The sequence below is a fragment of the Streptomyces sp. NPDC059989 genome (assembly GCF_042736975.1).
Lineage (GTDB): Bacteria > Actinomycetota > Actinomycetes > Streptomycetales > Streptomycetaceae > Streptomyces.
In genome coordinates, this window is the sequence record NZ_JBHWUO010000022.1 from 58540 (window position 1) to 114505 (window position 55966).

The following is a 55966-nucleotide window of genomic DNA, read 5'->3' on the forward strand; positions in this document are numbered from 1 at the left end:
GCACCCCCCCCCCCCGCCCCCCCCCGCGGCCGGGGGCTCTCACCGGGGGGGGCCCCCCCGCGGTCCGCCGTCCGGGCGCGCCCCCCCGCCGGGCGTTGTGCTCGCTCAGCCCTCGGAGACGCCCAGGCGCTCCAGGATGAGCTCCTTGACGCGGGCCGCGTCGGCCTGGCCGCGGGTGGTCTTCATGACCGCGCCGACCAGGGCGCCGACGGCGGCGATCTTGCCGCCGCGGATCTTGTCGGCGATGGCCGCGTTGCCCGCGATGGCCTCGTCCACGGCCGCGCCGAGCGCGCCCTCGTCCGAGACGACCTTCAGGCCCCGCTTCTCGACGACCTCGTCCGGGGTGCCCTCGCCGGCGAGGACGCCTTCGAGGACCTTGCGGGCCAGCTTGTCGTTGAGCGAGCCGTCGGCGACCAGGGCCGCCACCCGGGCCACCTGGGCCGGGGTGATCGGCAGCTCGTCGACGACGACGCCCTGCTCGTTGGCGTTGCGGGCCAGCTCGCCCATCCACCACTTGCGCGCGGCGGTCGAGTCGGCACCGGCCTCGATCGTGGCGACGATGGAGTCCACCGCGCCCGCGTTGAGGATCGACTGCATGTCGTGCTCGGTGACGCCCCACTCCTCGCGGAGCCGGTTGCGGCGCACGCGCGGCATCTCGGGCAGGCCGCCGCGCAGCTCCTCGACCCAGTCGCGGGCCGGGGCGACGGGGACCAGGTCGGGCTCCGGGAAGTACCGGTAGTCCTCGGCGTTGTCCTTGATGCGGCCGGCCGTGGTGGAGCCGTCCTCCTCGTGGAAGTGCCGGGTCTCCTGCACGATCGTCCCGCCCGACGAGAGCACCGCCGCGTGGCGCTGGATCTCGAATCGGGCCGCGCGCTCGACGGAGCGCAGCGAGTTGACGTTCTTCGTCTCGCTGCGGGTGCCGAACTCGGACTCCGGGGTCGGGCGCAGCGACAGGTTCACGTCGCAGCGCATCTGGCCCTTGTCCATGCGGGCCTCGGAGACGCCGAGCGCCTTGATGACCTCGCGCAGCTCGGCGACGTACGCCTTGGCGACCTCGGGGGCCCGCTCGCCCGCGCCCTCGATCGGCTTGGTGACGATCTCGATGAGCGGGATGCCGGCGCGGTTGTAGTCCAGCAGGGAGTGGGACGCGCCGTGGATGCGGCCGGTGGCGCCGCCGACGTGCAGCGACTTGCCGGTGTCCTCCTCCATGTGGGCGCGCTCGATCTCCACGCGGAAGATCTCGCCGTCCTCCAGCTGCACGTCGAGGAAGCCGTTGAAGGCGATGGGCTCGTCGTACTGGGAGGTCTGGAAGTTCTTCGGCATGTCCGGATAGAAGTAGTTCTTCCGGGCGAAGCGGCACCACTCGGCGATCTCGCAGTTCAGCGCGAGGCCGATCTTGATGGCGGACTCGACGCCGATCGCGTTGACGACCGGCAGGGAGCCGGGCAGACCGAGGCAGGTCGGGCAGGTCTGCGAGTTGGGCTCGGCGCCCAGCTCGGTGGAACAGCCGCAGAACATCTTGGTCTTGGTGCCGAGCTCGACATGGACCTCAAGGCCCATGACGGGGTCGTACGAGGCGAGAGCGTCCTCGTACGACATCAGTTCGGTGTAGGTGCTCACGGTGAAACTTTTCCCTCTCAGCCCAGCAGGACGTCGTCGTCGCCCAGGCGCTTCAGCTCGCGGTACAGGATCGCGAGGCCGGTGACGATGGCGGCGGCGGACACGACGGCGTCGACCAGCTTCAGCGTGTCGTGCTCGACGCGGGCCTTCTTGACCTGCTTGATCACGCTGATCGCGCCGAAGGCGGTGGTGCCGATCGACAGGTAGGTGCCGGACTTGGACTTCTTGAAGCCCTTGGCCTTGGACAGTGCGGTGCTCACAGCGACGGTGCCTCCTCAAGCAGCGGGTGACCCCAGCGCGCGACGAAGGCGGCCTCGACGGCCGCGCCGACCTTGTACAGCCGGTCGTCCTTCATCGCCGGGGCGATGATCTGCAGCCCGACCGGGAGCCCGTCCTCGGGTGCCAGGCCGCAGGGCAGCGACATGGCGGAGTTGCCGGCCAGGTTGGTCGGGATGGTGCACAGGTCCGCGAGGTACATCGCCAGCGGGTCGTCGGTGCGCTCACCGATCGGGAAGGCGGTGGTCGGGGTCGTCGGGGAGACGATCACGTCGACCTGCTCGAAGGACTTCTCGAAGTCCTGCGAGATGAGCGTGCGGACCTTCTGGGCGGAGCCGTAGTACGCGTCGTAGTAGCCGGAGCTGAGCGCGTACGTACCGAGGATGACGCGGCGCTTGACCTCGTCGCCGAAGCCGGCTTCGCGGGTCAGGGCGGTGACGTCCTCGGCGGACTTGGTGCCGTCGTCGCCGACGCGCAGGCCGTAGCGCATGGCGTCGAAGCGGGCCAGGTTCGAGGAGCACTCGGACGGCGCGATCAGGTAGTACGCGGCCATCGCGAGGTCGAAGGACGGGCAGTCCAGCTCGACGATCTCGGCGCCCAGCTCCTTGAGGAGCTCGACGGACTCGTTGAAGCGCTGGACGACGCCGGCCTGGTAGCCCTCGCCGGCGAACTGCTTGACCACGCCGACGCGCATGCCGGCGACGGAGCCGTTGCGGGCGGCCTCGACGACCGGCGGGACCGGGGCGTCGATGGAGGTGGAGTCCATCGGGTCGTGGCCGGCGATGACCTCGTGCAGGAGCGCGGCGTCCAGGACCGTACGGGCGCAGGGGCCGCCCTGGTCGAGGGAGGACGAGAACGCGACCATGCCGTAGCGGGAGACGCCGCCGTAGGTGGGCTTGACGCCGACCGTGCCGGTGACGGCGGCGGGCTGGCGGATGGAGCCGCCGGTGTCCGTGCCGATGGCGAGCGGGGCCTGGAAGGCGGCCAGCGCGGCCGCGGAGCCGCCGCCGGAGCCGCCGGGGATCCGGGTGAGGTCCCAGGGGTTGCCGGTGGGGCCGTAGGCGCTGTTCTCGGTGGAGGACCCCATGGCGAACTCGTCCATGTTGGTCTTGCCGAGGATGACGACGTCGGCTTCCTTGAGCTTGCGCGTCAGGGTGGCGTCGTAGGGCGGGATCCAGCCTTCGAGGATCTTCGAGCCGACGGTGGTCGGGACCCCGATGGTGGTGAAGATGTCCTTGAGGGCGAGCGGGACGCCGGCCAGCGGGCCGAGCTTCTCGCCGCGCTCGCGCTTGGCGTCGACGGCTGCCGCCTGGGCGAGCGCGCCTTCGCGGTCGACGTGCAGGAAGGCGTGGACCTTCTCGTCGGTCGCGTCGATGCGGGCCAGGTGGGCCTCGGTGACCTCGACGGCCGTGAGCTCGCCGGAGGCGATCTTCTCGGCGGTCTGGGCGGCCGTGAGGCGGATGATGCTGTGCGTGTCGGTCATGTTGTTAGTCCTCCCCCAGGATCTGCGGCACCTTGAAACGCTGCTGCTCCTGGGCGGGAGCGCCGGAGAGCGCCTGCTCGGGGGTGAGCGAAGGACGGACCTCGTCCGCGCGCATGACGTTCGTCAGGGGCAGCGGGTGGGAGGTCGGCGGTACGTCTTGGTCGGCGACCTCGGATACGCGGGCGACCGCGCCGATGATGTCGTCGAGCTGTCCGGCGAAGTGGTCCAGCTCTTCGGCCTTGAGTTCCAGACGTGCCAGCCGAGCGAGGTGGGCGACCTCCTCGCGCGTGATGCCAGGCATGCAGCGATCCTCTGGGGTGGGTGTACGGGTATCGGCCCCAATCCTATGGGGCCGGGCCCGCTCACCACGCATCGGTTTGCCGCCGCCCTGCCGGGAGCCGCTGTACGGGCCCCGCTCGAGCCCGCTGCGCGGCGCCTCCCGGGCTCCGCCCGACCCCGCGCCTCAAACGCCGGCGGGGCTTGATCGCGGTGCGGCCGGGTGGGCCCGCGCCCCTCAAAGATCCGGGGCTCCGCCCCGCACCCCGCGCCTCAAACGCCGGCGGGGCTGGATTTTGGCTGAGCTGCGCTCACAGATGCCGCCCGGCGGGGGCTGGAATTGCGCTGCGCGCAATCCGCCGCACGGGCTGGCCGTGCAGCGGCCAAATCCAGCCCCGCCGGCGTTTGAGGCGCGGGGTCTGGGGCGGAGCCCCAGCAGCGCCGCCGCACCCGCGGGACCGGGCAGCGCCCCCGGGGCCTGTCAGACGGCGTCGGCCTCGGCTGCGGCCAGCTCCGCCGAGATGTCCGCCGGGCGGCGCCAACCCCGCTCGCCGCGGGCCAGCAGCCAGGCCGTGGCCTCCTGCGGCGGCATCGCGGCCGCCACCAGCCAGCCCTGGACCGCATCGCAGCCCAGGTCCCGCAGGCGCTCCCACGTCTCGTCGTCCTCGACGCCCTCGGCGACCACCAGCAGGCCCAGCGAGTGCGCGAGGTCCACCGTGCAGCGCACGATCTCCGCGTCCTGCGCGTCCACCGCCAGCCGGCCCACGAACGACCGGTCGATCTTCAGCTCGCTGACCGGCAGCCGCCGCAGGTGGACCAGGGAGGAGTAGCCCGTGCCGAAGTCGTCCAGCGACATCTTCACTCCGTGGCCCGTCAGGCCCGCCATGGTGTCGGCGGCCCGCTGGGGGTCCTCCAGCAGCACGTGTTCCGTTATCTCCAGCTGGAGCCCGCTCGCCGGGACCCCGTGCCGGGCCAGCCGGGCGGCCACCGCTCCCGCGAAGCCGGGGGTGTGGACGTCGCGCGGTGAGACGTTCACGGCGACCGGCACCTTCAGGCCCTGCGCCCGCCACCGCGCCACCTGGGCGAGGGCGGTCTCCAGCACGTACTCCGTCAGGTGCGGCATCAGCCCGGAGGTCTCGGCGATCGCGATGAACTCGTCGGGAGAGACCCGGCCGCGCTCCGGATGGACCCAGCGGACCAGGGCTTCGAGCCCCGCCACCTGCCCGTCGAAGCGGACCTTCGGCTGGTAGTGCAGTTCCACCTCGCCCGCGTCGAGGGCCCGGCGGAGGTCGCCGAGGAGGCCGAGCCGGTCGGGGGTGTTGCTGTCCCGCTTGGACTCGTAGACCTCGACCCCGGTGCGGTCGCGCTTGGCCTGGTACATCGCGACGTCGGCCCGCCGCAGCAGCCCCTCCGCGTCCAGCGCGTGGTCGGGGAAGACGGCGAGCCCGGCGCTGGCCTCCAGGACGAGCGTGAGGCCGTCCAGGTCGAGCGGGGAGCTGAGCTCCGCGACCAGGTGGCGGGCGATCCGCTGGGCGCTGGTGGTGGAGTCGGCGACGGGCAGCAGGACGGCGAACTCGTCGCCGCCGAGCCGGGCCGCCTCGGCGTCCGGAGGCAGGGCCTGGCGCAGCCGCTCGGCGATCTGCAGGAGGAGGCGGTCGCCCGCCAGGTGGCCCAGGGTGTCGTTGACGGCGCGGAAGCGGTCCAGGTCGATCAACACAAGAGCTGCCCGGGTGCCCAAACGTTCAGCCTCGTCCAGGGCGGACCAGGCCCGCTCCAGCAGCCACTGGCGGTTCGGCAGTCCGGTCAGGGGGTCGCGCAGCTGTTCCTCGGCGCGCGCCCGGGCGATCCACAGCGTGGAGTCCAGGGCGATCAGCGGCACGGCGAACAGCGGCAGCAGCACCGGCTGCGTGACGGCGACGGCGCAGATCAGCGGGGCGATGCCGAGCAGCGCGACGGCCACCAGGGCCTGGCGGAGCAGGGCCGTACGGGCGACGGTGGGCAGCCCGCCGCCGCGCGGGGCCAGTGCGACCCACAGCAGGACGCGGGTGACGAGCAGGTAGGCGACGGCGACGAGGATGACCTCGGGGACCGCGTCCAGGCCCCAGGTGGTGGGCTTCCAGGGGGTCTCGACGGACGGCGCCTCGCCGAAGGCGGCCAGTACCAGGGCTCCCGCGCCGATGCCGAGGACGTCCACGGAGCCGTGCAGGAGCCCCTGCCGCCAGCGGTGCCGGCGCGCGGCCCCGACGAGGGAGACCACCGCCAGGGAGACGAGTCCCGCGGGCACCCACCCGTAGAGGATGAGCACGCCGAGGGTGAGGGCGGCGCCCGATCCGGTGCCGCCCCACCAGCGGTCGCGGCCCAGCGCGACGAGGTGGCCGACGATGATGCCGGTGAGCAGGGCCAGTGCCCAGCCCACCGAGCCGCCGGGGAACAGCGCATGACGGCCGGTCAGTGCGGACACCACGCCGGCCGCGAGCACCACGACGGAGAGGCCCACGATGACGAGCGCCAGCACGTTGCGCAGCCCGGGTCCGCCCGTACCGACGTCGAGCGGTCGGGTCTCCGGCGTCCTGGACCCCAGGACACCGAGCCGGCCCGCCCGCATGGACGGGAGTTCCCCGCCGAATTCAGGTGACGGGTCGGCGCTTTCGGTGGGTTTCATGCCCGTCCCTCTCACAGCCGGCGATGCCGATGTCACGCAATGGCCCTGACGTCATGCCATCACGGCTGGAATCGCGTCCGGCAGCCGTGCACGACAGGCGCACCCCTCAACAGTAGGACGCGGGAGGCTCCCAGGGGCAGCGGTCGGCGGTGGTTGCCCGAATGCGACCCAGCCATCCTCATCAGTACGGTATCCGCCGAACGGGTGAGTTTGGACCAGGACCCCCCGGTCACCCATCCGATGATCCGACAGGTCACCGCCCTGCGACCAGGCTTGTACCGGCCGTTTACCACCGGTCGACGCGCCTGGCGTGCGCCCGCCCGTACGGCCGCACGCCACGCATCCGTTCGCCTTCGCTACTCCCCCGAGGCGATTGCCTTCCGGTGTCCTACTGCGCTTCGCCGTCGCCGTCCACCGGGAGCGCGACTTCCCGCGCCGCGTCCGGGCCCTGCTCCAGCAGGACGTCGAATCCGGCGTCGTCGAGGATGGAGAGCTTCAGCTGCACGGCCTTGTCGTACTTCGAGCCCGGGTTGTCGCCGACCACGACGAAGGAGGTCTTCTTCGACACGGAGCCGGTGACCTTGGCCCCGCGGCTCTGCAGTGCCTCCTTCGCCCCGTCCCGGGTGTGGCTCTGCAAAGTGCCGGTGACGACGACGGTCAGCCCCTCCAGCGGGCGCGGCCCCTCCTCCGCGGCGGAACCTTCCTCCTCCATCCGGACCCCGGCCTCCCGCCACTTGCGCAGGATCTCCTGGTGCCAGTCGACGGCGAACCACTCCTTGAGGGAGGCCGCGATGATGGCGCCCACGCCGTCGGTGGCGGTCAGCTCCTCCTCCGTGGCCTGCTCGATGCGCTCGATCGATCGGAACTCGCGGGCGAGCGCCTCCGCGGCGACCGGGCCGACATGACGGATCGACAGGCCGTTGATGATGCGGGCGAGCGGGCGGTCCTTGGCGGCGGCGATGTTCTCCAGCATGGCCAGGGCGTTCTTCTTCGGCTCGCCCTTCTGGTTGGCGAAGACCGTGACGATCTTCGCCTCGCCCGTCTTCGGATCCCGCTTGGGCAGGCCGCTGTCCTGGTCCAGGACGTACGCCTTGATGGGCAGCAGCTGCTCGATGGTGAGGCCGAAGAGGTCGCCCTCGTCGAGCAGCGGCGGCTGCGCCGGCTCCAGCGGGGCGGTGAGCGCGGCCGCCGCGACCATGCCGAAGTTCTCGATGTCCAGGCTCTGGCGGCCGCCGAGGTAGAAGAGCCGCTCGCGCAGCTGGGCCGGACAGGTCTGCCCGTTGGGGCACCGGACGTCGATGTCCCCCTCCTTCATCGGGCGCAGCTCCGTCCCGCACTCGGGGCAGACGGCCGGCATGACGAACTCCCGCTCGCTGCCGTCCCGCAGGTCCACCACCGGGCCGAGGATCTCGGGGATGACGTCGCCCGCCTTGCGCAGCACGACGGTGTCCCCGATGAGCACGCCCTTGGCCTTGACGACCTCCTGGTTGTGCAGGGTCGCGAACTCGACCTCGGAGCCCGCCACCGTCACCGGCTCGACCTGCGCGTACGGGGTCACGCGCCCGGTGCGGCCGACGCCGACCTTGATGTCGATCAGCTTGGTGTTGACCTCTTCGGGGGCGTACTTCCAGGCGATGGCCCAGCGCGGGGCGCGGGCGGTGGAGCCGAGGCGGCCCTGAAGGGCGATCTCGTCGAGCTTGACGACCACGCCGTCGATCTCGTGCTCCACGGAGTGCCGGTTCTCGCCGAAGTAGGAGATGAACTCCCGCACCTCGGCGAGCGAGGAGACCACCTTGTTGTGCTGGGCCGTGGGCAGGCCCCACTCGCGCAGGAGTTCGTACGCCTGCGACTGGTGCTCGATCTCGAAGCCCTCGCGGGCGCCGATGCCGTGCACCACCATGTGCAGCGGCCGGGTGGCGGTGACCTTCGGGTCCTTCTGGCGCAGCGAACCGGCGGCGGCGTTGCGCGGGTTGGCGAAGGGCTTGCCCTCGGCCTCGACGAGCCGGGCGTTGAGCTCCTCGAACTTCTCCATCGGGAAGTAGACCTCGCCGCGGATCTCGACGACGGCCGGGACCCGGTCGCCCTTGAGCCGGTCCGGGATCTCGGCGATGGTGCGGACATTGGGCGTGATGTCCTCGCCGGTGCGGCCGTCGCCGCGGGTGGCGGCGCGGGTGAGGCGGCCGTTCTCGTAGGTGAGGTTGACGGCGAGGCCGTCCACCTTCAGCTCGCACAGGTAGTGGTAGTCGGAGGTGCCGGTGTCCCGGGCCACCCGCTCGGCCCAGGCGGCCAGTTCCTCGTCGTCGAAGGCGTTGTCGAGGGAGAGCATCCGCTCGCGGTGCTCGACGGAGGCGAAGTCCGTCTCGTACGCCCCGGCGACCTTCTGGGTGGGCGAGTCGGGCGTGCGCAGCTCCGGGTACTGCTCCTCCAGCGCCTCCAGCGAGCGCAGCAGCTTGTCGAACTCGGCGTCGCTGACGACCGGCTGGTCGTTCACGTAGTACCGGAAGCGGTGCTCCTCGACCTGCTCGGCCAGCAGCGCGTGCTGCTCACGCACCGCCGTCGGTACTGCCGTGTCCTGCTGTTCGGCTGCCATGCCGTGTCCTCCCGTGCCCCGTCTCGACCGTCACTCAGGGTTGTCGGCGAGCGACCTCGCCGCCCTGACGCAATGCGCCTGCACCGCGCGGGCGTAGGCGGGTGAAGCGCCCGCCAGACCGCACGTCGGGGTGACCACGACGGACTCCGCCAGAGTCCCCGGGGCCAGCCCCAGCCTGCGCCAAAGCTTCCTGACACCCATGACGCTACCGGCAGGGTCTGACAACGGGCCGTCGGTGCCCGGCACCACTCCGGCGAAGAGTTTCGTCCCGCCTTCGACGGCCTCCCCGATGGCGTCATCCTCGCGCTCGGTGAGCAGGGAGAAATCGAACGACACGCCCGTGGCGCCGGCCCGGCGCAGCAGGCCGAAGGGAACCTCGGGCGCGCAGGAGTGCACGATCACGTCGCCGTCGTGGACGGCGAACAGCTCGCGCAGGGTCCCCTCGACGACCTGCCGGTCCACGGCCCGGTACGTCCGGTAGCCGCTGGCGGACCGCACCCGCCCGAGCAGCACGGCGGTGAGCGAGGGCTCGTCGAACTGGAGCACGATCTCGGCGCCGGGGATCCGCTTGCGTACGTCGGCCAGGTGCTCGCGCAGCCCCTCGGCGAGCGATCCGGCCAGGTCGCGGCAGGCACCCGCGTCCTGGAGCATGGCCTCGCCGCCGTGCAGTTCGAGGGCGGCGGCCAGGGTCCACGGCCCGACGGCCTGGACCTTGAGCTTGCCGGCGTACCCCTGGGTGAACTCCTCCAGGGCGTCGAGGTCCTCGCCGAGCCAGGACCGGGCGCGCTTGCTGTCCCGCCCCGGGCGGTCGCTCACCCGCCATCCGCTGGGCTCGACGTGCGCGTACATGTCGACGAGCAGCCCGAGGGAGCGGCCGATCATGTCCGCGCCGGGGCCGCGGGCGGGCAGCTCGGCGAGGTAGGGGAACTCCTCGAAGGAACCGGTGACGGTCTTGGCGGCCTCGCGGGCGTCGCCGCCGGGCAGCGAGCCGATGCCGGTGGCGCTCGCGGTCATCGGCCGGGCCTGACGCTCAGGTCGTTGACCTCGGCGTCGCGGGGCAGGTCGACGGCCATGACGATCGTCGTCGCGACGGACTCGGGGTCGATCCAGGCGGCGGGGTCGTACTCCTTGCCCTCCTGCGAGTGCACCTTGGCCTGCATGGGGCTGGCGGTGCGCCCGGGGTACACGGAGGTGACCCTGATCCCGTTGCCCTTCTCCTCCTCCCGCAGGGAGTCGGCGAGGGCCTTGAGCCCGTGCTTGGAGGCGGCGTAGGCGCTCCAGTCGGCGTGGGCGTGGAGTCCGGCGCCGGAGTTCACGAAGACGACGGTCGCGTGCGAGGCCCGCAGGGTGGGCAGCAGCAGCCGGGTGACCTCGGCGGGGGCGATCAGGTTCACGTTGAGCTGCTGGTGCCAGGTCTTGGGCCGCAGCTCCCCGACGGGTCCGAGGTCCACGATGCCGGCGATGTGCAGCAGGGAGTCGATGCGCTCGGGGACGGCCTGCTTGGAGAAGGCCCACGACAGCCGGTCGGGATCGGCGAGGTCGCCCACGAGCGCCCGCGCGCCGGGGTAACGGTCGACGAGCTGCTTGGCGCGGCCGGCGTCACGGGCGAGAAGGACGAGGTCGTCGCCGCGGGCGTGCAGCCGGCCGGCAACGGCGGCGCCGATGCCGGACCCGGCACCGGTGATCAGGTGAGTAGCCATACCGCCCATGCTCGCACCCCTGCGGGCGCCGTCGCCCCAGAGGTCAAAGACCGGCGGCTTCGCGCAGCCGGCCGGCCCTCTTCGCGGCGTCGTAGTCGGCGGGAACGCCCTCGACCAGGACGGCCTCGCCCGCTATGTGGTCGGTGCGCAGCGGGAGGATGGCCTGGTAGGCGGGCGAGGCGTACCAGGCGCGGGCGCGCTCGATGTCCGGGAAGCCGATCACGACGACGGTGCCGGGGAAGGGGCCCTCCAGGACCTCGACCTCCTTGCCGTGCACGAGGAAGCGGCCTTCGAAGGGGTCCATGGTCGACTGGATCCGCTCGATGTACTCGAAGATCTCCTCGTTCATGGTCTCGGGGCGTAGGTGGGCGATGGCATAGGCGGTCATGGTCTGCTCCCCTGTCGGCCGGCCCGTCGGTCCGGGCCGTTGATCCGATCCTGTCAGCGGGCGGCCACGGCGGCGATTACCCGAGAGGTCATGCCGACGCGGGCTGGAAGGTGCGCCGGTAGGCGATCGGAGAGATGCCGAGGGCGGAACGCATGTGCTGGCGCAGGGAGTTGGCCGAGCCGAAGCCGGCCCGGTGGGCGACCAGGTCGACCGGCAGGTCGCTGGACTCCAGCAAGTGGCGGGCCACTTCGAGGCGTTGGACGGTGAGCCACTGCACCGGCGTCATGCCGACCTCGTCGCGGAAGCGGCGGGTGAAGGTGCGCAGGCTCATCCGGGCGTGGGCGGCGAGCTCGGCGAGGGTGACCGGTTCGGCGAGGCGTTCCAGGGCCCACGCGCGGGTGGCGGTGGTCGTGGCCACGGTGGGCTCGGGGACCGGGCGGTCGATGTACTGGGCCTGGCCGCCGTCGCGCCACGGCGGGACCACGCACAGCCGGGCGGCGCGGTTGGCCACGGCCGTGCCGTGGTCCTGGCGGATCATGTAGAGGCAGAGGTCGACGCCGGCGGCCACGCCCGCGGAGGTGAGGATGTCGCCGTCGTCGACGAAGAGCACCTCCTCGTCGAGCCGCACGCGCGGGAAGCCGCGCTGGAACTCGGGCGCGTGCAGCCAGTGCGTGGTGGCGACCCGGCCGTCGAGCAGCCCGGCGGCGGCGAGGACGTACGAGCCGGTGCACAGGGAGACCAGGCGGGTGCCGGGCCGGATCGCCGCCAGGGCGTCCACCAGCGCCTGCGGCAGGGACGCGCCCTGCGCGAGCTCGTCCATGGAGTGCGTGGGCGTGATGATCACGGTGTCGGCCGCGGCGAGGGCTTCGGGGCCTGCCGCGACACCGACCGTGAAGCCCGCGTCGCTGGTCACGGGCTGTCCGTCGGCGGTGCAGACGGTCAGCTCGTAGAGCGGCTTCCCGGCCTCGTCGAGGGCGTTGCCGAAGACCCGGGAGGGGATTCCGAGCTCGAACGGGGGGACGCCTTCGAGAGCGAGTACGGCGATCCTGTGCATGGCCAGATCCTGTCACATGGTGGCCGTACGGCCAATACCATGGCCTCCCCCAGGCGCCGAAGCTGGTTTCCGGAACAGCAGCACCGATCTGAGGAGAAACACCATGCGCGCCATCGTCGTCAGCCAGTGGGGCGGGCCCGAGGTACTGACCGAGACCGAGCTGGACCGTCCGGAGCCCGGCATGGGCGAGATCCTGGTACGGGTCCACGCGGCCGGGGTGAACCCGGTGGACTGGAAGACCCGCGAGAGCGGCGCCCTGATCCCCTGGGGGCCGGTCCCGATGGTCGGCTGGGACGTGTCGGGCACCGTGGAGGCCGTCGGACCGGGCGTGACGCTGTACCGGGCGGGCGACGAGGTCTACGGGATGCCCCGCTTCCCCGAGCAGGCCGGTGCGTACGCGGAGTACGTGACGGCCCCCGCGCGGCACTTCGCCCCCAAGCCCGCCTCGCTCGACCACGTACAGGCGGCGGCGCTGCCGCTGGCGGCCCTCACCGCCTGGCAGGCCTTGGTGGACACCGCCGGGGTGTCGGCCGGGCAGCGGGTGCTGGTGCACGCGGCGGCCGGCGGGGTCGGCCACCTGGCCGTGCAGATCGCCAAGGCCCGCGGCGCGTACGTGATCGGCACCGCGAGCGCGGGCAAGCACGCCCTGCTGCGCGACCTCGGCGCGGACGAGGTGATCGACTACCGCACCACGGACTTCGAGGAGGCGGTCGCCGACGTGGATGTCGTGATCGACGCGATCGGCGGGGACTACACGCGGCGCTCGCTGAAGGTGCTGGGGCCCGGCGGACACCTGGTGACCCTGCCGGGCCCGGACGGCATCCCGGCCGACACGGCGGGCGTGCACGCCGCCTGGGTCCTCGTGGAACCGGACCTCGGCGGCCTGCGGGAGATCGCGGCCCTGGCCGACCAGGGCCTGCTGAAGCCGCTGATCGACACGGTGCTGCCGCTGGCGCAGGCCGCGAAGGCCCACGAGATCGGCGAGCGGGGCCGCACCACCGGCAAGATCGTCCTGACGGTGGCCTGACCCTTGCTACACGGCGGCGGCCGCGGCCCGGGTGGTCGTCGCGATGGTGGCGGAGCCGACCACGCGGGTGCCGTCGTAGAGCACGATCGCCTGGCCGGGGGCCACGCCGCGCACCGGCTCGGTGAAGGAGACGCGCAGCTCGCCGTCGACCAGCTCGGCGAAGACCTCGGTCTCGCCGCCGTGGGCGCGCAGCTGGGCGGTGTAGGTGCCCGGGGCGGCCGCGGTGGAGCCGCACCAGCGGGGGCGGATCGCGGTGAGGGCGGTCACGTCGAGGGCCTCGACGGGGCCGACGGTGACGGTGTTGTTCACCGGGGAGATGTCGAGGACGTAGCGCGGCTTGCCGTCGGCGGCGGGGTGGCCGATGCGCAGGCCCTTGCGCTGGCCGATGGTAAAGCCGAAGGCGCCCTCGTGGGTGCCGACCTTCTCGCCGGTCGCCTCGTCGACGATGTCGCCCTCGGCCTTGCCCAGGCGGTTCGCGAGGAAGCCCTGGGTGTCGCCGTCGGCGATGAAGCAGATGTCGTGGCTGTCGGGCTTCTTCGCCACGGCCAGGCCGCGCTCCTCGGCCTCGGCGCGGATCTCGTCCTTGGTGGTGAGGGTGTCGCCCAGCGGGAAGAGGGCGTGGGCGAGCTGCTTCTCGTCGAGGACGCCGAGGACGTACGACTGGTCCTTGGCCATGTCCGAGGCGCGGTGCAGCTCGCGGGTGCCGTCCTCGTTCAGGACGACGGTGGCGTAGTGGCCGGTGCAGACGGCGTCGAAGCCGAGGGCGAGGGCCTTGTCGAGCAGCGCCGCGAACTTGATCTTCTCGTTGCAGCGCAGGCAGGGGTTCGGGGTGCGCCCGGCCTCGTACTCGGAGATGAAGTCCTCGACCACGTCCTCGCGGAAGCGCTCGGCGAGGTCCCAGACGTAGAAGGGGATGCCGATGACGTCGGCGGCGCGGCGGGCGTCGCGGGAGTCCTCGATGGTGCAGCAGCCGCGGGCGCCGGTCCGGAAGGACTGCGGGTTCGCGGAGAGCGCGAGGTGGACGCCGGTCACGTCGTGCCCGGCTTCGACCGCGCGGGCGGCGGCGACGGCGGAGTCCACGCCGCCGGACATGGCGGCCAGGACGCGGAGGGGGCGGGCGGTGCGCGGCAGGTTCTCAGTCATAGCACCGTCCAGAGTACGGGGAACCGCGCGGGGTCACAGCGCGTTATCGGCTGTGGGGGGTGGATCACATGGTGACCAAGGGGAACAAGGCGAAGAAGCCGGCGGGAGGGAAACCGGCGGGCAGGCCGGGGAAGACCCGCAGGGCCGTGCTCTTCGGCGGGCTCGGGATCTTCACGGTGGCGGCGATCGCCGGCCGGGACGAGATCCGCCGGGCCTGGTGGCTGGTGCCGGGGGTGGCCAAGCCTCGTAAGGAGGGCGACCTCGACCACGCGGGCGCGAGCTGGACGGCGGCCTCGCCGGCGAACTGGCGGCTGGCGGACCGGCCGGACGACTACCGGGTGGACCGGATCGTGATCCATGTGACGCAGGGCGGCTTCGAGTCCTCGGTGGACGCCTTCAGGAACCCCTGGCACAAGGCGTCGGCGCACTACATAGTCCGCCAGGACGGCCACATAGAGCAGATGGTGCGCGAGCTGGATGTGGCCTTCCACTCGGGCAACCGCTCGATGAACGAGCGCAGCGTCGGCATCGAGCACGTGGGCTTCGTGGACCGGCCGCGGGACTTCACGGACGCGATGTACGAGGCGTCGGCCCGGTTGGCCGCGGACGTCTGCCGGAGGTACGGCATACCCGTGGACCGCAAGCACATCCTCGGGCATTCGGAGGTGCCGGGCGCCGACCACACGGATCCCGGCCGCCACTGGGACTGGGACCGGTACATCCGCCTGGTCGGCGAGGCTCGGGCCGCCGCTAGCTGAGGCCTGCCGTGCGGGCCCGTTCCACCGCGGGGCCGATGGCCGCGGCCAGGGCCGCGACGTCCTCCTTGGTGGAGGTGTGGCCGAGGGAGAAGCGGAGTGTGCCGCGGGCCAGCTTCGGGTCGGTGCCGACGGCCAGCAGGACGTGGCTCGGCTGGGCCACGCCGGCCGTGCAGGCGGAGCCGGTGGAGCACTCGATGCCCTGGGCGTCGAGCAGGAGGAGCAGGGAGTCGCCCTCGCAGCCGGGGAAGCTGAAGTGGGCGTTGGCCGGGAGCCGGTCGACGGGGTCTCCCCCGAGGACGGCGTCGGGCACGACCGCGCGGACGGCCGCGACCAGCTCGTCGCGCAGCGCGCCGATCTCGGTGGCGAACCGCTCGCGCCGCTCGGCGGCGAGGGTGGCGGCCACGGCGAAGGCGGCGATGGCCGGGACGTCGAGGGTTCCGGAGCGGACGTGCCGCTCCTGGCCGCCGCCGTGCAGGACGGGTACGGGGCTCTGGTCGCGGCCCAGCAGCAGGGCGCCGATGCCGTACGGGCCGCCGACCTTGTGGCCGCTGACCGTCATGGCGGCGAGGCCGCTGTCGGCGAAGCCGACGTCGAGCTGGCCGAAGGCCTGGACGGCGTCGGAGTGCAGCGGGATCCCGTGCTCGGCGGCGATGGCGGCCAGCTCGCGGACCGGCATGACGGTGCCGATCTCGTTGTTGGCCCACATGACGGTGGCGAGCGCGATGTCGTCGGGGTTGCGCTCGACGGCCTCGCGGAAGGCTTCGGGGTGCACGCGGCCGTACCGGTCCACGGGCAGGTACTCGACCTGGGCACCCTCGTGCTCGGCGAGCCAGTGGACCGCGTCGAGGACGGCGTGGTGCTCGACGGGGCTGGCGAGGACGCGGGTGCGGGTGCCGGTGCGGGTGCCGGCGGGGTCGGCGTCGCGGCGGGCCCAGTAGAGGCCCTTCACGGCGAGGTTGTCGGCCTCCGTGCCGCCGGCGGTGAAGACCACCTCGCTCGGGCGGGCCCCGATCGCCTCGGCGAAGGCCTCTCGGGCCTCCTCGACGGTACGGCGGGCGCGGCGGCCGGCGGCGTGGAGGGAGGATGCGTTTCCCGTGGCGGCGAACTGCGCGGTCATCGCCGCGGCGGCCTCCGGGAGCATCGGGGTGGTGGCGGCGTGGTCGAGGTAGGCCATGATCCCCCGATTCTACGAGGCCCCGCGGGGGCCGTCCGACGCCCTTCCGTTCCTCGGGGGTGCGGAGGCCGGGCGGCGGGCTGGGGCGGGCCCTGCGGGGCTGGTCCCCTACCCGCCCTTCCGCCTCCCCCAGACTTCGTCCGGGGGGACCCCCACCCGGGCTGCGCCCGGACCCGGACCCGGGCTCCGCCCGGGCCCCTGGGGCTCCACCCCAGACCCCGCGCCTCAAACGCCGGCGAGGCTGGAAATGCCTGGCGCGTCAGGAAGCCGCACGCGGAGCCCGCGCCAGTTGGCGGGACTGGGCTACCAGGTGGTTGGCCGCGTCCCAGACTTCGGCGTCCTCCTCCAGGAAGCCGCCGGCCAGGTTGCGGGTGGTGATCGAGATGCGGAGGGGGCCCGGGGCGGGGCGGCGGCGGATGTGGGTGGTGAGTTCCACCGTCGGGGTCCAGCCCAGCAGGCCGAGGTCGAAAGAGGTCGGCGGGAGGGCGTCCACCGCGAGGAGCATGGAGAGCGGGTCGGCATCGCGGCCGTCCGCCAGCTCGAACCAGGCCCGCATCTCGCCCTTGCCCGAGGGTGCGCCGACGGCCCAGCCCGCGGTCGCGGGGTCCAGTCGCAGCCGGAGCCGGTCGACGATCGCGGAGCTGCCGGGGATCGGCGCCGGGCCGGCCTCGGGGCCGAGACAGTCCTCGTAGGCGGGCATGACGGGCGGCAGGGCCGTGGTGCGGACGTCGTCCGGGAGCGAGGAGAGGTCGCCGAACGAGGCGAGGACGCGGATGCGCTCGACCTCGGCGCCGCTCTCGTCGTACTGGAACAGCGAGGCCTGGCCGGTGGAGAGGGTGCGGCCGACGCGGGCGACCTGCGTGCGGATCACGGCGGGGCCGGGCACCGAGGAGGTCAGGTAGTGGGCCGACACCGAGAAGGGATCCGGGTGCGGCAGGGCCGCCGACAGGGCCCTGCCGACCAGGGCCAGCAGGTAGCCGCCGTTGACGGCGGTGATGATCGTCCACCCTGCGGAGAGTTCCGCGTCGTACACCCCGGGCTCGCCCGCGCGCGCGGTGATGGTGGTGTCGCGGTCGAACTCGCTGTCGCCGATGGATGCCTGGGCAGCTGCGTGTGACATGTAAACGACGGTACACCCGCTTGCTACTAAGCGGTAGCTTTTTTTACGGCTCTTCGGCCACCGATGAGCGTCGGTTCCAGGCCAGCGGAGCCCGCCAGTGGTAGCGCATGGCGAGCAGGCGCAGCACGAAGGTGGTGACGATCGCGAGGCCGGTGGTGATGGCGTTGAGGGCGTCGAGGCTGATGAACACGGCGACCATCGACGCGCCGACGGCGGCGGGGACGGCGTACATCTCGCGGTCGCGGAGGAGGGACGGCACCTCGTTGACCAGCACGTCGCGCAGGACGCCGCCGCCGACGGCGGTGGCCAGGCCGAGCGCGGCGGAGGCGGTGAGGCCGAGGCCGTACTCGTACGCCTTGGTCGTGCCCGTCACGCAGAACAGGCCGAGGCCGGCCGCGTCGAAGACGTTGATCGCGCGGTTGATGCGCTGGACCTCGGGGTGCAGGAAGAAGACGAGCGCGGCGGCGATCAGCGGCGTGACGAAGAAGCTGAGCTCGCCGAAGGCGGCGGGCGGGACCGCGCCGATGACGAGGTCGCGGAAGAGGCCGCCGCCGAGGGCCGTGACGAGGGCGAGGACGACGATGCCGAAGACGTCGAAGTTCTTGCGGACGGCGAGGAGGGCGCCTGCGGTGGCGAAGACGAAGATGCCGGCGAGGTCCAGGGCATGCTGGATCCCGGGCGGGAAGAGATCGTGGAGCACCGGCTCATTGTCGCCCCCGGTGGCGGGCCCGCCCGACGTCGGGGCCGTGCCGGGCCGCGTCGGGCGCGGCTTCGCCGGAGGACCGGGCTGCGCCCGGCCCCTGGGGCTCCGCCCCGGACCCCCGCGCCTCAAACGCCGGCGAGGCTGAAGTTGCCCCCGACGAGGCTGGAGTTGCGCCGGCTGGGGCTGGATGTGCCGACGGGGCCCGGCCTCGTGCCGTTGTGCGGCAGGCCCGGCCCCGTCGGCGTTTCGGCCGCTACTCCGAAACCGTGGCCACCGCGTCCGCCGCGCCCGGCAGGGGCGTGTCGCCCGGGGCTTGGTCGGGGGCGTTCTCCGGGTGGTGGCAGGCCACCTGGTGGCCCGTCTTGAGCGCCAGCAGCGGCGGTTCCTGTGTCGTGCAGACCTGCGTCGCCTTCCAGCACCGCGTGTGGAACCGGCAGCCGCTGGGCGGCGAGATCGGGGACGGCACGTCGCCCTTGAGCAGGATGCGGCCGCTCTTGGCGCCGCGCCGGCGCGGGTCCGGGACCGGCACGGCCGACATCAGGGCCGTCGTGTACGGGTGCATCGGCGCCGTGTACAGCGACTTGTTGTCGGCCAGCTCGACGATCTTGCCGAGGTACATCACCGCGATGCGGTCCGACACGTGCCGGATGACCGACAGGTCGTGCGCGATGATCACGTACGTGAGGCCGAGCTCCTCTTGGAGGTCGTCCAGCAGGTTGACGACCTGGGCCTGGATGGAGACGTCCAGGGCCGAGACGGGCTCGTCGGCCACCACCAGCTTCGGCTTCAGCGCCAGGGCCCGCGCGATGCCGATGCGCTGGCGCTGGCCGCCCGAGAACTCGTGCGGGTAGCGGTTGTAGTGCTCCGGGTTGAGGCCCACCAGGGAGAGGAGACGCTGGACCTCCGCCTTGAGGCCGCCTTCCGGCTCCACGCCCTGCAGTTTGAACGGCGCGCTGACGATCGTGCCGACCGTGTGGCGCGGGTTCAGCGAGCCGTACGGGTCCTGGAAGATCATCTGGATGTCGCGGCGCATCGGCCGCATCCCGGCGACGCCGAGGTGCGTGATGTCCTTGCCCTCGAACTCGACGGTTCCGCCCGTCGGTTCGAGGAGCCGCGTGATCAGCCGGCCCATGGTCGACTTCCCGCAGCCGGACTCGCCGACGATGCCGAGGGTCTCGCCGCGCCGGACGTCGAAGTCGATGCCGTCGACGGCCTTGACCGCGCCCGCCTGGCGCCGCAGCAGCCCCTTGGTGATCGGGAAGTGCTTCGTCAGGCCCGTCACCTTGAGCAGCAGGTCGGGCTCCGGGGAGTCCGTGGCCTGCGCGGGGATGACGGCCGCTTCCGTCTTCTTGGTCTCAGGCGTGTCGGTCACAGCTTCGGCGCAATCTCTTCGGTCCAGATCCGGGTCCGCTCCTCCTGCGACATGTGGCAGGCGGACCAGTGGCGGCTGCCGTCCTCCGTGAGCTCCGGCCGTACCGTACGGGTCACATTGCCCTTGGGTACGTCGGCGTACGGGCACCGCGGGTTGAACGCACAGCCGCTGGGGATGTTGATGAGGCTGGGCGGCGAGCCCTTGACCGGGATGAGGCGCTCGGTCTGGTCGCGGTCGATGCGCGGCATCGAGCCCAGCAGGCCCCAGGTGTAGGGGTGCCGGGGCTCGTAGAAGACCTTCTCGGCGGTGCCCCGCTCGACGCACCGGCCGCCGTACATCACGAGGAGTTCGTCGGCCATCTCGGCGACGACGCCGAGGTCGTGCGTGATCATGATGACGGCGGAGCCGAACTCCTGCTGGAGGTCCCGGATCAGGTCGAGGATCTGGGCCTGGACGGTGACGTCCAGGGCGGTCGTCGGCTCGTCCGCGATGAGCAGTTCGGGGTTGTTGACCAGCGCCATCGCGATCATCGCGCGCTGGCGCATGCCGCCGGAGAACTCGTGCGGGTAGCTGTCGACCCGCTTGTGCGGCTCGGGGATCCCGACGCGGTCGAGGAGCTCGATCGCCCGCGTGCGCGCGGCCTTCTTGTCGACCTTGTTGTGGACCCGGTAGGCCTCGGCGATCTGCTTGCCGACGGTGAAGTACGGGTGCATCGCGGACAGCGGGTCCTGGAAGATCATCGCGATCTCCCGGCCGCGCAGCCTGCGCACCTCGTCCTCGTCGGCGGAGAGCAGCTCCTTGCCGTTCAGCCAGATCTCGCCGGAGATCCTGGCCCGCTGGCGCCCGTACTGGCCGACGCGGTGCAGGCCCATGATGCCCAGCGAGGTCACCGACTTGCCGGAGCCGGACTCGCCCACGATGCCGAGGGTCTTGCCCTTCTCCAGCGTGAAGGAGAGCCCGTCGACCGACTTGACCAGTCCGTCCTCGGTCGGGAAGTGCACCTTGAGGTCGCGGACCTCCAGGAAGGCCGTGGAGGGCTCCGTACCGTCGACGGGCTCGTTGAGAGCTCCCGTCGTGCCGGTCTTGGTGAGATCGGTCATGACAGCCTCACTCGGGGGTCGATCACCGCGTACATGAGGTCAACGATGAGGTTCGCGGCGACGACGAAGAAGGCCGAGATCAGGGTGATGCCCAGGATGACCGGCAGGTCGTGGTCGCTGATGGCGCGGACCGCGCTGTAGCCGAGGCCGTGCAGCGAGAAGGTGGACTCGGTCAGCACCGCGCCGCCCATCAGGGCGCCGAGGTCCAGGCCCAGCACGGTCAGGATCGGCGTCATCGTCGAGCGCATCGCGTGCTTGCCGATGACGACCGGTTCCGTCAGGCCCTTGGCGCGGGCCGTGCGGATGTAGTCCTCGTTGAGGACTTCGAGCATGGTCGCGCGGGTGAGCCGCGCGTACATCGCCGCGTAGAGGAAGGCGAGCGAGACCCACGGCAGGATCATGCCGTTGAACCACTTGCCCGGGTCGTCGGCGAAGGTCGCCTCCGGCCGCCCGAACCAGCCGAGCTGGTCGGAGAAGAAGGCGATGAAGAGCATGCCCGTGAAGTAGATGGGGAGCGAGACGCCGGCGAGGGCGACGCCCATCGCCGAACGGTCGAGGACCGTACCGCGCTTGAGGGCGGAGATGACGCCGGTGGCGACACCGCCGATGACCCAGAGCACGACGGCGCCCGCGGCGAGCGAGAGGGTGACCGGGAGCCAGTCGAGCAGCAGCGGCCAGACCTCCTGCTCGGTCTTGAAGGAATAGCCGAAGCAGGGCGCGGCGCATTGCGTGACGTCGGAGCCGTTGGCGTAGTTGCGACCCGCCACCAGACCGACGACGAACTTGCCGAACTGGACGAGGATCGGGTCGTCGAGACCCATCTTCTGCCGGATGCCCTCGATCGCGGCGGGGTCGGACTGCTTCCCGACGAAGTACAGCGCCGGATCCGTCCCGATCAGCTTCGGGAAGAGGAAGAAGATTCCGAAGGTCACCAGCGAGATGACCAACAGCATGACGATGACGGCGAAGAACCGTCGGATGAGATATGCAAGCACTGCGCTCGGCCTGGCTGCGGCCCGGGGGCGCCCCCTTCTGGAGAGCGCCCCCAAGCCGTAACCGCGGCCATCACCTGCCCTTCGTGCCTAGCGGGTGTGGCACTGGAACACTGGAAAGTGGATCTGAACCTGGTCTGACGGACTACTACTTGGTGACACCGAGCGACGCGTAGTCGTACCGGCCGTTGTAGGCGTCGGAGGTGTAGGCGTTCGTCAGGCGGGTGCTGCGCCAGGTGATCGTCTTGTCGTAGACGAAGGGCAGGTAGACAGCGGCCTCGGAGACCTTCTGGTTCATCTGCTTGTAGATGTCGCCGGCCTTGGCCGGGTCGGTCTCCGCGATGGCCTGGTCGAACAGGGCGTTGATCGCCGGGTCGTTCAGCTCGGAGAAGTTGTTGTTACCGCTCTGCAGGATGAAGCGGCCGTCGACCAGCGGCTGGGAGAAGCCCTGACCGGTCGGGAAGTCGGCGCCCCAGCCCATGATGATGATGCCGTAGCCCTTCTCCTTGACCACCTTCGGCGAACCGATGATGCCGGAGGTCTGGGCACCGTCGAACTGGTCGACGTCGACCTCGATGCCGACCTGCTTCAGGGAGTTCTGCAGCGAGACGGCCGTGGCGACCTCGACCGGCTTGTTGTTGCGGACCGCGATGGTCGTCTTGAAGCCGCTCTCCTTGCCACAGGCCTTCAGGGCGGCCTTGGCCTTCTCGAGGTTCGGCTTGCCGTCGTTCTTCAGGACCTCGTACGGGTCGTACGCGGGGTCGGAGCCCTTGATGCCGGCCGGGAGCATGTTGGGGGCGATGTCGCCACCGGCCTGCGGGCCGCCGCGGGCGGTCTGCAGGGACTTGTGGTCGGCCGCGTAGATGACGGCCTTGCGGCACTCGACATTGTCGAACGGGGCGACGGTCGTCGGCATGACGGCGTACCGGATGAAGCCGGTCTGGCCGTTGTCCAGGTTGTCCTTGTGGTCCTTCAGCGCGGTGGCGCGGGCGGCCTGGCCGATGCCGGTCGCGTTGATGTCGACGTCGAACTCGCCGTTCATCAGGCGCTTGTCCATGTCGTCCGCGTTCGCCATGAACGTGACCGAGACGGAGTCCGGGAGCGCCTTGCGGATGGTGTCCGACTCGGGCTTCCAGTTCTCGTTGCGCGAGAGCTTCATGGACTTGTTGGGCTCGTACGAGTCGATCTTGTACGGGCCGTTGGAGAAGGGCTTCAGGCCGTACTTGGCCGCGGTGTCCTTCTCCTGCTTGACCGGGCTCGCCGCCGGCATGGCCAGCATCTGCTCGAAGTCGCCGTTGGGCGCCGGGAGCTTGAAGATGATGGTCTTCGCGTCCGGGGTCTCGATCGCCTTGAGGCCGAGCTTGTCCGGGGCGGTGTCCTTGTACGGGCCCGGGTACTCGGTCTTCGGGTCGAGGACCTGCATCAGGTAGACCGGGCCGCCGGAGATGACGTCCTGGGCCCAGGTGCGCTCGATGCCGTACTTCACGTCCTGGGCGGTGACGGGCGTGCCGTCCTCCCAGGTCACGTTGTCCTTGAGGGTGTACTTGTACGTCTTGCCGCCATCGCTGATCTCGGCCTTGGCGGTGGCGAGGTCGGGCACCAGGTCGGTGCTCTGCTCACCCGGGGCCGCCTTGTAGCTGACCAGCTGACGCGTGTAGTAGCGGGCGAAGTCCCACATGAAGCCGTAGTAGCCGCGCTGCGGGTCCCACGAGTCGGCTTCCTGGGTGCCGACGAACTTGAGCTCGCCGCCCTTCTTGTCCGACGCGTTGGCGATCTTGCCGATGCCGGCGTTGAAGCCCGCCGAGGCGCTCGACTTCTCGTCCTTCTTGTCGTTGCCGCCACAGGCGGTCGCGGTCAGCATGGCCGCGAGCACGACGGCCGTGCCAGCGGCAAGCCTGCGCTTCGACGTGCGATGGGTAGTCACGATGCTCGCAACCCTCCGTTGTAGTTCCGGTGTTCCGGTGTGCTTACGGCTCGAAGCCGGTTCCTGGTGTGCCCTGCGATGGCTAGCGGGAGCCCTTCGGGTCGAGGGCGTCACGGACGCCGTCGCCGAAGAGGTTGAAGGCCAGCACGGTGATGAAGATCGCTACGCCGGGGAAGATCATGAAGAGCGGATCGTCCTCGTAGGTCCGCACGGCCGTGGAGAGGGTCTCTCCCCAGGACGGCGTGGGCGGCTTGACGCCGACTCCGAGGAAGCTCAGGGCGGCCTCGGTCAGCACGTTGGTGGGGATCATCAGCGTCGAGTAGACGGTGATGGGCGCCACCAGGTTCGGGAGCAGTTCGCGGAAGAGGATGTACATGCGGCCCGCGCCGAGGCTGCGCGCGGCTTCGACGTACTCGCGCTCGCGCAGTGACAGGGTCTGGCCGCGGACGATGCGGCCGATGTACGGCCAGCCGAAGAAGCCGATGACCAGCACCAGTACGGCGATGCGCAGGCCCGATCCCTCGAAGCCCCACAGCTTGCTGGGGATGACGGAGATCAGCGCGATGATGAACAGCAGCTGCGGGAAGGCCAGCAGCAGGTCCATGACCCGGCTGATGGCCGCGTCGATCCATCCTCCGAAGTAGCCGGCGATGATGCCGAAGAAGGTGCCCAGCGAGACCGCGACGAAGGCGGACAGGAAGGCCACCAGGAGCGAGATCCGGGCGCCGTAGACGATCCGGCTGAAGACGTCGCGGCCGTTGACCGGCTCGACGCCCAGCAGGAAGTCGCCGCTCATGCCGCCCCAGTCGCCGGCCGGCAGGCCGAGCAGCGGGTCCAGCAGGTCCTCGTGCAGCTCCTCCGGCGGGTGGCCGAAGGCCTTGACGATCAGCGGCGCGAAGATCGCGACGAGGATCAGGAGCAGCACGACGACACCGCCGGCCAGGGCGACCTTGTCACGCTTGAGGCGCAGCCAGGCGATCTGCCACGGCGAGCGCCCCTCGATCGCCTTCTGCGGAACTTCGGGGGCGGCCACGGCCGCGGGCTCGGCCGCGCTGGTGTCGTGCAGTGGTGCCGTCATCGTGGTGGGGACCCCTCTCGGCCGACGGTGGCCGGCCCATGCCCGCCGCTGTGGCGGCTTTGGTTCTTTCGGCGTCGCTGATGGTGCGATTGGCGCGAAATGCGCCTGAAGTGCACGTGAAGAGCTGGTGATTGCGGGATTGACCGGCCTTCGGTGGGGGGAGTCTTCAACGCCCTCTCAATCGCCCGCCAGACCTGCCGGTGATGTGATGCGCAACCGTGATCTGCGCCTACACCTTCCGTTATCCGAACCGCGTGCTCTGTTGAGCGGTGAAACGGGGCCCCTTCGACGCGGAACGGACATCCGGCCCAACTGCCATTTCAGGCATGGTTCTCAGGTGGATTCGGCTGATATGCCGAAGGCCGCACCGATGGGTCCGGTGCGGCCTTCGAAATGAATGTCTCAGTATGCGGATGTGCTGGGGAAGTGCCGGTGAAGTGCCGCTCAGGGCTGTCAGTAGGCGGGAGCCTGGCCCTCGCGGTCGTAGAAGGGGCGGGTCTGCGCGCGCAGCCACATCGCCACGGGGTCGTGCTCGTCCGCCAGGGCGACCGTGCACACCGGGACGCCCTCGGGGACCACGCCGACCGACTGCCGCATCATCTCCCGTACGGATTCCAGCGCGGGCGCGGAGGCGTCGTACAGGTCGATCCCGACCGCGAGGTACGGGGACCCGAGCGCGGGCTGCACCCAGGCGCGGCGCAGCGACCGTACGGCCGGGGTGCGGTGGGCGTGCTGGGTCAGCAGCCCGTAGAACCGCGAGAGCTCGATGGCGGGCTCGGAGAGCCGCAGCGGGCCGGCCGGCATCCGGTCCAGGCCGGTCGCGACGCGGCGCAGGTCCGCCCACGGGACGCCGAGGCCGCCGCCCTGGGCGTGCGGGTTGAGCCACAGGCCCCAGCGGTCGGGGTAGAGCGCGCGGGCGATGTCCCGCCCGGTGACGACCTCGTAGCCGCGGTTCCAGCCGCTGGCGGCCAGTTCCTGCTGGGAGGTCACGCAGGGCGCGTACCCGAGGCCGTCGACCTCCATGCCGCCGTACTGGGCGTCCGGCAAACCCGGCTGCCCCTGCCAGAGGAGCATCCACAGGCGGCCCTCGGAGAGGGCGTGCAGAAGCGACTCGTAGCCCTCATAGCGCCCCGGAGTCACCTGGCGCAGCATGTGCTCGACCTGCCCGGCCGCGGCCGTGCCTGACGCACTCACCCGGTACCCCTCTTCGTCCGCCCGTCGTCCACACGTACCAACAGCTTAAGCGGCGCTACGGGAGGTAGAAGGGGCGTACGCGCTCACGAATCCAGTCCGTGACCGGGTCCTCGGCGGCGTCCAGGAGGATCAACTGCACGGGCCACGGCGGCGGAACGCGGGTCAGGGCCCGGCCGAGGGCGTCCATCGGGGCGTTTCGCATCTCGGGCTCCCATCCCAGCAGGCGGACGCCGATGAACAGCTGCGGCTCCCCGCCCTCGACGCTGGCGAGGCAGCGGTGGGCGGCGACCACGACGCCGGTGGAGCGGAACTCCTCGGCGGCGGCGGCCAGGAAGTCCACCGGGTCGTCCTGCCAGTCGGGCTCGTAGAGCCGCACGCGGCCACCCGTGGCCGGGCCGTCGAGGGGGGTCCGGCCGGTGCGGCACAGCTCCGCGACGGCGGGCGGCGGGAGCGGGACGCCGACGGCGCCCTCGGGGTTGAGCGCGATGCCGAGCTGCGGGGGCAGGCCGCGGGCGAACTCGACGGCGGGGGCCACGGTGAAGTCCATGCCGGGGCCGACGCAGGCGTGGAACTGGGCCTCGGAGCTGTACACGGGGACGTACGCGGCGCCGCCGATCTCCATGGTGGGGAGGGTCAGGCCCTCGGCGCCGCCCTGCCCGGGGCCGCCGCCTGCGGGCAGGGGGACCCACACGTGGCTCCGCCCGAGCACCTCCAGGATCCGGCCCCCGGCATCCGGCTGCCCCAGCGCCGCCCCGAGCACCTGCTCCAGCTCATTCCCCGGCCAGCCGCCGCTGCCTTGCATGTGCCGTTGCCTCCGTTGGTTCCGCGGATCGTCGTGGCCGAGGTTATCGGCCCGTCCCCCGGCGCCGCTGCCGGGGCTCCGCCGGGGTTCGGTCCGCGCCCGGTGCCGCGCCGCTGCCGGGGCTCCGCCCCAGACCCCGCGCCTCAAACGCCGGCGAGGCTGGATTTGGCCCGGCCAAGGTCTTTGGGTGCGGCTCACAACCCACCCAGCGACATTTGGCGGGGCAGCTCAGCCAAAATCCAGCCCCGCCGGCGTTTGAGGCGCGGGTCCGGGCAGAGCCCGGCAGCGGCGCCGCACTCGCCCCTCCAGCCCCGCCGGCGGCTACGGGTGGAACGCGATGCGCGTCACCGCGGCGGCGGAGCGGCGGTCCAGGAGGGTGGCCGAGGCGCAGCCCGGCGGGGGGTGGCCGGCTTCCGCGGAGCGCAGGAGGCGGGTCACCGCCCCGCGGTGACGGGCGAAGGCGTACGCCGAGACGCGGCGCCCCCGCGCCGCCTGGCCGGCCAGGGCCTCCTCGGGGCTGGTGTCCAGGAGGAGCAGGTGCAGCGCCCGGCCCCGGCGGCGCGCGGCCGCCGCCAGCAGGCTGCGTACCCAGGTCTGCGTACCGCAGTCGTGCACGACGACCGAGGCGCCGGAGCGGAGGGTGCGCCACAGCCCCCAGTAGTGGGCGGCCCGGACCAGCGGGCGGTAGACGGCGTAGGGCAGCGCCCCCGGCATCCGGCGCTCCCAGCGCTCGCGCGTGTCCTGGGAGTCGATGGCCCCGTCCTCGGCGGCCGCCCGCTTGATCAGCGTGCTCTTGCCGCCGCCCGGCAGGCCGGACACCACGACGATGTCCCCCGCGGCGAAGCCCAGCCGCTGCGGGCCCCGCACCCCGGGCCCGCGCAGGTCGCGGACGGGACCGGTCTGGCCGGCCGGCCCGCGGCGCGCCCGCGCGTCCCGCTGGACCGGTACCGCGTCCACGGTCCCCACAGCCGCCACCACTCCGAATCTCCGCACAGTGTTCGCCTCCCCCGAATCGGGTCACCAGGACCCTTGCCCACTGAGTGTAAAGAGACGGTAATCCGGCGGCCCCGGTTCCGGTCGGACCGCTCAAGGACCGCACGAACTTTCGGGCCCCCACCCCCGATCACCGCGGTGGCGTGCAATGATGTGCGCCATCTGGACCAACTGCATACCGGCCGCTTGAATCCGCGCGGGAGAGTCCCGGCACGCCGCAAGGCCGTGCGCGGGCGCCGAAGGAGCAAGAACCTCCCTTGAATCTCTCAGGCCCCGTACCGCGTGGATGAGGCAGATCTGAAAAGCGAGCCGTGCGTCAGCGCCGGCTCCACCCAAGGTGCAAGCCGAGGACCCCTGGTGACCGGGGGAACTCTCGGCGAACCTCTCAGGTTCCGATGACAGATGGGGAGGACCCTCCTCGTCATGTCATGCCCTGGGACCCGGGAGCCACACCCATGAGCACTGCCCCCCGTCTGACCGCCCTCGATGCGGTGCACCGTTCGCTCGGTGCGACCATGACCGACTTCGCGGGCTGGGACATGCCGCTGCGGTACGCCAGCGAGCGCGACGAGCACAACGCCGTACGCACCAAGGCCGGCCTCTTCGACCTGTCCCACATGGGCGAGATCACCCTGACCGGCCCCGAGGCCGTCAAGGCCCTGGACTACGCGCTGGTCGGCAACATCTCCACCGTCGGCGTCGGCCGGGCCCGTTACACGCACATCTGCCAGGAGGACGGCGGGATCGTCGACGACCTGATCGTCTACCGCCTGGGCGAGACCGAGTACATGGTCGTCGCGAACGCCTCCAACGCCCAGATCGTGCTGGACGCCCTCACCGAGCGCGCCGCCGGCTTCGACGCCGAGGTCCGCGACGACCGCGACGCCTACGCGCTGCTCGCCGTCCAGGGCCCCGAGTCCCCCGGCATCCTGGCCTCCCTCACCGACGCCGACCTGGACGGGCTGAAGTACTACGCCGGCCTGCCGGGCACCGTCGCGGGCGTGCCGGCGCTGATCGCCCGTACCGGCTACACCGGCGAGGACGGCTTCGAGCTGTTCGTCTCCCCCGAGCACGCCGTGGAGCTGTGGCAGGCGCTGACGAAGGCCGGCGAGGGCGTCGGCCTGGTCCCGGCCGGCCTGTCCTGCCGCGACACGCTGCGCCTGGAGGCGGGCATGCCGCTGTACGGGCACGAGCTCAGCACCTCCCTCACCCCCTTCGACGCCGGCCTGGGCCGCGTCGTGAAGTTCGAGAAGGACGGCGACTTCGTCGGCCGCGCCGCGCTGGAGGCCGCCGCCGAGCGCGCCGCCACGAACCCGCCGCGCAAGCTGGTCGGCCTGATCGCCGAGGGCCGCCGCGTCCCGCGTGCCGGCTTCCCCGTCGTGGCGGACGGCCAGGTCATCGGCGAGGTCACCTCCGGCGCCCCGTCCCCGACGCTGGGCAAGCCGATCGCGATGGCGTACGTCGACGCGGCGCACGCCGCGCCCGGCACCTCCGGCGTCGGCGTCGACATTCGCGGTACGCATGAGCCGTACGAGGTCGTTGCGCTGCCGTTCTACAAGCGGCAGAAGTAGTCCTCGCGCCACGCTCGACCCGTCTCAGTACTCAAGACCGCTGTTCGTATTCACTCCCCCGCATCCAGGAGAATCAGGCCATGAGCAACCCCGAGAAGCTGCGTTACAGCAAGGAGCACGAGTGGCTGTCGGACGCCGAGGGCGGCGTCGCGACGATCGGCATCACGGAGTTCGCGGCCAACGCGCTCGGTGACGTCGTCTACGCCCAGCTCCCCGCGGTAGGCGACACGGTGACCGCAGGCGACACCTGCGGCGAGCTGGAGTCGACCAAGTCGGTCAGCGACCTGTACTCCCCCGTCACGGGTGAGGTCGTCGAGTTCAACCAGGACGTCGTGGACGACCCGGCCCTGGTGAACACCGCCCCGTTCGAGGGTGGCTGGCTGTTCAAGGTGCGCATCGCCGAGGAGCCGGCCGACCTGCTCTCCGCGGAGGAGTACGCCGCGCTCACCCACTCCGACAACTGACCCAGGGACTCCTGATGTCTGTGCTGAACACCCCTCTCCACGAGCTCGACCCGGACGTCGCCGCCGCCGTCGACGCCGAACTCGTGCGCCAGCAGTCGACCCTGGAAATGATCGCGTCGGAGAACTTCGCTCCGGTCGCCGTCATGGAGGCCCAGGGTTCGGTCCTGACCAACAAGTACGCCGAGGGCTACCCGGGCCGCCGTTACTACGGCGGCTGCGAGCACGTCGACGTGGTCGAGCAGATCGCGATCGACCGCATCAAGGCGCTGTTCGGCGCCGAGGCCGCGAACGTCCAGCCGCACTCGGGTGCGCAGGCGAACGCCGCCGCGATGTTCGCGCTGCTGAAGCCGGGCGACACGATCATGGGCCTGAACCTGGCCCACGGCGGTCACCTGACCCACGGCATGAAGATCAACTTCTCCGGCAAGCTCTACAACGTGGTCCCGTACCACGTCGACGAGACCGGCCGGGTGGACATGGCCGAGGTCGAGCGCCTCGCCAAGGAGTCCCGCCCGCAGCTGATCGTCGCGGGCTGGTCCGCCTACCCGCGCCAGCTGGACTTCGCCGCCTTCCGCCGCATCGCGGACGAGGTCGGCGCGTACCTGATGGTCGACATGGCGCACTTCGCCGGCCTGGTCGCCGCGGGTCTGCACCCGAACCCGGTGCCGCACGCCCACGTCGTCACCACCACCACGCACAAGACCCTCGGCGGTCCGCGCGGCGGTGTCATCCTGTCGACGCAGGAGCTGGCCAAGAAGATCAACTCCGCGGTCTTCCCGGGTCAGCAGGGCGGCCCGCTGGAGCACGTGATCGCCGCCAAGGCCGTGTCCTTCAAGGTCGCCGCCTCGGAGGAGTTCAAGGAGCGCCAGGAGCGCACCCTGGAGGGCGCGAAGATCATCGCCGACCGCCTGGTGCAGCCGGACGTCACCGAGGTCGGCGTCTCCGTCCTCTCCGGCGGTACGGACGTCCACCTGGTCCTGGTCGACCTGCGCAACTCCGAGCTGGACGGCCAGCAGGCCGAGGACCGGCTCCACGAGATCGGCATCACGGTCAACCGGAACGCCATCCCGAACGACCCCCGCCCGCCGATGGTCACCTCGGGTCTGCGCATCGGTACGCCGGCGCTCGCCACCCGCGGTTTCGGCGCCGAGGACTTCACCGAGGTCGCCGAGATCATCGCGGCCGCGCTGAAGCCGGCCTACGACAGCGAGGACCTCAAGGCGCGCGTCTCCGCGCTCGCCGCGAAGTTCCCGCTGTACCCGTCGCTCTAGGCAACGGCTCGGAAGGGCCCGGCCCTGTTGTGCACGGGGCCGGGCCCTTCTCATGACCAAAGCCCCAGGTGGATGCGGTCCGGTTGCCACTGAAAGAACCAAAGCCGGACCTCCCCCGTCCCTTCCGTCTCCCGTTCGCCTCCGTGCTCTGCCCGCTGACCTTCGTCTTCGCCGCCTGCGCGCTGTACTGGTCGAAGTGGCCGAACACCGGCATCGTCACCGCGCTGACGCTGCCGGCCGCCCCGATCGCGGCGCTGGTGCTCTCCCGCAAGGGTGAGAAGAACCTCAGCCGGCAGTTCGCCCCGGCCTGGTGGATCGTCTTCTTCCTCGGCGCCCTGTCCCTGCTGTCCTGGCTCGGCTCCACCGACTTCGGCGGCCGCGGCGCCATCCCGGGCGGGGTCGACATCGCCCTGGTCGCGGTCATGGCCCTGGTCACCTACTTCTGGGCCGTGCGCGCGGGCGTCAAGGCCCACTGCGCGGGCCTGCCCGGCCCGGACCCGGTCCTGGACGCCGAGGCCGTACAGGACGACGTACGGGAGCGCGAGCTGACACCGGCCTGACGCCTTCCCCTCCTTTCCGGCAGACGAGCCGTTCACCTCACCGCGTTAAGCTCGTCTGTCGGACAAAATCCGAACAATCCACCTCTCCTGCCCCCTCCCACCCCACGAGCAGACAAGGGAGTCCGCCAGTGGCCATCTCCGTCTTCGATCTCTTCTCCATCGGCATCGGCCCGTCCTCCTCCCACACGGTCGGCCCGATGCGCGCGGCGCGCATGTTCGTGACGCGGCTGAAGAAGGACGGCGCGCTCGCCCAGACGGCATCCGTCCGGGCCGAGCTGTTCGGCTCCCTCGGCGCGACCGGCCACGGCCACGGCACCCCCAAGGCGGTGATGCTGGGTCTGGAGGGCCACTCCCCCCGCACGGTGAACGTGGAGACCGCGGACGACGAGGTGGAGCGCATCCGCAAGAGCGGCCGCCTGCGGCTGCTGGGCGCGGAGATAGGGGACGTCCACGAGATCGCCTTCGACGAGCCGAACCAGCTGATCCTGCACCGCCGCCGCTCGCTGCCGTACCACGCGAACGGCATGACGCTCTTCGCGTACGACGAGGCGGGCACCCCGCTGCTGGAGAAGACCTACTACTCGGTCGGCGGCGGGTTCGTCGTGGACGAGGACGCGGTCGGCGAGGACCGGATCAAGCTCGACGACACCGTGCTGAAGTACCCCTTCCGCTCCGGCGACGAGATGCTGCGCCTCGCCAACGAGACGGGCCTGTCGATCTCCTCGCTGATGCTGGAGAACGAGAAGGCCTGGCGCACGGAGGAGGAGATCCGCGAGGGCCTCCTGGAGATCTGGCGGGTCATGCAGGCCTGCGTCTCGCGCGGCATGTCCCGCGAGGGCATCCTCCCCGGCGGCCTGCGCGTCAAGCGCCGCGCCGCCTCCACGGCGCGCCAGCTGCGCACCGAGGGCGACCCGATGATGCACCGCAGCGAGTGGACGACGATCTACGCGATGGCGGTCAACGAGGAGAACGCGGCGGGCGGCCGGGTCGTGACCGCCCCGACCAACGGCGCGGCGGGCGTCCTGCCGGCGGTGCTGCACTACTACACGAACTTCGTCCCGGGCGCGGACGAGGACGGCGTGGTCCGCTTCCTGCTCGCCGCGGGCGCGATCGGCATGCTGTTCAAGGAGAACGCCTCGATCTCCGGCGCCGAGGTCGGCTGCCAGGGCGAGGTCGGCTCGGCCTGCTCGATGGCGGCCGGCGCCCTCGCCGAGGTCCTGGGCGGCACCCCGGAGCAGGTCGAGAACGCCGCCGAGATCGGCATGGAGCACAACCTCGGCCTCACCTGCGACCCGGTCGGCGGCCTGGTCCAGATCCCCTGCATCGAGCGCAACGGCATGGCCGCCGTCAAGGCCGTCACCGCCGCCAAGATGGCGATGCGCGGCGACGGCAGCCACAAGGTCTCCCTCGACAAGGTCATCAAGACCATGAAGGAGACCGGCGCCGACATGAAGGTCAAGTACAAGGAGACCGCCCGCGGCGGTCTCGCGGTCAACGTCATCGAGTGCTGATGCCGTCCACGCGCTGAGATGTGCCCCGGGAGCCCGGCTCCCGAGGCACACCCATGCGCGGGAACCGCGTCCCGCGCCCCGGCGTCCTACGCGGTGACACCTTTCTGTCCCCGTCTCTCGAGAATCGAGGGGACGTCATGATCCATCCGCATCGCCGGCGTTTCGCGGCCCTGGCCACCGGCATCCTGCTCGTCGCCGGACTCTCCTTGGCCGCACCGGCCTCGGCCGCCACCGCCGCCTCCTCCGCCGCCGCCTCCCAGACCCCGCTCGTGGTCAACGCCCGCTGGGGCGGGCATCCGACCTTCGACCGGATCGTCATCGACCTGCAGGGGTACGTCCCCCCGGTGACCGTCACCCCCGTCGCGCAACTGGTCTACGACGGGTCCGGCAAGCCCGTGCCGCTGGCCGGGAAGTACTTCCTGGAGATCCGCCTCAACCCCGCCGCCGCGCACGACGACGCGGGCAACAACGTCTACCACGGCCCCAAGCTGCAGAAGATCAACCTCCCCAAGCTCAAGGGCATCGCGATGACCGGCGACTACGAGGGGTACGTCACCTTCGGCGCCGCCTTCGACACCATCCCCTACTACCGCGCCTACACCCTGCACTCGCCGGAACGGTTCGTCGTGGACATCTCCCACGTCAACCGGTGAGGTGACGGGCCGGAGGCCCGCGGCGTCGCACGCCCCGGGCCCCCGTGCGGTCAGCCCGCCGGCCGGATCCGCATCCGGCTCGGGTCACCGTCGCCGAACCAGTCCTGCGTGCACGCGTACCGGCCGGGAGCCGCCGCGCCCACCAGGCCGAGGCAGGCCGCCATGGCCCGCTGCCCGTGGGCGTTGGGGTGCATGGACTCCTCCAGCGTGCCCTGCGTGTTGACGTAGTGGGCGGGCCGCGCGGCCGGCGGGTCCTGGCCGCGCTGGCGCTGGAGGCCGGGCGGGTGGTGCCGGCCGCCGGACTGGCGCAGGCGGTGTGGGACGACCCGCCGGCCACGGGGCGGGAGCAGCTCCAGAACGTGGCGGCCGCACTGCGCCGACGGGGGCTCCAAGTGGCCCGCACGGACGCCGGGTTCGTCCTGGATCCGGGACGGGCCCTGGTGGACGTACGGGAGTTCGCGCTGCTGCGGCGGGCGGCGGAGGCCGTGGACGACCCGGCCGAGAGGCGCCGGCTCCTGGGGGCGGCCCTGGAGCTGTGGCGGGGGCCGGTGGCGCTGGGCGGGCTGCGCGGGCGGGTCTTCGAGTCCGCGGCGGCGCGGCTGGAGCAGGACCGGCTCGACTGCGTGGAGCGGGCGCTGACCGCGGACCTCGCCCTCGGGCGCCACGCCTCGGTGTGCGGGGAACTGGCGGAGCTGACGGCCGAACACCCTTTGCGGGAGCGGCTGGTGGAGCTGCACATGCTGGCCCTGCACCGCTCGGGGCGGCGCGGCGAGGCGCTGGCCGCCTTCGACGCGGCGCGCCGGCGACTGGCCGCGGAGGCCGGGCTGGACCCGGGCCCCGGGCTGCGCGCGCTGCACGCACGGCTGCTTGCGGACGCGGATCCGCCGGCCTCGGCGGGGGCCGCGCGGTGGCGGGCCGGTCCGGCCGATGCCGACGGAGCCCCACCTGGTGGCCTACGGCCGGAGCACGGTGCCGCGCGCAGCGAGCCCGGCCCGCGCGACGGGGCACCCGACCGCCCGCCCGCCCAACTGCCCGCCGCCACCCCGGCTTTCGTGGGGCGGGAGGCCGAGGCGGCCGCACTCGCCGAGGGACTGCGGGAAGCGGACGGCGGGGTCTGCGTGGTCACCGGGCAGGCGGGCATCGGCAAGACCGCGCTCGCCCTGCGGGTCGCGCACCGCCTGCGCGGAGCCTTCCCGGACGGGCAGCTCTACGTCGACCTCCGCGGAGCCGACCCCACGGCCGCCGCGGATCCGGCGGAGGTCCTGGCCGGGTTCCTGCACGGCCTCGGCGTCGACGGCCCGGCGGTGCCCGCCGGCGCCGGGGAGCGCGCGGCGCTGTACCGGAGCCTGCTGGCCGGACGGCGGGTGCTGGTGGTGCTGGACAACGCCGCCGACGCGTCCCAGGTCCGGGCCCTGCTGCCCGGTTCCGGGTGCGGGGTCCTCGTCACGAGCCGGCGCCGGCTGCCCGCACTGGACCGGCGGGTCGCCCTGGAGCTCCCGCTGCTGGACGAGGCGGGTGCGCTCGGGCTGCTCGGCCGGATCGCCGGAGCCGGGCGGGTGGCCGCCGAGCCGGAGGCGGCCCGGGAGCTGGTGCGGCTGTGCGGGCGGCTCCCGCTCGCCCTGCGGATCGTCGGCGCCGAGCTGGCCGCGCTGCCCCACCGGGAACTGGCCCGGCTGGCGGCCCGCCTGGGGGACGAGCGGTCCCGGCTGGACGTGCTCGACGGGGTGCGGGCCGGGCTGCGGCTCGGCTACCGCTCACTGCCGGGCGACGCGCGGGCCCTGCTGCGCGGCCTGGCCCTGCTGGACGCCCCGGACTTCGCCGCCTGGACGGCGGCGGCCGTGCTGGACCGCCCCCTCGACCCGGCGGAGGACGCCCTGGACGCCCTGGTGGCCGGGTACCTGCTGGAGGTGGCCGGCCGCGACGAGGCCGGGCAGCTGCGCTACCGCATGCACGACCTGGTCCGTGCCTTCGGGCGGGAACTCGCCGGGCCCGGGCAGGCGGTCGAACGCCGGGTGCTGTCCTGCTGGGTGGCGCTGGTGCGCGAGGGCCGACGGGCCCACCAGGGCGTGGACTACCCGGGGATCGCGGGCCGGACCGCCGCCCGGGTGCCGGACCCGGCGGTGCTCGCCGGGCCGCGGGCCGAGCCGGTGCGCTGGCTGGGCGCCGAGCGGGCGGCGCTGGCCGGCGCGGTCCGGCAGGCCACGCGGGTGGACCCGTACGCCTGCTGGGAGCTCGCGGCGACGGGCGAGTACCTCTTCGACCTGCGCAGCGACCTGGCCGGGTGGCAGGCGGTCCAGGAGCTGGGGCTGGCCGCCGCCCGGGCCGCCGGGGACCGGCGGGGCGAGGCGGTCATGCTGGTGGGGCTGGGCCGGCACCGGGCCTGCCGGGAGGAATGGGGGCCCGCCCGGTCCGTGCTGACGGCCGGTGAGGCGCTGTTCGAGGAGCTCGGGGACGCGCACGGGGTGGCGTACGCGGGCTGGGTGCTCTCCTACCTGGACCGGATCCAGGGCCGCCCGGCCGAGGCGCTGCGCCGGTGCCGGCGCGGCGCGGCCGTCTTCGAGGCGGCGGGCGACCGCCACGGCCAGGCCCACGCCCTGCGCGGCATCGGCCAGGTGCTGCTGGCGCGCGGCGAGACCGGCCGCGCCCTGGAGGTGCTGCGCGAGGCCCTCGCCGTGGCGGAGCTGGGCGGCGCGGCCTGGACCCGGATGTGCATGCTGCGCTGGGTCGCGGACGCGCAGCGGATGCTGGGCCGGTCGGCCGAGGCGGCGGCGGGCTTCCGGGAGGTCCTGGCCCACACGCGCGGCTCCGGCGATCTGGCCGGGCAGAGCGCGGCGCGGATCGGGCTGGGCCGGATCGCCCTGGACCGCGGGGAGCCGGCCGAGGCGCTGCGGCACCTGCGGGCGGCGGACGAGTTGGGCCGCCGGTCGGGGCAGAGCCTCGTACGGGCCCTGGCGGCTCCGCCGCTCGCCCGCGCCCTGCTCGCCTCGGGGGACGCGGCGGCAGCCCGGGCGCTGCTGGAGGAGGCCTCGGCGAGCTGCCGCCGGATGAACGCCCGGCCGCTGCCGGCCCGCCTGGAGTCGGCGCTGGCGGAGGTTCCGGCGGTCTGAGGGGAGACGGCCTAGCGGTGCTCGGGGTTGGGGGAGTCGAAGCGGCAGCCGGCGTCCCACAGCGAGCGCTGGTTCCCGTGCGCCGGGATGCCGCCCGCGCGCTTGAGCAGGGCGGCCAGGTGCATCAGGTTCCACGACATGAAGGTGGTGTTCCGGTTGGTGAAGTCGTTCTCGGGGCCGCCCGAGCCCGGGTCGAGGTAGGAGGGCCCGGGTCCGGCCTCGCCGATCCAGCCCGCGTCGGCCTGGGGCGGGATCGCGTAGCCGAGGTGCTGGAGGCTGTAGAGGACGTTCATGGCGCAGTGTTTGACGCCGTCCTCGTTGCCGGTGATCAGCGCGCCGCCGACGCGCCCGTAGTAGGCGTACTGGCCCTGCTCGTTCAGGAGCGAGGAGCAGGCGTAGAGCCGCTCGATGACCTGCTTCATCACGGAGCTGTTGTCGCCGAGCCAGATCGGGCCGCACAGCACGAGGATGTCGGCGTCCATGATCTGGCTGTAGAGGACCGGCCACTGGTCGCTCTCCCAGCCGTGCTCGGTCATGTCCGGCCAGACGCCCGTCGCGATGTCGTGGTCGACGGCGCGGATGAGCGAGGTGCGGACGCCGGCCGCGTGCATGACCGCGCGGCTCTTGTCGATCAGGCCCTCGGTGTTGCTGGTCTCGGGCGAGCGCTTGAGCGTGCAGTTCACGTAGACGGCGGTCAGGTCCGGGTACGAGTAGTCGGCAGCCACTCCCTCAGCCTCCGCGGGGCGGGCCCGCGCCGCCACCGGGCGGCGCCCGTCCGGGGACCCGCCGGGACGACTACGGCTCGCGCCCGAGTTGTTACCCATCCGCACGGCCGACTAGGGTCATCGGGCCTTGGTGTTCGGGAAACCGGTGGGAAACCGGTGCGGCCCTCGCCACTGTGATCGGGAAGTACGGCTCCATCTCCCCCGGACTCCGTCCGGGAGGGACCCCCAACGGGAAGCCACTGGGCCCGCGCGGGAGACCGCACGGCCCCGGGAAGGCGGAGACCGGGCATCAGTACCCGTGAGCCAGGAGACCGGCCGGGGCGCGTTGTCCATCCACGAGGTGCTGGAGAGGTCTCCCCACTCATGCATATAGCCGAGGGGTTTCTGCCCCCTTTGCACGCGGTCGCCTGGGGCGCCGCGTCCGCTCCCTTTGTCGTACACGGTGTGCGCGCCCTCACCCGCGAGGTGAAGGCCAACCCGGAGAGCACCCTGCTGCTCGGAGCGTCCGGGGCGTTCACGTTCGTCCTGTCCGCGCTGAAGATCCCCTCCGTGACGGGCAGCTGCTCCCACCCCACCGGTACGGGGTTGGGGGCGATCCTCTTCCGGCCGCCGATCATGGCGGTGCTCGGCACGATCACCCTGCTCTTCCAGGCGCTGCTGCTGGCGCACGGCGGGCTCACCACCCTCGGCGCCAACGTCTTCTCGATGGCGATCGCCGGGCCCTGGGCGGGCTACGGGATCTACCGGCTGCTGCGGAAGTCCAACGCCCCGCTGATGGTGGCCGTGTTCTGCGGCGCCTTCTTCGCCGACCTGGTCACCTACTGCGTCACCTCCGTCCAGCTGGCGCTGGCCTTCCCCGACGCGGCCACCGGATTCACGGGCTCGCTCGTGAAGTTCAGTGAGATCTTCGCGCTCACCCAGATCCCGCTCGCGGTGAGCGAGGGCCTGCTGACCGTGCTCGTGATGCGGCTGCTGATGCAGTCGAGCAAGTCGGACCTGGTCCGGCTCGGCGTCGCGAAGCTCACCTCGGGCAAGTCGAAGCAGGAGGCGGCGGTCTGATGACCAGGAACGCGAAGATCAACACCCTGCTGCTGCTCCTCGTCGCGGCGCTGGCCGTGCTCCCGCTCGCACTGGGGCTGGGCGACGACAAGGAGGAGCCGTTCACCGGCGCCGACGCGCAGGCGGAGTCGGCCATCACCGAGCTGAAGCCGGACTACGAGCCGTGGTTCTCGCCGCTGTACGAACCCCCCTCCGGGGAGGTGGAGTCGGCCCTGTTCGCCCTCCAGGCGGCTCTGGGCGCGGGCGTGCTCGCGTACTACTTCGGCGTCCGCAAGGGCCGCCGCCAGGGTGCGGCGGCCGCCGCGGCCGCGACCCCGTCCGCCACGGAGTCGTAGGCGGTGCTGCCGATCGACGCGGCGGCACACAGCAGCCGCTGGCGCCACCGCCACCCGCTGGAGAAGGCCCTGCTGGGGATCGGGCTGACGGTCACCGCGGTGTGCCTGCCGCCGTGGCCCGGCGGGCCGCTGGTCGCCGCCGCCACCCTCGCCGTGCTCCTGGGGCCCGCCGGGGTGCCGGGGCGGCAGCTGTGGCGGGCCTTCCGGATCCCGCTCGGCTTCTGCTTCACCGGGGCGCTGCCGCTGCTGTTCGCGGTGGGCGGCCCCGAGGGGTGGATCGCATGGGCCCCCGACGGCCCCCGGCACGCCGTCGAGCTGCTGCTGCGCACCTCGGCGGCCTCGCTCGGCGTGCTGCTGTTCGCCTTCACCACCCCGGTCTCGGACGTGCTGCCGCGGCTGGTCCGGGCGGGGGTGCCGGCTCCGGTGGTCGACGTGGCCCTGGTGATGTACCGGATCGGGTTCCTGCTGCTCGACTCCCTCGCCCGCGTCCGCCAGGCGCAGGCGGCCCGCCTGGGCACCACCGGGCGGGCGGCGGCGTGGCGTTCGCTGGCCGGGCTCGCCGCGACCTCGTTCGTACGGGCCTTCGACCGCGCGGCGCGGCTCCAGGCGGGCCTGGCCGGGCGCGGCTATGACGGCACGCTGCAAGTGCTCGTACCGGAGGCGACCCTGTCCTGGCGGTTCCTGGCCGCGTCCGCGGCGCTGCCGGCGGCCCTGACGGCCGTGACCCTCGTACTGAAGGAGCTGTACCTGTGAGGCCGTTGGTGGAACTGGTGGGCGCGGGCTACGCGTACGAGGACGGCCCCGCCGTGCTGTCGGGCGTCGACTTCGGGATCGCCGAGGGCCGGGCACTGGTCCTGCTGGGCCGCAACGGCAGCGGCAAGACCACCCTGATGCGGCTGCTGAGCGGGGGCCTGCGGCCGGGCTCGGGCGCGCTGCACCTGGACGGCGCGACGGTGTCCTACGACCGCGCGGGCCTGACCCGGCTGCGGACGGCGGTCCAGCTGGTGGTCCAGGACCCGGACGACCAGCTGTTCGCGGCCTCGGTGGAACAGGACGTGTCCTTCGGCCCGATGAACCTGGGCCTGCCGGTGGCGGAGGTCCGCGAGCGCGTGGACGCGGCCTTGGCCGCGCTGGACATCACGGCGCTGCGGAACCGACCGACGCACCTGCTCTCCTACGGGCAGCGCAAGCGGGCGGCGATCGCGGGGGCGGTGGCGATGGCTCCGCGGGTGCTGATCCTGGACGAGCCGACGGCCGGGCTGGACCCGGACGGGCAGGAGCGGCTGCTGGCCGTCCTGGCCGGGCTGCGGTCGGCCGGCACGACGGTGGTGATGGCGACCCACGACGTGGACCTGGCGGTCCGCTGGGCCGACGACGCGGCGGTCCTCACCCCGTCCGGCATCCGCACGGGCCCGGTCACCGCCCTGCTCTCGGACCCGGCGCTCCTGGCCGAGGCGGGCCTGCGCCAGGCGTGGTCCCCGGCGGTGACGGCCTTCCTGCGCGCCCACGGCTTCCTGTCCCCGACGGCCCCGGGCCCCCGCGACCCGGAATCCCTGACCACCTGGCGCTGACCCGCCGCCGGCCGGGGGCGGTTGCCGCTGCGCGGAGCCTTCCCCTACCCGCCCTTCCACCGTTCCCTGGGCTCCGCCCAGACCCGGTCCTCAAACGCCGGACGGGCTGAACCAGCCCCGCCGGCGTTTGAGGCGCGGGGGTCTGGGGGCGGAGCCCACAGTTTCGGGAAGGGGTGGGGTGGGGGAAGGCCCCGCGCAGCGGCAGCCGGCAGCGGCACCCGCAGGGCCCGGCAAACCTAGGATGGCCGCATGTCCCTGCCCCACGCCATCCTCACCGCCCTGCTCGAGAAGCCCTCGTCCGGGCTGGAGCTGACCCGGCGGTTCGACAAGTCGATCGGATACTTCTGGTCCGCGACGCACCAGCAGATCTACCGCGAGCTGGGCCGCCTGGAGGACTCCGGGCTGATCCGCGCGCTGCCCAGCGACGCACCCGTGCGCGGGCAGAAGAAGGAGTACGAGGTCCTGCCCGCCGGCAGCGCGGAGCTGGCCCGGTGGGTCGGCGAGAGCCAGGACCCCAAGCCGATGCGCGACCCGCTGCTGCTGCGGATCCGGGCGGCCGGTGTCGTGGGGCCGCACGGCCTCGGGCCCGAGCTGCGGCGCCATCTGGAGCTGCACCAGCGCCAGTTGGCGCAGTACGAGGCCATCGAGGAGAAGGACTTCCCGGCGGAGCGCGACGCCGTCGAGGACCGGCTGCGGCGGCTCGTCCTGCACGGCGGGATCGCCCTGGAGACGTTCTGGCTGCACTGGCTCCAGGAGGCCCTCGCCGAGGTCGAGGACATGACCTGACCGCGCCCCCGCCCCGGCCCCGGCAGGCGGGTGGGGAGGGGGCGTGCGGTGGAGGTGTCAGCCGTTCAGGGAGGCCCAGAACTCGTCGAAGCTCAGCAGCTTGTCGCCGTTGGCGTCCTTGGCGGCGATCACCGCGTCCGCGACCGAGCCGGTGACGAACGCGTCACCCATGGCCTTCATGGCCGCGCTGTACTCGTCGGCCGTGATGAAGCCGTCACCGTTCACGTCGAACTTGTCGAACGTAGCCCGTGCGCTCTCGATGTCCGCCACTGGGTCCACCCCTTCTTGGTGCTTGTTGACCGGCCCAGGGTAGCGGCCTCCCCGGGCCACCCCGGCCTCGGGTCCCGTTCGAGCGATAGATAGATATTCAAATGCCCCTTCCGTAATGCGGAAGCGATAATTCCAGCCAACAAATCCGGCCCCCACTTGTCACGCTCCGGCGCCACGGCATAACGTACCGACATTGCCGCCACACCAGGAGCGCAGGGCTCCCAGGGACAAGCGGCAACAAGGGCGATCACAGGTGACGATCACAGCCGACGCATCATTCGAAGTTCTGCCCTTCACCCGCACTTGCCGACATATCTGGGAAGACGGCGACCATGTGCTCATCGGAGTGAGCCCCGGAAACAGCTACTTCAGCTCCGAGCGCATCACCGGTCTCGCCCAGTGGGCCACGACCCGCTTCGCGCAGGTCGACTTCGTCTACGCAGACCTCCACGTGGACCGGATGTTCGCCGCTTTCGGCTACACCCGGGAACACGCGGAGAAGCGCGCCACGAAGGAAATCAAGGCCGTCCGGCGGCGGATACTCAAGGGCGTGGAGGAATCAGGACCTCCACAGGCCGAAATCCGAGTGAGGGCACTTTCGGAGTTCCAGGAGAACCCCGTTTACCAGCTCTTGCACCGGCGCGTTCTGCATTTCCTGGAGACCGACGACGAATTCCGCAAGGGCTGCGAGAAGATGGCCCTGCATTTTGTCGGCTCCAAGTTGCCGGAAGGTGAATCGATCACAGACGAGCAGTTGCAGGTCTGTTTCGATTACATGGCGGCCGAGCTGCCGTTCTTCGTGGACACCCCGAGCATTCTCGACGTGCCGTCCTCGGTGGCGGCCTACCACGTCAAGATGCCGCTGACGGATGTCCTCTACGCACGCGGCGGGGGCCTGCGCGCGACCCGCAACCAGGCGTACGCCGTCGTCCGCCCCGAGGCCGCCGAGCGGCCCGCGCACGCCGAGAACACCGAGAACCAGAGCAACGTGAACCACGTACCGACCGAAGGGATCGTCGATGAGCGTCGAGCAGCTTGAGGGCCAGGGGACACAGGAGCAGCCGCTCCTCGACTTCCCGCTCTCGCGGCGCGGTGACGTCCTGCCGGAGGAGTGCACGTGGCTCCGCGAAAAGGCCCCCGTCGCCAAGGTCCGCACCCTCACCGGTGACCCGGCCTGGCTGGTGAGCAGCTACGCGCTGGCCAAGCAGGTGCTGGAGGACGAGCGGTTCAGCCTCAAGGACACGGCGAACGCCGGCGTCCCGCGCCAGTACGCGCTGACGATCCCGCCCGAGGTCGTCAACAACATGGGCAACATCAACAGCGCGGGCCTGCGCAACGCCGTGATGAAGGCGCTCAACCCGCGCCAGAAGGGGCTCCAGGACTGGCTGCGGGCCAAGGCGGGCGAGCTGATCGACCAGCTGATCTCCGAGGGCGGCCCGGCCGACCTCCGGGCGGGGTTCGCCGACCCCTTCTCGGCGGCGCTGCACTGCCAGGTGCTCGGGGTCCCCTTCGAGGACTGGCGCCGGCTGATGTCGGGGCTGGACGTCGCGTTCATGACCGCTCGCGAGCCGTTCGCCGACTCGGCCCTCAACTGGTACAAGGACGTGGGCTACTTCGTCGAGCAGCTCAACGCCCAGCTCGCGCTGCCCGCCGAGGAGCGTACGGGGCTCCTCGGAAAGTTCGCCGAGCTGAAGGAGGCCGACCCGGAGTCGGCGCACCTGACCGACGACATGTTCGCGACGGTCGCCGTCTCGCTCTTCGGGGCGGGCGCGGTGTCCACGTCGGCCTTCCTCACCCTCGCGGTGCTCGCGCTGCTGCAGAAGCCCGAGCTCATCGGCTACCTGCGCAAGCACCCCGAGCGCATGGGCGCGGCGGTCGACGAGCTGCTGCGCTGGAACCTGTCCGTCGGCGACGGCCTGCCGCGCATCGCGCTGGCCGACATCCAGGTCGGCGACGTGCTGGTCAAGGAGGGCGAGCTCGTGCTCGTGCTCCTGGAGGGCGCCAACTTCGACCCCGAGGCCTTCGAGCGCCCCGAGGAGCTCGACCTGGAGCGCGAGAGCTCCCACCCCCATCTCGCCTTCGGCGCCGGCCGGCACTTCTGCCCGGCCTCCGCCCTGGGCCGGACCCACGCCGAGATCGCGCTGGAGGTGTTGGTGGAGCGCCTGTCCGGGCTCCGCCTCGCCGTGCCGGCGGAGAACCTGGTGTGGCGTACAGGCTTCATCAAGCGACTGCCGGAACGTCTCCCGGTCGCCTGGTGATCCCACGACGGTGCCCCGGGAGCTGTGCGAGCTCCCGGGGCATCGCCGTGCTCAGCGGAAGATGCCGGTGTGGCCGAGCGAGTAGCGGCCCGGCTGCGGGTACACGGCGAGCCCGTGCGGTCCGCCGCCCACCGGGATCCGGGCGAGCTGCTTGCCGGTGACGGTATCGATGGCGTAGACCTCGGAGTTGTAGCGGCCCGAGAGCCACAGCACCTTGCCGTCGGCGGAGACGCCGCCCATGTCGGGGCTGCCGCCGTCGGGCAGCTCCCACTTCTTGGTGAGCTTGTTCTGCGGGAAGTTGAAGACGGAGATGGTGCCCTCGCCGCGGTTGGAGACGTACATCTCCTTGGAGTCGCGGCTGACGTACAGGCCGTGGCAGCCCTTGCCCGTGGGCAGCAGCTTGGGGGTCTCGAACTTGTCCCCGCTGAGCACCCACATGCCGTGCGCCATCATGTCCGCGACGTAGAAGGTCTTTCCGTCCGGGGAGACCTTGACGTCCTGCGGCATCGCGCCCTCGAACGGCAGTTTCTGCTGGCCGATGACCTCCATCTTCTCCGTGTCGACCTTGAGGAGTTCGCCGGAGAACTCGCAACTCACGATGAAGTAGCGGCCGTCGGCGGAGAAGTCCGCGTGATTGACGCCATAACAGGTCACCGGGACGGTTTTCACCCGGTCCATCGTGTGCGGATCGCGGAAGACCAGTTCTTTGTCCATCGAGGCCATGACGATCGCGTACTTGCCGTTCGGCGTGAAGTACAGGTTGTACGGGTCGTGCACCTCGACCGGCTTTCCGGCCTCGCCGGTGGCCGGGTTGATCGGGGTGAGCGTGTGGCCGCGGTTGTTGTTGACCCAGAGGGTCTTCAGGTCCCAGGAGGGGACCACGTGCTGGGGCTGGACGCCGACCGGGATGGTGTCGATGACCTGGTAGGTCACCGGGTCGATGACGGACACCGTGTTGGAGTTGGTGTTGGGCACGTAGACGCGCGACGGGAAGTCCTTGACCACCGGGGACAGCTTGTTCGGCCGGTCGGCCGCGTAGACGTCGTGGGGATCGAGGACCGGCGGCATGCCCGCCAGGCCGGGCGGGACGGCGGGGACGGCCTTGACGGGCTTGGCCGGGCCCTTGGTGCCGAGCGCCTCGGCGGGTCCCTTGTCGGCCGATCCGCAGCCGGCCAGGGCGGCGAGGACCAGACCGGCCAGCAGCACGGTGGCCTTCCGGGGAAGGCGGGTGGTCTTCATGGCGTCAGCAGCTCCGTGGTGGTCACCGCGCGCAGCTTGCGGCGCGCGAGTTCTTCGAGGAGGGGCGGCATCGCGTCGACCGTGTCCGCGTAGCCGAAATGCAGGCTCACCACCGATCCGCCGTGGATCGTCCCGGTGACGGTGCGGATGACGGCCGCGGCGCCGGGCGAGGTGAAGTCGAGGGAGTCCACGTCGTAGGAGAGGACGTGCGGGTAGCCCGCCCGCTGGGCCAGTTTCCGGACGAGCGGGGTGGCGTACTGGGTCTGCGAGGGCCGGAACCAGGTGCCGATGGAGCCGGTGAGCCGCTTGAGCCGCTGGGCGCAGCCGGTGATCTCGGCGTACGCCTCCGCCTCGGGCAGGGTGTTGATCGCGAGGTGGCGCTGGGTGTGGTTGCCGAGCTCGTGGCCGCCGTCGAGGACCCGTCGGGCCATCTCCGGGTGGGCGTCGAGCCAGCTGCCGATCGCCAGTACGGTCACCCGTGCGCCCGCTCTTTCGGCCTCGGCCAGCACCGCCCGGGCGATGGCGGGGTCCCCGTTGCCGTGGAAGGTGAGGGCGACCCGGGGGCGGTCGCGCGGACCGTGGCCGATCTCGACGGGCTGGCCGGCGAACCGGCGCGGGCCGGCCGGGGCCGCCTGCGCCGGGCGGGCCGGCTCGGCCGGTCCCGGGGGCGGGGCGGTGGGCGCGCTGGGCGCGGTGGCGGGGCGGCCCGGTCCGCAGGCGGCGGTGAGACCGGCCGCGGCGGCGCCGGCCACCCCGAGACCGGCCGCGCGCAGGGCCGCGCGGCGGCCTGGATGTGAGAGCACCTGCCCATTTAAGGGCCGGTAGGCCCGGAAGGTAATGATTGACCCAATTCAGGACGTTCGTCGAAGTGGGCCGCACACCAACGTGTCCGCTATGTGATCAACGATTTACACTGAGCGGTCGATACTTATTCATTGATTACGAGGTGGGTGGCCCACCTCGCCTAGGATTTAACGCGAAACTCTTACTATTTGCACACTTATGTCCGAGTAGGGACTTTTGGCGTTTGGGCCCTCGTCTGCCATAGTCGGAACCACGGCTTCCCATTGACCCGAGCGAAGTCGCCCCGCCGAGGATCACACACCCCCTTTGATCCTCGGCACACCCATGAAGCCCCCGCACCGCCCCACCACGGCGCCCCGGGGGCTTCAGGCATGTCAGGAGCTCTGGCGGTCCGCGACGCGCATCTCGAACCAGGTGATCTTCCCGCGGGGCAGCAGGTCGGCGCCCCAGCGGTCGGAGAGCTTGTCGACGAGGAAGAGCCCCCGGCCGGTGGTGTCCAGTTCGTGGACCGGCATCAGACAGGGCAGCCCGCGCGAGGGGTCGCGCACCTCCACCCGGATCCAGCCGCGCCGCCGGAGCATCCGTAAGCCGAAGGAGCGGGCCCCGGTGTGGCGGACCGCGTTGCCGACGAGTTCGGAGACCAGCAGGACGGCATGCTCGGCGATCTGCGGCGACAGGCCCCAGAGGCGGATCACCACGCACTGGGTGAGCCTGCGCGCGGTACCCGCCGACTCGGGCAGGGACGGCAACGTCACTTCGGCCTCGGCCGGATTCCCGTACAACTCCAGTGCCTTGAGGCCCTGTTCGTCCTCAAGAGCCGCCGTGAGCCGTACGGCCGAAGCGCTGCTGCGCTGCCGCGGCTGTTCCACACCCTCCAGGCCCGCCATGCACCCATCATGGACGGCCCGCCCGCCCCTCCGGGCCGTTCCGCAGGAAAACACCCTCCGGAATCAACGATTCCGAGAGGGTGTCCTGTCATATGCGGACGGCAACCAGAGGGTGGTTGCACCCCGATTGACCTGCGGTGACGGAGCGCACATCGGCGATCACCGTGAGTGGATCACCCATCGGGCTTAAGGCTGCCTTAAGGCCTGGCTAATCCACCCGCAGGGAGGACGGGGCTCCGACTAGGCGAACTTGGCCTTGCCCGGGCCCTCTTCGACGAAGCTGCGCATGCCGCGCTCGCGGTCCTCGGTGGCGAACAGGCCCGCGAACCAGTTGCGTTCGATGGTGAGGCCGGTGTCGATGTCGGCCTCCAGACCGGCGTCGACGCACTCCTTGGCGGCGCGCAGCGCGATCGCGGGCCCCTGCGCCAGCTTGGCTGCCCAGGCGTGCGCCTGCTCGTACACCTCGGCGGCGGGGACGATCCGGTCGACCAGGCCCAGCGTGAGCGCCTCGTCCGCCTTGACCATGCGCCCGGTGAAGATCAGGTCCTTGGCCTTGGACGGGCCGATCAGCCGGGAGAGCCGCTGGGTGCCGCCGGCGCCCGGGATCAGGCCGAGCAGGATCTCGGGCTGGCCGAGCTTCGCGTTGTCGGCGGCGATCCGGTAGTCGGCGCACAGCGCGAGCTCGCAACCGCCGCCCAGCGCATAGCCGGTGATGGCCGCGACGACGGGCTTGGGGATGCGGGCCACGGCGGTGAAGGAGTCCTGGAGGGCGCGGGACCGGGCGACCATCGCCGCGTGGTCCATCACCTGCATCTCCTTGATGTCCGCGCCCGCCGCGAACACCTTCTCGCCGCCGTAGATGACGACGGCGCGGACGTCGGCCCGGTCGGTCGCCTCCACCGCGAGCTCGCGCAGCCGGTCCTGGGTGGCGATGTCCAGGGCGTTCATGGGCGGCCGGTCCAGGCGGATGGTGCCGACGCCTTCGGAGACTTCGAGAGAGATGGTCATACGGGCCAGGTTAGCGCCGGTTAACCGACGGTGGCCCGGTGCTGTGTGTCACAGCACCGGGCCACCTGGACTACGTACGGGCGACTACTTGATCCACTCCGCCCAGTCCATGTTCCAGCCGTTGAGGCCGTTGTCCGGGGCGATCTGCTTGTCCTTGGAGTTCTTCACCACGACCACGTCGCCGATCAGGGACTCGTTGAAGAACCAGGCGGCGGGCTGGTTGCCGTCGCCGGCGCCGCGGACGTCCTTCAGGCCGACGCAGCCGTGGCTGACGTTCTCCGAGCCGAACGTGCCGGAGGAGGCCCAGTAGTTGCCGTGGACGAAGGTGCCCGAGTTCGACAGCCGCATGGCGTGCGGGACGTCGGAGATGTCGTACTCGCCGCCGAAGCCGACGGTCGCGCCGTTCATCCGCGTGACCTTGTACTTCTCGCTGATGACCATCTGGCCGTTGTACGTGGTCGTCGACGGGGCGCCCGCGGTGATCGGGATGTTCTTGAGCACCTGGCCGTCGCGGACGACCTCCATGGTGTGCGCGCTCGCGTCGACCGTGGAGACCTGCGAGCGGCCGATGGTGAAGGTGACCGTACGGGTCTGCTTGCCGTAGACGCCGGGGCGGCCTTCGACTCCGTCGAGGGCGAGCTTCACGGTCACCTTGGTGCCCGCGGCCCAGTACTTCTCGGGGCGGAAGTCGAGGCGGTCGTTGCCGAACCAGTGGCCCTCGACGGGGACGGACGGCTCGGCCGTCACCGTGATGGCCTTCTCCACGGCCTCGGGGTTGGTGATCCCGCGGCTGAAGTTGACGGACACCGGCATGCCCACGCCGACGGTCTCGCCGTCCTCGGGCGTGTAGTGGCCGACGAAGGTGTTCTGCGGGGTGAGCGTCGTGAACGTGGTGTCCTTGGCGGACTCCCGGCCGGCCTCGTCCTTGGCGACCGCGTGCACCTTGTACTCGGTGGCGGAGGCCAGGTGGCGGTCCGGCTCCCAGCTCGCGCCGTCGGCGGCGACCTTGCCCTCGACCGCGTTGCCCTTGGTGTCGGCGACGGTCACCGTGGTGAGCTTGCCGCCGGTGCTGGTTATCTTCAGGACGCCGCTGGTGGCGACCTCCTTGGCCCCGTCGTCGGGCTTGACGGTGACGACGGCCTTCGACGCCTCGGTGCCGGTCTTGCCGCCCCCACCGTTGTCACCGCCGCTGCCACTGCTGTTGCCTCCTCCGCCGCCGCTGCATGCGGTGGTCAGCAGCAGGGCCGCCCCCAGCAGAAGGGCCGGCAGGCCGGTGCGGGCTCGGCCGCGTATCGGCTGCAGGTTCACTCGTGTTCTCCCCATGTCCCCCGCGCGCGGGCAGTCGCGCGCTTGTCGACAGGTAATCACATGGGGACACTACGAAAAGGCACGGTCTTGTCACCGTTCCGTCCCAAGTGCCGGATCGGTCGCCCGGCGTGCGGGCCCGGCGGGTCGGCCGGGCCCGTCCCAGGTCAGGCGATGGCGGAGCCCGCGACCCAGTCGGCCCAGGACATGTTCCAGCCGCCCAGGCCGTTGTTGGGGGCCACCGTCTTGTCCTGGGAGTTCACGACCTCCACCACGTCCCCGACCAGGGTCCGGTCGAAGAACCAGCCGGCCGGGGTGTCCGAGCCGCCGCCCTTGTCGTCGCGCAGGCCCACGCAGCCGTGGCTCATGTTGCTGGAGCCGAAGGTGTCGGGACTGGCCCAGTAGTTGCCGTGCAGGAAGGTCCCGGAGGAGGTGAGCCGCATGGCGTGGGGGACGTCGGGGATGTCGTACTCGCCGCCGAAGCCGACGGTCTGGCCGTTCATGCGGGTGACGTCGAAGAGCTCCATCACCACCATCTTCCCGTTGTAGGTGGTGGTCTTGGGCGCTCCGGCGGTGATCGGGACGGTGGACAGCAGCTTGCCGTCCCGGCGGACCTCCATGGTGTGCGCGGCCGCGTCCACGGTGGACACCTGGGACCGGCCGACGGTGAAGGTGATGGTCTTGTCCTGGATGCCGTAGGAGCCGGGGGCGCCCTCGATGTCGCGCAGCTTCATCTTCACGGTGACCTCGGTGCCGGCCTTCCAGTACGCCTTGGGCCGGAAGTCGAGCCGCTCCTTGCCGAACCAGTGGCCGACGACCTCCACGGGCGGGTTGGAGGTCACGGTGATGGCCCGCTCGACCTCGGCGCGGCGCGCGATGGCCCGGTTGAAGTTGAAGGAGACGATCATGCCGGTACCGACGGTGGACCGGTGCTCGGGCTTGAAGTAGCCGATGAACCGCTCCTCCGGCACGTAGGTGGTGAAGGTGGTGTGCCGGGCCTGGCGGCGGTTGTGCCCGTCGAGGGCGACGGCGTCCACGGTGTACTTGGCCGCGAGCGCGAGCCGGCCGGCCGATTCGTCGGGGCTCCAGCTGAGCCCGTCCTCGGCGATGGCGCCGGGTACCTGCTCCTCCTGCGCGTCCTCCACCTTGGTGACCACGACCCGCTCCAGCCGGCCCTCGGGCACGGTGACCATGAGCCGTCCGTCGGCCGGGACCCCCTTGGCGTTGTCGTCGGGGGTGATCCGGATGGCCTCGTCCGGAGAGCGGGGTTTGCCGGGGAGCTGGATCTCGACCGGGGAGCGGCCGTCCTCGGTGCATCCGGCCAGGCCGCCGAGCAGGCCCGCCCATGCCGCCACGGCGGCCAAGCCCGCCCCTGCCCGCCTCGTCAGAAGTGTCACGATCCCTCCAACGACGGGGGCCCTCCGGGGGAAACGTGAGCGGGACGCACGTTCCGGGGAGAACAGTCCGGGCAGAACAGTGGGAAGGACCAGACGGGGGCGGGCCCAGGCCGGGACGCCGGGGCCGCACTCCCCTCCCCCTCAGGTACCCAGGAGCCGTGGAGGCGGGCAGTGTCGAGCGCAGCCGAGCAGGAAGAGGCGGTGGAAGCCGTCGGGAACGCCGGGGACGCCGCCGGCGTGGTGCGGGGCGGGCGGGCCGCGCCCGTACCGCCGCAGACCGACGACCGGCCCGGCGGCCAGCCGAACGGCCAGGTCAGAGGGCCGGTTTTACGCGCCTCCGCGCGCCCGGGACCACCGGTGTGGCCCGGATCCTCGCACCCCCTGGGGGCCCGCTTCCACCACGGCCCCGACGGGACGGCGGGCACCAACTTCGCGCTGTGGGCCCAGGGCGCCGAGGCGGTGGAGCTGTGCCTCTTCGACGGGGACGGCCCCCACGCCACCGAGACCCGCTGCTCCCTGACGGAGCTCACGCACGAGATCTGGCACGGCTTCGTGCCCGGCGTGCGCCCCGGACAGCGCTACGGCTTCCGCGTCCACGGCCGCTGGGATCCCTGGACGGGCGTGCGCCACAATCCGGCGAAGCTGCTCCTGGACCCGTACGCCCGTGCCGTGGACGGTGACTTCACCCTGCCGCCGGAGGTGTACGGGCACGTCCGCGACTGGCCGCAGCAGTACATCGCCGACACGGTGCGCGACGACCGGGACTCGGCGCCGTTCGTGCCCAAGGGCGTCGTGGTCCACGATGACGACGACTGGGCCGACGACGTCCGGCCGAAGACCCCGTGGGCCGATTCGGTGATCTACGAGCTGCACGTGCGCGGCTTCACGATGCGCCATCCGGGTGTTCCCGAGGAGCTGCGCGGCACCTACGCGGGCCTCGCCCATCCGGCGGCGGTCGAGCACCTGGTGAAGCTGGGCGTGACGGCGGTCGAGCTGCTGCCGGTGCACCAGTTCGCGCACGAGGACCACCTGCTGCGCCGGGGGCTGCGCAACTACTGGGGCTACAACTCGATCGGCTACTTCGCCCCGCACGCGGGCTACTCGGCGAGCGGTACGGCCGGGCAGCAGGTCGGGGAGTTCAAGCGGATGGTGCGGGCCCTGCACGCGGCCGGGATCGAGGTGATCCTCGACGTGGTCTACAACCACACGGCGGAGGCGGGCGAGCTCGGGCCGACGCTGTCGCTGCGCGGGATCGACAACCGGGGCTACTACCGGCTCCAGTCGGACCAGCGCCGGTACGCCGACTACACGGGCTGCGGGAACACCCTGCACGCGGGCCGCCCGCACGTGCTGCGCCTGATCACGGACTCGCTGCGCTACTGGGTCACCGAGATGGGGGTGGACGGCTTCCGCTTCGACCTGGCGGCGGCGCTGGCCCGCTCGATGCACGACGTGGACATGCTGTCGCCGTTCCTGGCGGTCATCGCCCAGGACCCGGTGCTGCGGCGGGTCAAGCTGATCGCGGAGCCGTGGGACGTGGGCTCGGGCGGCTACCAGGTGGGGGCCTTCCCGCCGCTGTGGACGGAGTGGAACGACCGGTACCGGGATGCCGTACGGGACTTCTGGCGGGGCGCGCTGCCCGACGTACGGGACCTCGGGTACCGGCTGTCGGGGTCGAGCGACCTGTACGCGTGGGGCGGGCGGCGGCCGTACGCCTCGGTGAACTTCGTGACGGCCCACGACGGCTTCACGCTGCGGGACCTGGTGAGCTACGAGCGCAAGCACAACGAGGCGAACGGGGAGGCGGGCCGGGACGGGACGAACGACAACCGGTCGTGGAACTGCGGGGCGGAGGGCGAGAGCGACGATCCGCGGATCGGGGTGCTGCGCCGCCGCCAGCTGCGCAACCTGCTCACCACCCTGCTGCTGTCCACGGGCGTGCCGATGCTGGTGGCGGGGGACGAGTTCGGGCGCACGCAGGGCGGCAACAACAACGCGTACTGCCAGGACAACGAGACGGGGTGGGTGGACTGGTCGCTCCTGTCGGACCCGGCCTGGCAGTCGCAATTCGCCCTGGTCACCCGGCTGATCTCGCTGCGCCAGGCCCATCCGGTGCTGCGGCGGCGGGCGTTCTTCTCGGGGCGGCCGCAGGGGGCGGACGGGCTGCGGGACCTGGCCTGGTTCACCCCGGCGGGCGTGGAGATGACGGAGCGGGACTGGTACGCGCCGGCCGCCACGCTGGGCATGTACCTGTCCGGGCGGGACATCCCGGGCCGCGACGAGCGGGGCCGGCAGGTGACGGACGACAGCTTCCTGGCCGTGCTGCACACCGGGGACCGGCCGGCGGCGTGGGTGCTGCCGGGGGCGCCGTGGGCGCAGGAGTACGAACTCGTCGTGGACACCTCGCGGGAGGACCAGGCCACGGCCCCGGGCACCCGGCACCGGGGCGGGGAGACGCTGACGGTCCCGGCGCGGTCGGTGGTGCTGCTGCGGGTGGTGGTCGCCGGGACGTGAAAGCGGAGTCCGAGTGGACGTGCGCGTGCGCCCTGCGATGATGTGGCCTCCTGCGAACACATGAGCACACGAACACACGAACAGGGGCACGCATGGCGAGTGTCGGTACGGCGCTGCGGGAGCTGCGCGGGGCGCAGAAATCGGCGAAGGGCGTCTCGCTCTACTCCCGGTTCGTCAACCGGCCGGCCGGGCGGTTCCTGGCCGCCGGGTCGTACGTGCTCGGGCTCACGCCGAACCAGGTGACGCTGGTCAGCGCCGCCTTCAGCCTCGCCGCCGCGGCCGCGGTCGCGCTGGCCGCGCCCTCGTGGGGGCTGGGGATCGCCGTCTGGGCGGCGCTCGCCCTCGGCTTCGCCTTCGACTCCGCCGACGGGCAGCTGGCCCGGCTGCGCGGGGGCGGCAGCGCGGCGGGCGAGTGGCTCGACCACGTCGTGGACTGCGCCAAGCTGACCGCGCTGCACACCTGCGTACTGATCGCCTTCTACCGCTTCCCGGAGGCATACGGGACGCAAGCGGACGGCTGGCTGCTGGTGCCTCTCGGCTTCCAGCTGGCCGCGGTCGTCACCTTCTTCGGCGGGCTGCTGACGGAGAAGCTCAAGCCGAAGGCAGCCCCCGGGAGCGCCGCCGCGGCGCCTTCGACCGTACGCGCGGTGGCACTGCTGCCCGTGGACTACGGGGTGTTCTGCGTGGTGTTCCTGCTGCTCGGCGGCGGGGAGCTGTTCCGCTGGGCGTACGCCGGCTTCGGCGCGGTCGCCGCCCTGTTCCTGGTGGCGTTCCTCGCGAAGTGGTTCCGGGAGCTCAGCGCCGTTCCGCGCTGATCGGCCCGTCCCCCGCGGCGAGCGGTTCGGCGAGCGCGTCCAGTGCCCGGCGCAGCTGGGTGCTGGACGTGTGCACGGTGTAGGGGAAGTAGACGACGTCGACCCCGTGGGCGGCGAAGTCCTTCTCCAGCTTGTCGCCCTTGGGCGTGCCCCGCCAGTCGTCGCCCTTGAAGATGACGTCGAAGCGGACCTGCCGCCAGGTCTCCACCTTGTCGGGGACCGTCTCGACGAAGGCGGCGTCGACGTACTTCACGCTGCGCACGATTTCGAGGCGCTCGACGAGCGGGATCATCGGGCGGCGCCCCTTGGCGAGTTCGGCCATCTCGTCGGAGACCACCCCGGCCACCAGGTAGTCGCACTGGCTGCGGGCGTGCCGAAGGATGTTGAGATGTCCGATATGGAAGAGATCGTACGCGCCCGGCGCATAGCCGATTCTGTACGCACGCTGCGTACCCGGCCGCGCGGGCACGCCAAGGTCGGACATATCCCGCTCCATCATCTGTTACCCCCAGCAGCCACACCCCCCGGTGCAGCCGATTAGCAGACAATAGCGTGCACGTTCCGCACCACGTCGGTGAACGAATAGGGTGACGTGCGCATCATCCAGGGGAGAAGGGGACGTTCAGTGTCCAGATCCGGTCACCGGCGCCTGCTGCTGGTTTCCACCAATTACGCTCCGGAGCACGCGGGGATCGGGCCGTACGCCACCCAGATCGCGGAGCATTGGGCGGATCTCGGCCACGAGACCCACGTCCTCGCCGGCATGCCGCACTACCCGGCGTGGTCGCTCGAACCGGAGTACAAGGGGGCGCTCCAGCGCACGGAACAGCGCGCAGGGGTCACCGTGCACCGGCGTGCGCACACCGTCCCGCCGCGTCAGACCGCCGTGAAGCGGGCCCTCTTCGAAGGATCGATTCTGCTGCACGGTGCCGTGGCCCCGCCCCGGATGCCGAAGCCGCAGGCGGTCCTCGCCCAGATGCCCAGCCTGGCGGGCGGGGTGCTCGCCGCCCGGCTCGCGGCGCGGTGGAAGGTCCCGTACGTCCCGGTCGTCCAGGACCTGATGGGCGCCGCCGCCGCGCAGAGCGGCATCAGCGGCGGCGACAAGGCCGCCGCGATCGCCGGCCGCGCCGAGGCGTACGCCCTCAAGCGGGCCACCCTCGTCGGCGTCATCCACGAGACCTTCGTGGACCGGGTCGTCGGCATGGGCGTGGACCCGGGCCGGATCCGCCTCGTGCCCAACTGGTCGCACGTGGCCGTGCCCACCAAGCCGCGCGCCGAGACCCGCCGCCACCTCGGCTGGGCCCCGGGCCAGACCGTCGTCCTGCACTCCGGGAACATGGGCCTGAAGCAGGGACTCGAAGTGCTCGTGGGCGCCGCCCGGCTGGACCCGAGCGTCCGCTTCGTCCTGATGGGTGACGGCAGTCAGCGCGCGGCCCTCGCCGAGATGTCGGCCGATGTGCCCAATCTGGACATCATCCCCCCTGCCGCCGACGGCGAGTTCCCGGATATCCTCGCGGCGGCGGACGTGCTCGCGGTCACGCAGCACGCGGCGGTGATGGACATGAGCGTGCCGTCCAAGCTCACCTCCTACTTCCAGACCGGCCGTCCCGTCATCGCCTCCGTGGCGGCGGAGGGCGGAACCGCCCAGGAGGTGGAGCGCTCGGGCGCAGGGGTGCTCGTACCGCCGGAGGACCCCGAGGCCCTGCTGAAGGCCGTACGGGCCCTGGCCGAGGACCCCGAGGGCGCGGACGCACTGGGAGCGGCCGGGCCCCGCCACGTGGCGGCCCACCTGAGCCGTGAAGCGGGCCTGGCCCGCATCGACGCACTGATGGACGAGGCACTTGGGGGTCCCTGCCCGTGATCGAGACGAACCGCCCCGCGGCGGCACCGGCCGAGGACGAACCCGACCTCCTCAGAGACCAGTTCCGGCAGCTCCTGCGCTACCGCAGGCTCATCGGCGCCGGCATCGGGATCGGCCTGCTGGGCGGCGTCTACCTCGGCATCTCCACGGCCGACACCTACGTCGCGACCACCGACGTCGTCCTGCGCGCCCCCACCGACGACCCCTTCAACCCGAGCCTCGCGCCCGACAAGGCGATCAACATCGGCTCGGAGCGGCAGGTCGCGCTCAGCTCCTCCATAGCCAACGAGGCCGCGAAGAAGCTCGGCGTGGGCCCGTCCGGCTTCGCCGCCCTGCGCGGCGGGCTCCAGGTCACCAACCCGCCGCAGACGATGGTGCTCCGCTTCACCTACACCGCGTCCTCCCCCAAGGAGGCCGCCCAGCGCGCCAACGCGATGACCGAGGCCTACCTGCTCAAGCGGCAGGAGGCCCTCGACGCCACCCGCGACAAGATGGTCAAGGGCTACAAGGACCAGCGCGACCCGATCGCCAAGCAGCTCGACGAGCTCACCAAGGAGATCGCCCGG

Annotated in this window: 52 protein-coding genes and 2 riboswitches (1 of these 54 cut by a window edge); of the genes, 20 read left to right on the forward strand and 32 right to left on the reverse strand. The window is 71.7% G+C overall.

The genetic code is table 11. The features are described from left to right. Window positions 1–105: 105 nt before the first annotated feature. The 10 genes from gatB to ACFWBN_RS20985 form a co-directional block, all read right to left on the reverse strand. Window positions 106–1599 carry an Asp-tRNA(Asn)/Glu-tRNA(Gln) amidotransferase subunit GatB gene (gene gatB, locus ACFWBN_RS20940; protein WP_385178448.1) on the reverse strand — a complete coding sequence of 498 codons (1494 nt, stop codon included), beginning with the start codon at window positions 1597–1599 and terminating at the stop codon, window positions 106–108. A gap of 38 nt (window positions 1600–1637) precedes the next feature. Further along, the gene (locus ACFWBN_RS20945; protein WP_385178381.1) at window positions 1638–1880 is read right to left on the reverse strand and encodes a hypothetical protein; all 243 of its coding nucleotides are present in this window, start codon (window positions 1878–1880) and stop codon (window positions 1638–1640) included. Then, a complete protein-coding gene (gatA, locus tag ACFWBN_RS20950) occupies window positions 1877–3379 on the reverse strand; it encodes an Asp-tRNA(Asn)/Glu-tRNA(Gln) amidotransferase subunit GatA (protein WP_385178382.1) in 1503 nt (500 codons plus the stop codon). The genes ACFWBN_RS20945 and gatA overlap by 4 nt, the downstream gene beginning before the upstream one ends. Window positions 3380–3383: 4 nt before the next feature. Next, window positions 3384–3680 carry an Asp-tRNA(Asn)/Glu-tRNA(Gln) amidotransferase subunit GatC gene (gene gatC, locus ACFWBN_RS20955; RefSeq protein ID WP_010984178.1) on the reverse strand — a complete coding sequence of 99 codons (297 nt, stop codon included), beginning with the start codon at window positions 3678–3680 and terminating at the stop codon, window positions 3384–3386. A 456-nt stretch (window positions 3681–4136) separates the two neighbouring features. Further along, window positions 4137–6317: a putative bifunctional diguanylate cyclase/phosphodiesterase gene (locus tag ACFWBN_RS20960; RefSeq protein WP_385178383.1), complete on the reverse strand. Its 2181-nt coding sequence runs from the start codon at window positions 6315–6317 to the stop codon at window positions 4137–4139. A 388-nt stretch (window positions 6318–6705) separates the two neighbouring features. After that, window positions 6706–8907, reverse strand: coding sequence for an NAD-dependent DNA ligase LigA (gene ligA / locus ACFWBN_RS20965; protein WP_385178384.1), 2202 nt, complete (start codon window positions 8905–8907; stop codon window positions 6706–6708). A 30-nt stretch (window positions 8908–8937) separates the two neighbouring features. After that, a complete protein-coding gene (locus ACFWBN_RS20970; RefSeq protein ID WP_385178385.1) occupies window positions 8938–9921 on the reverse strand; it encodes a methionine synthase in 984 nt (327 codons plus the stop codon). Beyond that, window positions 9918–10607: an SDR family oxidoreductase gene (locus ACFWBN_RS20975; RefSeq protein WP_385178386.1), complete on the reverse strand. Its 690-nt coding sequence runs from the start codon at window positions 10605–10607 to the stop codon at window positions 9918–9920. The genes ACFWBN_RS20970 and ACFWBN_RS20975 overlap by 4 nt, the downstream gene beginning before the upstream one ends. Before the next feature lie 43 nt (window positions 10608–10650). After that, complete coding sequence (locus ACFWBN_RS20980; RefSeq protein ID WP_385178387.1) at window positions 10651–10995, reverse strand: DUF1330 domain-containing protein; 345 nt, start codon at window positions 10993–10995, stop codon at window positions 10651–10653. A gap of 88 nt (window positions 10996–11083) precedes the next feature. Further along, the gene (locus ACFWBN_RS20985; RefSeq protein WP_385178388.1) at window positions 11084–12049 is read right to left on the reverse strand and encodes a GlxA family transcriptional regulator; all 966 of its coding nucleotides are present in this window, start codon (window positions 12047–12049) and stop codon (window positions 11084–11086) included. Between the two features lie 103 nt (window positions 12050–12152). Here ACFWBN_RS20985 and ACFWBN_RS20990 point away from each other — a divergent pair, with 103 nt between their 5' ends. Beyond that, window positions 12153–13076, forward strand: a complete 924-nt coding sequence (locus ACFWBN_RS20990) for an NADP-dependent oxidoreductase (protein ID WP_385178389.1) — start codon at window positions 12153–12155, stop codon at window positions 13074–13076. A gap of 6 nt (window positions 13077–13082) precedes the next feature. On the opposite strand, the gene mnmA is transcribed toward ACFWBN_RS20990, so the two are convergent. After that, window positions 13083–14219 carry a tRNA 2-thiouridine(34) synthase MnmA gene (gene mnmA, locus ACFWBN_RS20995; RefSeq protein ID WP_385178390.1) on the reverse strand — a complete coding sequence of 379 codons (1137 nt, stop codon included), beginning with the start codon at window positions 14217–14219 and terminating at the stop codon, window positions 13083–13085. A 68-nt stretch (window positions 14220–14287) separates the two neighbouring features. On the opposite strand from mnmA, the gene ACFWBN_RS21000 reads away from it, so the two are divergent. Next, window positions 14288–14977: an N-acetylmuramoyl-L-alanine amidase gene (locus ACFWBN_RS21000; RefSeq protein ID WP_385178391.1), complete on the forward strand. Its 690-nt coding sequence runs from the start codon at window positions 14288–14290 to the stop codon at window positions 14975–14977. Here ACFWBN_RS21000 and ACFWBN_RS21005 read toward each other — a convergent pair. From ACFWBN_RS21005 to ACFWBN_RS21055, 11 genes are all read right to left on the reverse strand, one after another. Beyond that, the gene (locus ACFWBN_RS21005; protein ID WP_385178392.1) at window positions 14970–16151 is read right to left on the reverse strand and encodes a cysteine desulfurase family protein; all 1182 of its coding nucleotides are present in this window, start codon (window positions 16149–16151) and stop codon (window positions 14970–14972) included. The genes ACFWBN_RS21000 and ACFWBN_RS21005 overlap by 8 nt on opposite strands. 259 nt (window positions 16152–16410) lie before the next feature. Then, complete coding sequence (locus ACFWBN_RS21010; protein ID WP_385178393.1) at window positions 16411–17271, reverse strand: thioesterase family protein; 861 nt, start codon at window positions 17269–17271, stop codon at window positions 16411–16413. Between the two features lie 43 nt (window positions 17272–17314). Then, complete coding sequence (locus ACFWBN_RS21015; RefSeq protein WP_385178394.1) at window positions 17315–17971, reverse strand: trimeric intracellular cation channel family protein; 657 nt, start codon at window positions 17969–17971, stop codon at window positions 17315–17317. A gap of 256 nt (window positions 17972–18227) precedes the next feature. Continuing rightward, window positions 18228–19346 (reverse strand): ABC transporter ATP-binding protein, encoded by a 1119-nt coding sequence (locus ACFWBN_RS21020; RefSeq protein ID WP_385178395.1) that lies wholly within the window; start codon window positions 19344–19346, stop codon window positions 18228–18230. Next, a complete protein-coding gene (locus ACFWBN_RS21025; protein ID WP_385178396.1) occupies window positions 19343–20446 on the reverse strand; it encodes an ABC transporter ATP-binding protein in 1104 nt (367 codons plus the stop codon). Before ACFWBN_RS21025 ends, ACFWBN_RS21020 begins: the two co-directional genes overlap by 4 nt. Further along, window positions 20443–21441, reverse strand: coding sequence for an ABC transporter permease (locus ACFWBN_RS21030; RefSeq protein ID WP_385178397.1), 999 nt, complete (start codon window positions 21439–21441; stop codon window positions 20443–20445). Before ACFWBN_RS21030 ends, ACFWBN_RS21025 begins: the two co-directional genes overlap by 4 nt. A gap of 145 nt (window positions 21442–21586) precedes the next feature. Further along, window positions 21587–23362, reverse strand: coding sequence for an ABC transporter substrate-binding protein (locus ACFWBN_RS21035; protein ID WP_385178398.1), 1776 nt, complete (start codon window positions 23360–23362; stop codon window positions 21587–21589). Between the two features lie 82 nt (window positions 23363–23444). Next, the gene (locus tag ACFWBN_RS21040; RefSeq protein ID WP_385178399.1) at window positions 23445–24440 is read right to left on the reverse strand and encodes an ABC transporter permease; all 996 of its coding nucleotides are present in this window, start codon (window positions 24438–24440) and stop codon (window positions 23445–23447) included. A 453-nt stretch (window positions 24441–24893) separates the two neighbouring features. Beyond that, window positions 24894–25634 (reverse strand): enhanced serine sensitivity protein SseB C-terminal domain-containing protein, encoded by a 741-nt coding sequence (locus ACFWBN_RS21045; protein WP_385178400.1) that lies wholly within the window; start codon window positions 25632–25634, stop codon window positions 24894–24896. 55 nt (window positions 25635–25689) lie between these two features. After that, window positions 25690–26436 (reverse strand): enhanced serine sensitivity protein SseB, encoded by a 747-nt coding sequence (locus tag ACFWBN_RS21050; RefSeq protein WP_385178401.1) that lies wholly within the window; start codon window positions 26434–26436, stop codon window positions 25690–25692. 321 nt (window positions 26437–26757) lie between these two features. Continuing rightward, window positions 26758–27411: an AAA family ATPase gene (locus tag ACFWBN_RS21055; protein ID WP_385178402.1), complete on the reverse strand. Its 654-nt coding sequence runs from the start codon at window positions 27409–27411 to the stop codon at window positions 26758–26760. Window positions 27412–27616: 205 nt separating this feature from the next. Next, window positions 27617–27720, forward strand: a riboswitch (glycine riboswitch). A gap of 164 nt (window positions 27721–27884) precedes the next feature. On the opposite strand from ACFWBN_RS21055, the gene gcvT reads away from it, so the two are divergent. The 6 genes from gcvT to ACFWBN_RS21085 all read left to right on the forward strand — a co-directional run bounded on the left by gcvT (window position 27885) and on the right by ACFWBN_RS21085 (window position 33459). Further along, window positions 27885–29000 carry a glycine cleavage system aminomethyltransferase GcvT gene (gcvT, locus tag ACFWBN_RS21060; protein ID WP_385178403.1) on the forward strand — a complete coding sequence of 372 codons (1116 nt, stop codon included), beginning with the start codon at window positions 27885–27887 and terminating at the stop codon, window positions 28998–29000. 80 nt (window positions 29001–29080) lie between these two features. Then, the gene (gcvH, locus tag ACFWBN_RS21065; RefSeq protein ID WP_385178404.1) at window positions 29081–29464 is read left to right on the forward strand and encodes a glycine cleavage system protein GcvH; all 384 of its coding nucleotides are present in this window, start codon (window positions 29081–29083) and stop codon (window positions 29462–29464) included. Window positions 29465–29478: 14 nt separating this feature from the next. Beyond that, on the forward strand, window positions 29479–30735 hold the full coding sequence (gene glyA / locus ACFWBN_RS21070) for a serine hydroxymethyltransferase (protein ID WP_385178405.1): 1257 nt from the start codon (window positions 29479–29481) through the stop codon (window positions 30733–30735). 143 nt (window positions 30736–30878) lie between these two features. Next, on the forward strand, window positions 30879–31295 hold the full coding sequence (locus ACFWBN_RS21075; protein ID WP_385178406.1) for a hypothetical protein: 417 nt from the start codon (window positions 30879–30881) through the stop codon (window positions 31293–31295). 128 nt (window positions 31296–31423) lie between these two features. Further along, window positions 31424–32806, forward strand: a complete 1383-nt coding sequence (locus ACFWBN_RS21080; RefSeq protein ID WP_385178407.1) for an L-serine ammonia-lyase — start codon at window positions 31424–31426, stop codon at window positions 32804–32806. A gap of 137 nt (window positions 32807–32943) precedes the next feature. Further along, window positions 32944–33459: a hypothetical protein gene (locus tag ACFWBN_RS21085; RefSeq protein ID WP_385178408.1), complete on the forward strand. Its 516-nt coding sequence runs from the start codon at window positions 32944–32946 to the stop codon at window positions 33457–33459. Between the two features lie 50 nt (window positions 33460–33509). Here the strand turns inward: ACFWBN_RS21085 and ACFWBN_RS21090 are convergent, their stop codons facing one another. Continuing rightward, complete coding sequence (locus tag ACFWBN_RS21090) at window positions 33510–33653, reverse strand: hypothetical protein (protein ID WP_319722097.1); 144 nt, start codon at window positions 33651–33653, stop codon at window positions 33510–33512. Between ACFWBN_RS21090 and ACFWBN_RS21095 the strand changes: the two genes are divergently transcribed. Further along, a complete protein-coding gene (locus ACFWBN_RS21095) occupies window positions 33648–36566 on the forward strand; it encodes a BTAD domain-containing putative transcriptional regulator (protein ID WP_385178409.1) in 2919 nt (972 codons plus the stop codon). The two genes, ACFWBN_RS21090 and ACFWBN_RS21095, sit on opposite strands and share 6 nt — an antisense overlap. An 11-nt stretch (window positions 36567–36577) precedes the next feature. Here the strand turns inward: ACFWBN_RS21095 and ACFWBN_RS21100 are convergent, their stop codons facing one another. Beyond that, window positions 36578–37291, reverse strand: coding sequence for a flavodoxin family protein (locus ACFWBN_RS21100; protein ID WP_385178410.1), 714 nt, complete (start codon window positions 37289–37291; stop codon window positions 36578–36580). Between the two features lie 87 nt (window positions 37292–37378). Continuing rightward, a riboswitch (cobalamin riboswitch) is annotated at window positions 37379–37626 on the forward strand. Between the two features lie 28 nt (window positions 37627–37654). Here ACFWBN_RS21100 and ACFWBN_RS21105 point away from each other — a divergent pair. From ACFWBN_RS21105 to ACFWBN_RS21125, 5 genes are all read left to right on the forward strand, one after another. Beyond that, on the forward strand, window positions 37655–38350 hold the full coding sequence (locus ACFWBN_RS21105) for an energy-coupling factor ABC transporter permease (protein ID WP_385178411.1): 696 nt from the start codon (window positions 37655–37657) through the stop codon (window positions 38348–38350). Further along, on the forward strand, window positions 38350–38685 hold the full coding sequence (locus ACFWBN_RS21110; protein ID WP_385178412.1) for an energy-coupling factor ABC transporter substrate-binding protein: 336 nt from the start codon (window positions 38350–38352) through the stop codon (window positions 38683–38685). The genes ACFWBN_RS21105 and ACFWBN_RS21110 overlap by 1 nt, the downstream gene beginning before the upstream one ends. A gap of 3 nt (window positions 38686–38688) precedes the next feature. Then, entirely contained in the window at window positions 38689–39438 is a 750-nt protein-coding gene (gene cbiQ, locus ACFWBN_RS21115) for a cobalt ECF transporter T component CbiQ (RefSeq protein WP_385178413.1), read from the forward strand. Next, window positions 39435–40256, forward strand: coding sequence for an ATP-binding cassette domain-containing protein (locus ACFWBN_RS21120; protein ID WP_385178414.1), 822 nt, complete (start codon window positions 39435–39437; stop codon window positions 40254–40256). Before cbiQ ends, ACFWBN_RS21120 begins: the two co-directional genes overlap by 4 nt. 249 nt (window positions 40257–40505) lie before the next feature. Next, a complete protein-coding gene (locus ACFWBN_RS21125; RefSeq protein WP_385178415.1) occupies window positions 40506–41042 on the forward strand; it encodes a PadR family transcriptional regulator in 537 nt (178 codons plus the stop codon). Between the two features lie 57 nt (window positions 41043–41099). Here the strand turns inward: ACFWBN_RS21125 and ACFWBN_RS21130 are convergent, their stop codons facing one another. Next, window positions 41100–41312, reverse strand: coding sequence for an EF-hand domain-containing protein (locus ACFWBN_RS21130; protein WP_385178416.1), 213 nt, complete (start codon window positions 41310–41312; stop codon window positions 41100–41102). 253 nt (window positions 41313–41565) lie between these two features. On the opposite strand from ACFWBN_RS21130, the gene ACFWBN_RS21135 reads away from it, so the two are divergent. Beyond that, the gene (locus tag ACFWBN_RS21135) at window positions 41566–42351 is read left to right on the forward strand and encodes a tRNA-dependent cyclodipeptide synthase (protein ID WP_385178417.1); all 786 of its coding nucleotides are present in this window, start codon (window positions 41566–41568) and stop codon (window positions 42349–42351) included. Continuing rightward, window positions 42332–43570, forward strand: coding sequence for a cytochrome P450 (locus ACFWBN_RS21140; protein ID WP_385178418.1), 1239 nt, complete (start codon window positions 42332–42334; stop codon window positions 43568–43570). Before ACFWBN_RS21135 ends, ACFWBN_RS21140 begins: the two co-directional genes overlap by 20 nt. A gap of 51 nt (window positions 43571–43621) precedes the next feature. On the opposite strand, the gene ACFWBN_RS21145 is transcribed toward ACFWBN_RS21140, so the two are convergent. From ACFWBN_RS21145 to ACFWBN_RS21170, 6 genes are all read right to left on the reverse strand, one after another. Next, a complete protein-coding gene (locus ACFWBN_RS21145; RefSeq protein WP_385178419.1) occupies window positions 43622–44809 on the reverse strand; it encodes a YncE family protein in 1188 nt (395 codons plus the stop codon). Next, window positions 44806–45612 (reverse strand): polysaccharide deacetylase family protein, encoded by an 807-nt coding sequence (locus ACFWBN_RS21150; RefSeq protein ID WP_385178420.1) that lies wholly within the window; start codon window positions 45610–45612, stop codon window positions 44806–44808. The genes ACFWBN_RS21145 and ACFWBN_RS21150 overlap by 4 nt, the downstream gene beginning before the upstream one ends. A 375-nt stretch (window positions 45613–45987) precedes the next feature. Next, window positions 45988–46500, reverse strand: a complete 513-nt coding sequence (locus ACFWBN_RS21155) for an ATP-binding protein (RefSeq protein ID WP_385178421.1) — start codon at window positions 46498–46500, stop codon at window positions 45988–45990. 240 nt (window positions 46501–46740) lie between these two features. Further along, window positions 46741–47508, reverse strand: coding sequence for an enoyl-CoA hydratase/isomerase family protein (locus tag ACFWBN_RS21160; RefSeq protein ID WP_385178422.1), 768 nt, complete (start codon window positions 47506–47508; stop codon window positions 46741–46743). Window positions 47509–47592: 84 nt separating this feature from the next. After that, the gene (locus ACFWBN_RS21165) at window positions 47593–48831 is read right to left on the reverse strand and encodes an Ig-like domain-containing protein (protein ID WP_385178423.1); all 1239 of its coding nucleotides are present in this window, start codon (window positions 48829–48831) and stop codon (window positions 47593–47595) included. Window positions 48832–48980: 149 nt separating this feature from the next. Further along, a complete protein-coding gene (locus ACFWBN_RS21170) occupies window positions 48981–50201 on the reverse strand; it encodes an Ig-like domain-containing protein (protein WP_385178449.1) in 1221 nt (406 codons plus the stop codon). A 180-nt stretch (window positions 50202–50381) separates the two neighbouring features. Here ACFWBN_RS21170 and glgX point away from each other — a divergent pair, with 180 nt between their 5' ends. Together glgX and ACFWBN_RS21180 are read left to right on the forward strand one after the other, a co-directional pair. Further along, on the forward strand, window positions 50382–52724 hold the full coding sequence (gene glgX, locus ACFWBN_RS21175) for a glycogen debranching protein GlgX (protein WP_385178424.1): 2343 nt from the start codon (window positions 50382–50384) through the stop codon (window positions 52722–52724). Between the two features lie 92 nt (window positions 52725–52816). After that, window positions 52817–53539 (forward strand): CDP-alcohol phosphatidyltransferase family protein, encoded by a 723-nt coding sequence (locus tag ACFWBN_RS21180; RefSeq protein ID WP_385178425.1) that lies wholly within the window; start codon window positions 52817–52819, stop codon window positions 53537–53539. On the opposite strand, the gene ACFWBN_RS21185 is transcribed toward ACFWBN_RS21180, so the two are convergent. Further along, entirely contained in the window at window positions 53520–54023 is a 504-nt protein-coding gene (locus tag ACFWBN_RS21185) for an adenylyltransferase/cytidyltransferase family protein (RefSeq protein WP_385178426.1), read from the reverse strand. The genes ACFWBN_RS21180 and ACFWBN_RS21185 overlap by 20 nt on opposite strands. Before the next feature lie 171 nt (window positions 54024–54194). Here ACFWBN_RS21185 and ACFWBN_RS21190 point away from each other — a divergent pair, with 171 nt between their 5' ends. Next, entirely contained in the window at window positions 54195–55400 is a 1206-nt protein-coding gene (locus tag ACFWBN_RS21190) for a glycosyltransferase (protein WP_385178450.1), read from the forward strand. After that, window positions 55397–55966, forward strand: partial view of a lipopolysaccharide biosynthesis protein gene (locus ACFWBN_RS21195; RefSeq protein ID WP_385178427.1) — the beginning only. It continues 1188 nt past the right edge of the window; only the first 570 of its 1758 coding nucleotides appear in the window; the start codon lies at window positions 55397–55399; its stop codon lies beyond the right edge, outside the window. The genes ACFWBN_RS21190 and ACFWBN_RS21195 overlap by 4 nt, the downstream gene beginning before the upstream one ends.

Excerpts from the sequence above, each read along its gene's own strand:
- ACFWBN_RS21185 (WP_385178426.1), bottom strand. The coding sequence starts at position 54,023 with ATGTCCGACCTTGGCGTGCCCGCGCGGCCGGGTACGCAGCGTGCGTAC.
- ACFWBN_RS21040 (WP_385178399.1), bottom strand. The coding sequence starts at position 24,440 with ATGACGGCACCACTGCACGACACCAGCGCGGCCGAGCCCGCGGCCGTG.
- ACFWBN_RS20975 (WP_385178386.1), bottom strand. The coding sequence starts at position 10,607 with ATGGCTACTCACCTGATCACCGGTGCCGGGTCCGGCATCGGCGCCGCC.
- ACFWBN_RS21105 (WP_385178411.1), top strand. The coding sequence starts at position 37,655 with ATGCATATAGCCGAGGGGTTTCTGCCCCCTTTGCACGCGGTCGCCTGG.
- gcvH (WP_385178404.1), top strand. The coding sequence starts at position 29,081 with ATGAGCAACCCCGAGAAGCTGCGTTACAGCAAGGAGCACGAGTGGCTG.
- ACFWBN_RS21125 (WP_385178415.1), top strand. The coding sequence starts at position 40,506 with ATGTCCCTGCCCCACGCCATCCTCACCGCCCTGCTCGAGAAGCCCTCG.
- ACFWBN_RS21050 (WP_385178401.1), bottom strand. The coding sequence starts at position 26,436 with ATGCAAGGCAGCGGCGGCTGGCCGGGGAATGAGCTGGAGCAGGTGCTC.
- ACFWBN_RS20980 (WP_385178387.1), bottom strand. The coding sequence starts at position 10,995 with ATGACCGCCTATGCCATCGCCCACCTACGCCCCGAGACCATGAACGAG.
- ACFWBN_RS20970 (WP_385178385.1), bottom strand. The coding sequence starts at position 9,921 with ATGACCGCGAGCGCCACCGGCATCGGCTCGCTGCCCGGCGGCGACGCC.
- ACFWBN_RS21165 (WP_385178423.1), bottom strand. The coding sequence starts at position 48,831 with ATGGGGAGAACACGAGTGAACCTGCAGCCGATACGCGGCCGAGCCCGC.
- ACFWBN_RS20985 (WP_385178388.1), bottom strand. The coding sequence starts at position 12,049 with ATGCACAGGATCGCCGTACTCGCTCTCGAAGGCGTCCCCCCGTTCGAG.
- ACFWBN_RS20990 (WP_385178389.1), top strand. The coding sequence starts at position 12,153 with ATGCGCGCCATCGTCGTCAGCCAGTGGGGCGGGCCCGAGGTACTGACC.
- ACFWBN_RS21010 (WP_385178393.1), bottom strand. The coding sequence starts at position 17,271 with ATGTCACACGCAGCTGCCCAGGCATCCATCGGCGACAGCGAGTTCGAC.
- ACFWBN_RS21145 (WP_385178419.1), bottom strand. The coding sequence starts at position 44,809 with ATGAAGACCACCCGCCTTCCCCGGAAGGCCACCGTGCTGCTGGCCGGT.
- ACFWBN_RS21025 (WP_385178396.1), bottom strand. The coding sequence starts at position 20,446 with ATGACCGATCTCACCAAGACCGGCACGACGGGAGCTCTCAACGAGCCC.
- ligA (WP_385178384.1), bottom strand. The coding sequence starts at position 8,907 with ATGGCAGCCGAACAGCAGGACACGGCAGTACCGACGGCGGTGCGTGAG.
- mnmA (WP_385178390.1), bottom strand. The coding sequence starts at position 14,219 with ATGACTGAGAACCTGCCGCGCACCGCCCGCCCCCTCCGCGTCCTGGCC.
- gatB (WP_385178448.1), bottom strand. The coding sequence starts at position 1,599 with ATGTCGTACGAGGACGCTCTCGCCTCGTACGACCCCGTCATGGGCCTT.
- ACFWBN_RS21110 (WP_385178412.1), top strand. The coding sequence starts at position 38,350 with ATGACCAGGAACGCGAAGATCAACACCCTGCTGCTGCTCCTCGTCGCG.
- ACFWBN_RS21005 (WP_385178392.1), bottom strand. The coding sequence starts at position 16,151 with ATGGCCTACCTCGACCACGCCGCCACCACCCCGATGCTCCCGGAGGCC.
- ACFWBN_RS21090 (WP_319722097.1), bottom strand. The coding sequence starts at position 33,653 with ATGCACCCCAACGCCCACGGGCAGCGGGCCATGGCGGCCTGCCTCGGC.
- ACFWBN_RS21160 (WP_385178422.1), bottom strand. The coding sequence starts at position 47,508 with ATGACCATCTCTCTCGAAGTCTCCGAAGGCGTCGGCACCATCCGCCTG.
- ACFWBN_RS21155 (WP_385178421.1), bottom strand. The coding sequence starts at position 46,500 with ATGGCGGGCCTGGAGGGTGTGGAACAGCCGCGGCAGCGCAGCAGCGCT.
- ACFWBN_RS21180 (WP_385178425.1), top strand. The coding sequence starts at position 52,817 with ATGGCGAGTGTCGGTACGGCGCTGCGGGAGCTGCGCGGGGCGCAGAAA.
- gatC (WP_010984178.1), bottom strand. The coding sequence starts at position 3,680 with ATGCCTGGCATCACGCGCGAGGAGGTCGCCCACCTCGCTCGGCTGGCA.
- ACFWBN_RS21085 (WP_385178408.1), top strand. The coding sequence starts at position 32,944 with ATGATCCATCCGCATCGCCGGCGTTTCGCGGCCCTGGCCACCGGCATC.
- ACFWBN_RS21140 (WP_385178418.1), top strand. The coding sequence starts at position 42,332 with ATGAGCGTCGAGCAGCTTGAGGGCCAGGGGACACAGGAGCAGCCGCTC.
- glyA (WP_385178405.1), top strand. The coding sequence starts at position 29,479 with ATGTCTGTGCTGAACACCCCTCTCCACGAGCTCGACCCGGACGTCGCC.
- ACFWBN_RS21000 (WP_385178391.1), top strand. The coding sequence starts at position 14,288 with ATGGTGACCAAGGGGAACAAGGCGAAGAAGCCGGCGGGAGGGAAACCG.
- gatA (WP_385178382.1), bottom strand. The coding sequence starts at position 3,379 with ATGACCGACACGCACAGCATCATCCGCCTCACGGCCGCCCAGACCGCC.
- gcvT (WP_385178403.1), top strand. The coding sequence starts at position 27,885 with ATGAGCACTGCCCCCCGTCTGACCGCCCTCGATGCGGTGCACCGTTCG.
- ACFWBN_RS20960 (WP_385178383.1), bottom strand. The coding sequence starts at position 6,317 with ATGAAACCCACCGAAAGCGCCGACCCGTCACCTGAATTCGGCGGGGAA.